Below are 54968 nucleotides of genomic sequence, written 5' to 3' on the forward strand. Positions count from 1 at the left end.
TCAAATCGTCTGTTTCAGATCGTGCGAATTTAGGTAAGTTCTGCTAATCCCTGTGAAATCTTAAGAGCCTGGACGCTGACCTGAACCCATTAAAATCGGTTCTGATACCCTTAAGACACAGGAGAGACCATGGCCTTAATCAACCTGCCCAATAAGTTTTGGCGTCCACTCGCTGAGGTAAAAAACTTTGTAGAAAGAATGCCTCACGGCGTTCGCCTTCCTCAAATGAGCCAGAAAGTGAAGAGCTTTGCCGAACTCAGCCGAAAAGATAAAGACATCCTGATCCGCTACCTCAACGAAAGAGATTGCATCAACGTGATCCAGGCCAGGCCCACCGCTGGCGGCAACCTGACCACGTTCTTTTTTCATCAGAAGCATGGCTTGCCTGACAGAATAGACGGCTTCGACTGGGACGGTATCAAGCCAAAAATCACCATGCCCGTTGAGGAAGCCACGAAAGCAGACATCCCCTCTCCCGCCGAACCCGAGGTGACTGAAGAGGATGACGCGGAAGATGTCGAGGAAACATCCCAGGTAGACGACCTCAAAAATGAGCTTTTTGAAAAATTACCCAATTCTGAAATCAGGGAGGTCAAATCCGAAATGCAAATGGCTTCCAGCCCTGACGGGAATCAGGCCGAAGACCTCCGTAAACGCGCCCTTGAAATGCTCATGCAAGCGGACAAAGCCGATCAGTCTCGCCTTTCTCAGGTGCTGACGGATATCAAGCCGAAGATTACTGAGTTTATCGATAGGCTGAATAAAGCAAACGATAACGTACAAAGTACGCTCGACACCCTTTATGACCAGCTGGGGGAGGTCGATAAGATATCGATGGAATTTAAGAACTACTGTGAAAACCTCTGAAAACCCAAAGCCCCGATTCGGGGCTTTATCATTTATGGAGAAACGTTCATGCGCTTGTCTCGTTCGCGCTTACGCGCCGTGTCTAAATTCGTTCATCGCTGTGCGCACAACCTGATCGCCTTTTTGAAAGAGAAAGGTGATCCGAGTGTGTACTAAAAAAGCTGGTGGCCCCGCCAGTCAAACACAAACAGAGAGCCTTGCCGATTTCGAGTTCATTTCAGACATGCTCGACTGGCTTCAATCACAAGGCATTACATGCGACTTTCCATCTCCGACAATCGACGCATCACCGATCTCATTACCGACTTTACCAATGAAGACTGGGAGGAAATCCGAAACGAAGTTGAACGACTGCACAACCTGAAATCCCAAATCCCGATTTATAACGCCATTGCCGCTTACCACCCTACCGAGTTCACCGCGTTAGTTGATGAATATCTTTCGCTCTCTGATGTTGATTATCAGGTTTACGTCTCTGAATGTTTCTGGGATTTGCTGATGTTTCGCGTGACCCGCGAGTTTGCGATCGCCCGATACGTCAATTCCTGGCCTCAGGAGGCGTGATGCAACCTGGCGTGTATTTTTCCCTGAGTAATGCGGATTACCATCAGGGAGAGGGAATCAGTAAATCTCAGCTCGATGACATCGCCCTCAGTCCGGCGGTGTATCAATGGCGAAAAGATGCACCTGAGGATGAAGAGAAAAAGGATGCGCTCAATATGGGCACCGCCCTTCATTGTGCGTTACTCGAACCGGATCAGTTTGACGAACGGTTTATCTGTCTGCCGGATTTCAATCGCCGCACCAACGCCGGAAAGGCAGATGAAAAAGCGTTTCGGGAAGAGACACAAGCGAGCGGGAAAACGATATTGACGGCTGAGAGCTGGCGAAAGCTTTCACTCATGCGCGATTCCACGTTTGCGCACCCCTCCGCGAGGTGGCTGCTTGAACAGGATGGCCACTGTGAGGCCTCGATGTACTGGAACGATGACGCGACTCAGCTCCTGTGCCGCATTCGTCCCGATAAATTCCTGATCCGAATGCCACTGATTATTGACGTGAAAAAGGTCGCTGACATGAGTCGCTTTCCGAGACACGTCGCGGAGTTCCGTTATCACGTACAGGATGCATTTTATCGGGAAGGGTTTCGTCAGTCTTACGGTGAGAACCCGATGTTTGTGTTCATTGCCGTGAGCGAGACGATTGACTGTGGTCGGTATCCAGTGCGTGTCTATTCCCTGACCGCTTACGATGTCGAGGTTGGCACCCATCTTTTCCGTCAAGACCTTCAGACCTATGCCAGGGCGCGCGCGTTAAACGAGTTCGGCGGCGTCGAGGAAATCACGCGCCCCGAATGGGATAAAAGGAACGACTATCTATGAATGATATTGTGCAACATGATCCGTCTCAAACCCGCTCAGCGATTTTCAATCCCACCAGCCTTGAAAAGCTTCAGATTTTCGCGGAACAGATGGCGCTGAGTCGGGTCACGATCCCGAATCATCTGGTGGGCAAACCTGCTGACTGTCTCGCGGTGGCCTTACAGGCGGTGCAATGGAACATGAATCCTTATGCGGTGGCGCAAAAGACCAGCGTCGTGAACGGAGGATTGTGTTACGAGGCGCAGCTGGTGAACGCGGTTGTGACAAGCTCTCACGCTGTCCAGTCCCGGTTTAAATATGAATACGGCGGTGAATGGGATAAATATCGCCCAGGGGATAAGAGCGACAACGCCGAAAAAGGTCTGTGTGTGCGGGTCGGTGCCGTCCTCACAGGCGATAAGGAGGTGACCTGGGGTGAATGGCTTTACCTTGAATTCATCAAGGTCAGAAACTCCCCACTCTGGACGACGGCACCCAAACAACAGTTCGGTTATCTGGCGGTAAAATACTGGGCGCGTCTTTATACGCCTGATGTGATCCTGGGCGTTTACACCCCTGATGAAATGACTCAACCCATTGAGCGCGACGTCACTCCCGTTCCTGCACCTCAGACCGTCACCGAACTCAATCAGGTGATCGGTAAGACGGTGACGGTTCAGGCTGAGACGCATGAGAAAGAAACCCGATCACCTGAGGAGATTCTCGAACGCTTTCGGATCGCCGCGAGCAATACGAAAACCGTCGATGAACTCGATCAGTGTTATGCCTACTGCATTCTTTTTGTGAAGGAGGATCCTGAGCTGATGAAAGACGCATCCGAGGTGTATGAAAATCGTCGAAAAACGTTCACCTGATCGCCATTTTCCATTCTGTGACCGCAAATGCGGTCATTTTTTTTGAGAACCGCCCAGATAGAGAATTTTTCTTGTTCGTTTTGTGGAACATGATGTTCGATTTATCAGGTGGAGCTATTTTTAGAGGCCAAAACATGAACAAGTTACTCAACCGATTTTCGTGGGATGACATGAAAATCATTCTGGCTGTCAGTGAGTATGGGAACCTGTCGAGGGCATCAGCGTTTCTGGATATCAACCATTCGACCCTCTTTCGCCGCTTAGGAGCGCTGGAGGATTTGCTGGGACTCACGCTGTTTCTGAGAACGCGAACACAATATTTCCCTACCGCAGCGGGACAGGAGCTGATCACGCTCGCGGCAAAGATGAAAGAGGAAATGAAATGCACCCTCAGCAACATCACAGAGGAGGTGCGCGGGTTTATCGGGGAAATCCGTATCACGACGAATGACGCGCTCTTGCAAGACTATCTCAATCCGCTGATTGCCTCTTTCTCTTTACAGAACCCGAAGATCAGCTTCTTTGTGTCTGTGGGAAATGAGGAAGTGAGCCTTGAAACGGGTGGAACCGATATCGCGTTCCGGGCAACTAACAACGTTCCGCATCATTTATCAGGACGTCAGGTCGGGATCGCAAAATGGGCAATATTCGGTCATCGCGATGAATGGGAAGGGTCAACCTTTACCGTTGACCAGCTCAAGAACAATCGCTGGTTAGGCTTCACCCCTTCCCTTTCGCGTCTCCGGGCGCATAAATGGGTCGAATCAAACGTCGCCTCTGACAAGATTGTGTTTCGCGGGGATTCGGTGCTGAGCATTGCTAACGCTATTCATAATCGGATGGGGATCGGCCTGTTACCGCTGATGCACTCCCGACACTATGACGACCTCGTTCGCCTAAGTCCGGTGTTCAGTGACATTCAGGAGGAGCTGTGGTTCCTGGCTCACCCTGAGGTCAGGAAATCGGCCAAAGTGCGCGAGTTCATCAACCACTGTGCGCAATACATCGCAGAACACCAGAATGAAATTTTTAAAGAATAGGCCTGGATTGATCCGTTTTTCCTTTTTAATCCGTTAATGTGAAGTCTCAGGGCGGAACCTGATGACAATAACAACGTTTGAAATATGCCACTTATACGCCTGAACCGTCAGGCGTCTTTTTAAACGCTCTTATTGAACCCCTGTGCGCAACACAGGTTCTGTCCTGTTGATGTTCTCTTATGGTCGTTCGTTATAATAATAACAGGTTGTGTCGTGTTAGCTTTCATGCCGTGATTCTATCCATTCACGGCTTTTTTTTGCCTGTCGTTCAGCTCCCCCTCCTAATTATTACACTTTTATTTCATTTCTATTTCACACATCTATCGCGTTGTTTCCGTTCAGCTTTTGAATAGGCCATTCGCTTTTGATTTTGTTCAGGCGTATTAATCTGAGCGGATCGCTTTCATTGATTTATATTCCAGCTTTGCAAAATCGAAAGTACACCTTTGAATGAATTTGTTTATAGTCTTTCTCGTCGACAAGATGACCTCCGTTAAAGACTCTTAGACGACACTCTTAATAAATACATATTCATTGAAAGGATGTTACATGACTGATATTAAAGCTGTTGCGGTTGAACCAAAAAACCTGCTCAATCCACATAACCACGCATTAGTTCTGCTGGATCATCAGTCCCAGATGGCCTTCAATGTGAAGTCAATCGATATCGGTTCTCTTCGTTCTAACACAGCAATCCTTGCTGAAACCGGAAAGGCGTTCAAGATCCCGACCATTGTTTCGACCATCAGCCGCAGCGACTTTGCCGGTCCGGTGTTCCCTGAGGTGTCTAAAGTCTTCCCAGACACCAAAGCGTACATCAACCGCACAACCTCTGACGCGATTGAAGATCAGAACTTTGTGAACGCGATTAACGCGACTGGCAAAAACCGCATCGTCATCGCGGGTCTGTGGACATCCGTTTGCCTGAACGGCCCGGTTCAGGGTCTGCTTGAGCAAGGCTTCGAGGTGTATGTCGTGGCTGATGCCTCAGGCGACATGAGCCATGAAGCGCATGTAATGGCGATGCACCGCATGATCCAATCTGGCGCGCGTCCGATTACGGCCACCGCTTACCTGCTTGAGCTTCAGCGTGACTGGGAGCGTAAAGAGACCTATCCGGCAACGATGGAAATCTCTCAGGCGCATTCCGGCGCGTTCGGCATCGGTATTCAGTACGCGTATGACATGGTTCACGGTAATCGCGGCATCGAATAAGCGCGATACCTCTTTAAGTGCCACCTCTTTCTGACAACGATTCCTCACCAGGGGAAAAATAAAACCGATAATACAACACGGGTTTATCTGGTTTTCCCCCGGCTCCCAATGGCCGGGGTTTTTTCCTTTCCGTGATTCCTCGCTCTCTCTCTTTCCAGCGCCCGTCTCTGACGTTCGGCGCGTTTTGTCATGGAGTTTACATCATGCGTTTTATTACTTTGCGCGAGTGGAACCAGCGACAGATTCGCCCTCGCTCGATTGAAACCGTTTTACGCTGGGTCAGGTCGGGCAAGCTCTACCCCCCGCCCTTTCTCGATGGTCGCGAATACCTGATTCAGGAAACCGCGATTAAAATTAATCCTGCCAATCCGAAACAATTTGCCTCAGACAACAACAAGTTGATCCTCCGCGAAAGGATCAGGCAACACAGACGCGCATAACTTTTTCTCACGGAAAGCATGAATTGCTGAGAACTTTCTTTTAATCGCTCACTTAGTGACATCTTTTTGCTTCCTGATGGCATGATTTGTTCAATGTCAAAACAAAAGAGGACGCTAAAAATGGATGAAGGTCACTATCTTGTTACGATCGTCAGCTCGAATGGATTCGGCACTTCAGCCCAGATTTACGTAAAAGAAAACCAATTGTTAGGACAAGGTTTGAGCTTATCATTTTACGGCTCTTTTCATCATCGTTACCTCTTACTGAACGTCGCAAAAAACACCATCTCTGAAATGTCTCCCATCCTGAACGAATACCAGGCCTACACCTTTTCCGGCAAGCTCATTGATATTACCGGCGGGTATTACCTTGAACAGGATCTGGATCAGGATCTGGAGGCGAACATTTCCTTTACCAAATTATCATCGAAAACAGGTGAACCATGCTCGACGGAATTTATCGACTAATCATTACAAACAAGATGGGTTTAATGGACAGACTCCCTGGGTCGTTAACACAAGGAGAATTAACCGCATGGAATGCAAACTTTTCTTTGTCTGGGTCAGTAAATTATTACAATTCTGAGATCTACATCATGAAATCCACAAAGGCAAATGTGAAGCGCTCAGTTCTTGATGACCTGGACAGTTATCAATTTAAAGGAACCACCACAATTCATAGCGATGGTTTTACCATCATTGAAACCGGAGGCGGTCTTGAACTGATTGTGGCGGCGATTAAGGAAGATGTTTTCCTGCACCTTTAAACTGGAGAAATCGTTATGCACTCACTAACCGCATTACAATGCGATCCGACCACCTTGTTTCCTGAACGCGAGCGATGCAGCGTTTCCACTCTGTTCACCCGCCCCGACGTCAGTCGACTGAGGCAGTCACTGAACGTCAATTCGGAACAGCTCGCCAGTATTATCGGCGTTTCGCCGTCGCTGGCGAACGGCTGGATCAATAACACCCGTAAACCTCTTGGGCCATCACGTAAGTTATTATGCTTACTTGAACGACATCCCTCTCTCGCAGATGAATTAAAAGATCTGTAATGCGTACAACAACGCAGACGAAAAATCCTTTTTTGTCTGCTTTTTATTTTCCTTCCTTTGAAGTTCCCTCCATATTGATAATTTTATTCTAAAGTGTGGAACAAAATTCCGCTTATCCTCACTCACCTTAGGAAATCTCTGATTACCAGGGTATAAGAATGAATATTTCAAATCTGAAGAATAAGTTTCTTTCCCGACCTGTTCAGAAACAAAATAATAATAACAACACGAACAAGGCGGAGGCTCCAAAGCTTTCAGTCATTACCGAAAAATTACCGACCTCTCCTTTCATGAAATGTCAGCTGTCGCTGAATAAGAAAGGGAAACTCGCGGTTCAGGTGCCCGAAGGTGCGCCGGTCCTTGAGCCGTTGCTGTCAAAAACCATCGGCCATCCGGCACTCAGTTATCAGTCGCTGGCTTACAGCGATGACCGAAACCGTCATGTTCTGCTCGACACCAAAGGTCGCCTGATGTCGCTGGCCATGACGGATGAAGGGTTCATTGGTATCACCCACAGCCAGCAAAAAAAAGACTGGCTCCCACCGCCCAAACCCTCCATGCTTAACCGCAATCGTCCGACACAATCGCATCAGCTGGAACTGATTAACGATTTCGCGATGGTCGACGGTAAAAAAATTGCCTTGCCAGGAAAGGCGCTGAATGAATTCCTCACGGAATCGACCTCTGATGAAACCGGAAGATTTCGGGTGCATATGAAGCAGTTGTTCCGGTTTAATGAGGCGTCGAAAGCCTGGGAGCCTTACCGTTCTCAGACCGATCGGCGTTCGCTGTTAAGCACTCAGGCTGATGGCAACGTTTATAGCGTGAATAACGATCGCCAGCTGGTGGCCGTCAATCATGAAACCTTGAAAAAAGAATCCCTCACTGAGGCGATGTCACCGCATCTTTTCCCTGACCGCGCGCAGACAAAGAAGACACCTGGGATTACCGTCGATAAAAAGATTGAACATTTTTCCGTAAGTCGTGAAGGTCACGCACTCCTCCAGCTCAGGAACGATGATGATAAGGTGCAAAAACTGGTCTGGTATGAGGATGTGAACGATCCGAACTCTCGCCTTTCGTTGAATTTGCCACACGGTGCCAGCTGTCAGAAAACCGCTATCTTTGACAAGACGATTTTCGCCATCGATTATCGCGGTGCGCTTCAATGCGCCCCTTTGCCCAGCATTCATGATTCAACGCTGCATTTTGATTCAGGCGCGATGAACGTTCGGGCAAAAAAAATCAACGAGGCGATTTCATCGACCATCGGTGAGGGGTTTAAGCTTGAGGATATCCGCAACGTCACGCGTGACCGGATATATTTTTTAGTCAAAGACAAGTTAGAGCAAAAACATTTCATCGGCGTCAACATCGACAGCCACAACGTCAGCATTGAAAGCGCCTGGAACATCACCGACGCGATGACGCTTGACCATCAGCAAGGCCTCGATCCGTTTGTGCCGAATCCGAAAAACGTTATCGACCTCGATCGCTTTGGAAAGGTCACGGAATATGACCACCGTCCTTATTTCCTTAACGAGAAAACGGGTCAGTGGGAAATGACCAGCGAGGAAAAATCCGATCGCATGAAGATGACCCGTCTTCGCGCAGGTCTCGACGGCGCGCCGTGGATACTCAAAGATGACGCCATCAAAAAACTCAAAGTGCGTGAGTTCAGTCAGCGCCAGCCAGAATCAGGGGCGGTGTTCGCGCTGCCTCAGGTAAAAAAAACGCTTTCTCTCGATCAGCAAATTCCCTCACTCGACCACGACCATTTTATTACTGATTTTGCCGTCCTCGATGCGGCGAATGTGGTGACAGTCAATCGTTATGGTGATCTGACGTTTCGCACCTCAGGCAGTTCGAAAACGGTCAATGCTTCACAGCTTGCCAAAACGAGCGGCAAGCCAGACCTCAAAATACAGAGTCTAGGAATGACCGCTGAACGTCAGCTCCTGATGTTATCCAGTAAAGGCGAGGTCTTATCCCTGAATGAATCGCAGTGGCGCGCTGGCCAGACGCAACCGCTTCAGGTGATCACACCGCCGCGCAATGAATTTATTGCAAATATCAAATTCATCGACCTGCACACCGTAAAACCGGGCGTGATTGCGTTTGAGGATGGGAACCGGGATTTATGGATCCGCAGCGGTCGCAACTGGACCCCTTATCTTCAGGATGAAAAGGAACCCTCGACGCCGAATTCGCCAGACGTCTTAACCAACAGCTTTGAAACACTCAAGGCTGATGACAAAGTTCGCCGAATGGGTGTCGTCAACGTCAAATCAAATTATACGATCGGCGGTCTTCACCGTCAGCGGAAAGTGAAAACAAACTTTCGGGATCGGATGGACGCCTTTATTTTTCGCCCGACAATGGAATGGCCACGACCGCTTAAGAATGCCGCCTATGGCGTACAGCACTCCTTTCATGGTCGCGAGGGCTTAAAACCGCTATATGATATGCAGGGCGATTTAGCGATGCAGATTCGGATCCTGCAAGACCGCTATCCCGATTCACCCTCCCAGACAATGCACTCACGCATTCATGCCCTTTATCAACACGCGCAAACCCCAGAACAACGCAACCTGATTCGTGAGTTGCAGGATTTCAAAGACATTCTCGCCCAGAGTGCCACGCATTACAGTAAGCTCATTGGGAAACATTACGGGCTGCTTGATAACAATCTTCGTTCCACCATCAGACCGAAAATGAAACGCACCAAATCGGGTCTGTTTAATATCGCCAGCTCTCGCAGCTCGAATCTCACTGAGCATTTAAAAAACATGATGAACGCCTATCCGCTGGATCTGGATAATGAGTCCGTGCAAATCATGACGCAGCTCTTTGACCGAAACGTGATTTTAAATCAGCAAAAAGAGGCGGTGCCTGCCGGATTAAACCGGGATGCGTATGATGAAATCGGGCTGGTCAAATCAAGGCTTATTCATGATGTCTTAGTGATGCGCCATTTTCATGAGTTGATGGATGATATCGAGAAATCCTTTACACTTGAAAAAGAAAAGCCAGAATGGTTAGCGGAAACCGGGGAAAAGCTTTCCGCGCTTCGCTATGGCTTATGGGATCAGAATCCGATTAAAGCCGCCACTGATCAGGGCTTCGAGAATCACGGCACGCTTGAGGGAAGCTATGACGCGATTCGCCAGATGGTCAAAGCCTTCAGCAAAGAAAACCACGGTGTCAATATCACCACGCGTTCTGTATTGCAGGCATCTGATCAAGCAGCCCTTCAGCAAAACTTACTCGATACGCTTCGCGGCATGGAGACAGGTGAAAGCGTGTCGTTCTCGCGCGGGTATGGTGTGAACGCCTCAGTGACCTCTTACTTTTCCCGGGCGTTATTTGTGGGTGCGGGTGCCGCCGCGCGAGCCGATCGGGGTTATAGCATGAACCTGACGCGCACCGAGAAAGGGTTTAACGTCTCCTTCGGTCGTTCAATGGCGCACACCGCAAACCTGAACATGGCCGCTGTGAACAATCTCTTTTCGCAGTTCGACCCCGCGCATCCGGTTTACCTTGATGAATCCCATCATTTGCCGATGTCGAAAACGTTGCTATTAGGAGGAGGCGCATCGTTAACCGCCAGGAATGCGAACGCCTCAACCTTGTCGCTGGATATCGCTGAACATGAGCTGAATAATTTTATCGAACAGCTCATTGCCGGAGACCTCAACCCGATTGAGATCATGAACCGTGGCACCAGTCCGCAGGTGACGAACACAAACAGGCAGGATGTGAATCTTTCGCTTAACGTGAACGCGAGTCTCTATGTCTCTCTTCCTTTTGTGTCAGATGACGTCCCGACCACAACCGGAATCGGTCGCTTTCGCGTAGCGGGTTCCGCGAATGTCTCAGCGGTCAACTATCGCCGTGAACGTTCACGCAGCGTGACCAGTGTCGGAGAGAGTTCGGCACAAAGCGACAATTCCTTTTCCTTCGCCGATCGCGCGGCGATTAATGCGGGTCTTTCCGCGCCCTTCGGGCCTCGCTGGTTTTCTAATGGCAGCAAGGAAAACTTAACCGCGTATGTTTCGCCCAGTGCGGATATGAGTGTTTCCATTGATAATCGCACCGAACACAAACTTAAAATCGATCTGAATGACGCACCTGAAATCACCTCGCGTCAGATTGATACCATCGTGAACCGTCTCGATCGGTTTTTCACAGATAATGCCTCGTCGCAATTGCTCGCCCAGGTCAATCGCAAAAAGGAGAATGCCTTATCCCCTGATGAACGACTAACCATCCTCGACAGGCATTTTTCCAGCTGGTATGAAAGCAGCATACCGAGCCGCCATCATGAGTTGACAGGACACGGTCAGAAAACCGCGCTCCTCGCCCTTCAGTCTCTGGTGAGAAATCAGAAAGCCTATGAGGAAAAATCTCAACTCATTACGAGAGCGGAATATCAGTCAAGCTTTAAGAATGCCAATCAGCTCGAACATAAAACGTTATGCCAGTATCTGGCCTCCCTCACCAACTTTACGCATCAGGGCGTTCATTCCGACCGATTAAAGGAGATGATGGAAAACGACCACCAGCTGAAATCGTTTATTGATGCCATTCGCGAAAACCCGCGGGCCATCGCCACGCTGACGTTTGAGTTTAACCAGGACGTGCGCGAGCAACTTGAACACCAGTGGGCGGCAAAGACGCTGACTCAGGATCAGATATCTGACATGCTCAAAGACCGTCAGAATCTTCGGATCAAATCACTCAACTTTTCTCATACCGTCAAGAAAACCGACGGGTACGCGTCACCGAATTTCATGCTGGGCGGGTCGAATTCCGCGACGGTATCGATTACTGAACAACTGGGGTCGATTCAATTTGCCTATTCCGATAATAATGACCAGTATCCCGCCTCCTATACCATCAAAGGGCGCATGTTAACGCGCGACAACGGCTTTAATGCCGCGCTTGATGCCGCCAAAGAGGCCGGATTTGTGCTGAGAACGCCTGTTTAATCACTGAAGGGATGTGGCTCAGTGCCGCTTTCCTTTGTGAGCCTCAGATAAATCTCACGTACCGAGGCGGCATAGCTCGCGCGAAGGGATTTGAGTTTGGGATTCGGACCAGTGTTATACATACCGAGCGAATCCCATGAGCGCCCATAATGCTCAAAAAAATTATTGAGGATATAGGCACCCGTCGCGATGCAGACTTTTGGCTCCGAGAGTAAGCGTGTGCGGGTAATGCCAAATCGTCTGAGCTGAGCGTAATGGCTCGAATTGATGCCCATCATGCACACATCTTCGGTCTGATTGGTGTTGGTGTTGACAGCGCTGTTTTCATTTTTGGATTCTTTCGCGGCGATGGCTTTCAGCAATAATGGGTCAAGATGAAATCGACTGGCCACCTCATTGAACGGATCGGCATGAGCCGCACCGGAAACCAAAAAAAGACAAGCGATTGTCTTTCTTAAAAAATTCACTTGCACTTTTGTTTCTCTGTATTTGCGTTATTTCCTGAGTAAAAAAAACGGGAATTCAGTTCCCCTCGACCTGAATCAGGGAACCAGACTCAGGAAAATCTCACCTAAAAAAAGCCAGAACTTTTTTCAGGCTTGAGTCGAAACCTTATAAGGAATCATGATGAACGTAACTGATACCAATGGCGCTTACCCGAATACGCCACAACCTGAACCGGAATATGGCGGCGCAAACCAGCCTTTTAACACCCCTGAACCGCCTCGTCAGCCCGGATCCGGTCCGGTCTATGACGGCGGCATGACGCCACAGAATCCGGTAAGCATGAACCCACAGCTTCAGCCTCCTGGCTCGAAAGGTGGCCTTCAGCCCCAACAACCGCTTCAGAACCAGAATCTGTCGGGAGGTCTGATTGGAACGATTGAACAAATGCTTCAGGAATTCCTTCAGAAACTGCAAAACCTGTTGAAAATGGTCGCCGGGAATACCGATCAGGGCGCGCCACCGCCTCCCTCGTCTGCCATTGCGTCACAGCCTCAGCTGATGGCAGGCAACACCGGATTAAGCGCGCCAGGCCCACAGGATATTTCGAATGTTCGTCTGGCCACACCGTCTGCCAGCGGCACCGATGCCAGCTCAACCGCTTCACCGAAAATGACCACAGGTGATACCTCGCTCAATACTGACGATCCCGATTTGAAAAAGCTGGTCGACAAATACGGCTCTGATTATCAGGCCGCGTCGAAAGAAACTGGCGTTCCGGCGAAACTGCTTGTCGCTGTCACCATGCAGGAATCTGGCGGCGATGTGAACGCGACATCGACGAACCCCGGAAACGGGAAAACCGATTCCGGCATGAACCAGATTAACCCGGATACGTATGCAGCGGTCAGGGCTGAACATCCTGATAAGCTGGGAAGCAATATGAATGATCCGAGCAATCAGATCATGTGTACCGCGCTTCTGTTGCAGCATGGCAAACAGAAATTCGGCACCTATGACGCCGCCCTTCGCTCATACAATTCCGGCGATGACCAGGTCGATAAAAACAATCTGTCGAATGTGACTATCGGCGATCCGAATTATGTGAATGAGGTGAACAAATACGCCGCCAAATTCAAGTAAGATTCAGGCGATCTTCGGATCGCCTTTTTTACGCCTGAATATTTCGCTTCTCAATCTGAGCGATATATCATTGAGTCTTGCGCTTATTCTTGCGAAGATGCACGCGCAATATTCTTGCGTTTATGAATGAATAACCTTAATAATAGAAGGGTGATTCGTTTCATTAAACCGTAATATTAAACAAGACGTAAAAGGTGTAAATCTATCCGTGAGTATTCAAACTTATCAAAATGCAAATTGATGTTAAGTGATTGTTAACCCTGAACTTTAAAACATTGATTTAAAATGCATTGATAAGATGATTAAAATAATCAAATGCTTGTCTGACCTGTTACTGAATATTCTTTACATTATTCCCTTTTCTAAAATCACGCCGCTTTCCTATCTTCAAATGTTATTTGCCGTGATAGCGTGACCTTATTCATCGGTAAAACTTCTGAAAGAAATCGTTGTATTCTTTTTGATAACGTGATCTCCTGGAGATTATCTTTCAGTTTTTCGTTTTGTGGAGTGAGCGCGTGGATACCCATTCAGAGATAACCATAAACACAGCTCAGGGACGACAAACAGAAATGTTCACAGAAGAGAATCAGGGCTGGCTTCAACGTCTGTCAACTCTGGATATCGATTTTGTGATCGAGGGCGAAACCGGGACGGGGAAGGATACGTTCGCGAGAACGCTTTATGAAATGAGCGACGTGACCGGTCCATTCATCGGCATCAATTGCGCCGCGATACCTGACGCACTGGCGGAGGCTGAACTCTTTGGCACGGTGCCTGGTGCCTATACCGGGGCGATGATGAAACCGCGCATCGGTCATATCGAATCGAGCCATGACGGGATGTTGTTTCTCGATGAAATCGACTCGATGTCCTTACAGCTTCAGGCAAAGTTTTTACGCGTCCTCGAAACCCGATCCGTGATGCGCCTGGGCAACACCGAAACCCATCCTGTCAATCTCAGGGTGATTGCGGCTGCACAACGCCCGTTAAATGAGCTGGTGGAGAAAGGCGAGTTTCGTTCCGATCTCTATTTCCGCTTGTCGACCGTCAAAATCACCCTCCCGAGCTTACGGGAAAAGGTGGAAACCATCATCCCCCATTTCCGGCATTTCGCAGCAGAGGCCGCGATTCGCTACAACACACCCTTACCCGCGCTCAATCAGTGCCTCACCGAATCGTTATTGATGCATCGATGGCCTGGCAACATGCGGGAACTCAAAGCCGCCGCGATGCGCTTTGTCCTGGGGATGCAGGTGCTGGAGAACACACGACCCGCGTCAATCAGCTGGACGCTGAAGGACAGAATGGCCCGAATCGAGTCCTGTTTAATTGAGGATTGTCTGACGCGCCATGATAATCAGGTGATGGATGCGGCGAACGAGCTGGGGATCCCGGCAAGAACGCTCTATAACAAGCTCAAATCCCTGAATTCACTGGCGAAATAAAATATTTTCAACCCCCGCTGGAACTGAAAATCGGTTCTGGCAACTTAATAAATGAATATTTCGATATTCATTTCATAAATTTAAGGAGATTGATTATGCCTGTATCATCAACTGGCGTTTCAACTGGCGCAGCGAACCAAAATGCTGACCAGTTCCAGGCGCAGATGGACACCATCGAAGCGAAGTCTATGCAAAACACCTTAGACAAGTCAGAACGTGACGTGAAAGATGCCTATGTTTCCGGCTATCAGAACTCGATCACCACCATGATCAGTTCTCAGGCATCCGACAAAATCCAGTTCTAGCGCGTAAGGAAGCCCTTCGGGGCTTCCTTTATCGAGGTCATATGAAAATCACACAAGATCCCTCTTCGTTGTTTGCCGATCAAAATGACATTTCCCTGACGCCTTCTCAACCGACGATGTCGGATGCGAGCCTGTTCGCTAATTCGCTGGATAACGAACCTGCCGATGTTGCGTCCAATGGTGGCATTCTGCATAAGGCCAGCGAGATGTTTGACCAGGTGAACAACGAGAAAAATCAACTCGACACCACCCTTCGCCGTGCCACACAGAGTACCGATCCGCTGGCCATGAACAAGGCTGAGGGTCAGCTCTCAAACTATTATCTTGAAAGCATGATGAACACAAAGATTGTTTCGAAGGCTGTGCAAAGCCTCGACAAGATCACCAATTTACAGTGACTGCATGAAACGTATTTTGCTCGCCGTCTCCATCCTGCTCTTGCTTGGATGTGATGCGAAGGTGCCGCTGAATAGCGACCTTTCCGAATCCGATGCGAACGATATTATTTCCGAGCTGGGACATTACGACATCACCGCCGATAAGCAAATCGATAAAACGGGTGTCACCTTACTCGTGAATCAGTCTGACATCGATCGATCTGTTCGTATCCTGAACGCCGCAGGCCTGCCGCATAAAGCCCGAACCAACCTGGGCGAAATGTTTCAAAAGAATGGGATTATATCCAGTCCGCTTGAGGAACGCGCTCGCTATATCTATGCCCTTTCGCAGGAGCTGGAATCGACGCTTTCCCAGATTGACGGCGTGGTGCTCGCGCGTGTCTCTGTCGTCTTGCCTGAACGCGTGGCACCGGGTGAACCTGTTCAGCCTGCCAGCGCTTCGGTTTTTATTAAGTACACCTCAGAACTCGATCCCGATGCGATACGACCCCGCATCCACCAGCTGATCGCGGCGAGCATTCCCGGCCTGTCCGGTAAATCCGATGATGCGATTTCAATCGTGTTTTTCCCGGCTGTCGCTTATCACGACCATATCAACATGGTGTCTGTCGGACCGATTCATATGCGTGAAACCACCTTTAACAGCGTTAAGGTTCTCTTGCTGGTGGTGCTGATCATGGCGTTGTTAGGCGGCATCGGGGCGGCGGTCTGGAAGCAGATTAAGAAACGAAAGCAAAGCGGAACGGATCTGGCGGTGACAAATGATTGATGAAATCGACTGGCTGAACTGGTGGCGCTCAGGGTTCGTCACCGACATTCATGAAAGCTGGGAGAGTCTGCCCTGGTTCGATCTGAGTGAGCGCGAACAGATGCGCCTTTATCAGGATTCCCCTTCAGCGGTAAGAGCGCTGTGTCAGATTCCGGTCGCGAAAGTGATCGCGCCAGATACGCGAACCCTGAAATATATCGATCTCTCTCCTGTAAGGGAAAAGGCGATGTTAAAACTGGTTTCCTCGCTCTGTAATCATCAGTACACCCATCTGTCGATTCAGGATCAGCGCTGGTGCGAACGGATTATCAAAGGCATTCGACCGGAAACCTTCTTACCGACAGGCATTGATTATCGTCGTCCGGCTTATCTCTATTCCCTCACACAAAAAATGTTTGTCGATCCGGTCTGGCAACGATTACGCCTTCGGTTCAATCGTGAGGAGGTGCTCGAATGTGAGGAACGGGGTTTAATCATTTCAGCCGGATCGCTCAACCGTGCGCGCGCCCTCTTTGATGCAGCATTGTGGAGAATGGAAAGAAAATGATCCGTCTGCCCGTCGTGACGCTCGAATTTGAACCCGACCCGATTGAGGGTGTGCTGATCACCCGTCAGATGATGGAAGAGGACAGCGCCGCCGCGTCTCTGATGGAAATCACTGAGGCGCATTGTCAGCAGCTGATTGAACAAACCGAAAAAGACATCATAGAAATGAAAAAAAAAGCCACCGAGGAACATCAGAAACGTCTCGCGCAAATCCTTGAGGAAATGGAACAGAACTTCCTCGATAAATCCGAGGGTTTGTTTGCCGAATGGTATCAGGAACGTGAACGAGATAGCGATGAAATCACCGAAAGGGCAAAAGGCCTGGTCGAAAAAGTCTTTATGGCCATGCTCGATCAGCTCCCGGATGAAGACAAACTTCACGCGGTGTTTCGTCAGATTCAGCGCAGCGCGAATACCCGCACCGAGGCGACGCTTTATCATCATCCCGATCATGCTGAAGAGCTGGCTGAATGGATGTCGAAATATCATCTAGCCATGTGGGCACTCAATCCAGATGACAAGCTTTCGCATGATGAACTTATTCTTGCCACCGACAAAGGTGAACTGTCACTGACCTGGGCAGGTTTTCAGAAACATTTGGTCTCGCGATTAATGTAAGGAGTGAAGATGTCGAACATGCTTGATATTCAAAAACGCCTCGATCACCAGCTGTCGAAATCGAACCATTCGGTTTCGGATATGGCGAAAAACATGGAGGGTCAATCCCCCACCATGCAGGATTTATTCATGTTTAAAAACGCGTTGAGGAAAGAGGCCACCGCGAACCTCGCAGATAACCAGCTTCAAACGCTCAAGCATAACCTGAGCAAATCCATCATCGATTCTATCAGCTGAACAATATGCGGTAAGGGAAACTTTACCGCGTTAAGGGATAACAGTGTTAAATCGTTCAACGCGCTTAATTCGTTCGGCTTTATTTGCCCTGACTACCACAGCAATCACTTTCCAGGCTTTTGCCCAAACTCCGCATAGCTGGTCGGAGGGTGCCTATGCGTATGCCGCGCAAAATACACCGCTGAAAACTGTCTTACAGGATTTCGCCACCAGTCACAGTGTCAGTCTTAACATCCCTGTGGATTTTGATGTCAATGTCGACGGGAGGCTTCGCGCGGATTCCCCTTCTGATTTCCTGAATCGGCTAGGTCTGCAATATCGCTTTCAATGGTTCGTCTATAACGACACGCTGTATATCAGTCGCCAGTCCGATCAAATCTCGCGACGGATCAAAGTGTCAGCCGATGCCGCGCCTGATTTAAAACAGGCCTTAACGGATGTCGGTTTGCTGGAATCGAAATTCGGCTTCGGTGAACTGCCTGATGACGGCGTTGTGATCGTGACCGGCCCTCCAGAGTATGTCCGACTGATTCAGGATTTCAGCGCGAAGGACAAGGACAAGAAAACGAGCAAACAGATGATGGTGTTTCCCCTGAAATATGCCTCTGTGGCTGACCGCAATATTCAGTATCGCGATAAAACAATTTTGGTTCCGGGTGTCGCGACCATTCTCGCTGAATTGTTAGGACAGAAAACCGGGAAGAGTGCATCAGGGGTTCAGCAAAATTCCGATGCAACAGGCGGTATGAAGGGACGGATGGAACAACAGATTCGGGATCAGTCTGATTCGATTCTAAACGACCTCGTCAACTCACAAACCTCCGGCCCCAAATCTGATGACGATGATAACCCGGATGAACTTCATCCTTACGTCTCCGCAGACGTGCGAAACAATGCGTTGTTAATTCGCGATGACCCGAGCAAACGCGATGAATATCAGTCTCTGGTTTCCCAGATTGACATCCCTCAGAAGCTGGTTGAAATCGATGCGATGATTGTGGATGTCGACCGGAAATCGATGAATGAACTTGGCGCAAACCTTCGCGGCACATTCGGGAACATCACCGCCGGGTCAACCCTCTTTCGGGGTGCAAGCTCGTTATTCGTGACCGATTATTCGCGGTTCTTCAGCCAGATTCAGGCGCTTGAGGGTTCGGGCAATGCCTCCATCGTGGCGAATCCCTCGATTCTCACCCTTGAGAACCAGCCCGCTGTGATTGATTTAAGTGACACGGCGTTTATTTCTGAGGTCGGTGAGCGCGTGGCTGAGATTGAGCCAGTCACCGCCGGAACCAGCTTACAGGTGATGCCGCGTGCGATTGGAACAGGACAACATCAAACCGTTCAGCTTGATGTCAATATCGAGGATGGGAAAGTTGACCGCGACGATGACAACAAAGCGACTGGCGATCAGAAAGTCACGATATCGACGCAGGCGCTTGTACAGGAAAACGGGTCGCTGGTAATGGGTGGCATTCATTCGCGGGAAACGGGCGACATGAGTCATCGGATCCCTGTCTTAGGTGACATCCCTTATATCGGCCACCTCTTCTCTTATACCCGTCATGAAACCAATCAACGCGAACGGCTCTTTATCATCACGCCTCACCTGATAGGCGATCAGGTTGACCCGACACGTTATATTTCAGCGCGTGACCGTCAGCAGCTGGCGAGCGACTTAAGAGGCATTCAGAACCGCCAGGAATATTCCGCGATGCGCGGCAACATCGAGAACGCGCTTCGTGATTTGGCTGAAAATAAAGTGCCGGAAGGCTTTGAATCCGGTGGTGAGGGTGTCGCGATCAATCAGCTCTGTACTCTCCCCTCTGGACTCATGGTCGACAATTCTCGCACCCAATGGTTTAACAACAAAACCGTTCAGCTGAGTGTCGGCGTGATGAAGAACATTACTACTCAACCGATTCGTTTTGATGAGTCAAGCTGTGCAGATGACGATGTGTTGGCCGCAGCGGTCTGGCCGGGTTCGACGATTGCGCCGGGTCAGCAATCTGAAATTTACGTCGCCTTCCGTTCCCGAGGTGAAAGCCGTCGTTCGCGTCAGTCTCTACTGACCTCAAATTCAAATGTGATCCGCTATCAGGAGTGAGAATGTCAAAGCTTATAACCCTCATGATAACGGTCATGGTGTTATCAGGATGCGCCTCTAAAACCAAATCGACCTGTGACGATGTTTCCTGTCGTCCGCAGTCAGATAATCACCATCTTGTTATCTGGTGGCCACAGTCAATGCGCGAATCCGATCAGAGTTATTCGAAAATGCCCGTTCGATAATATAAAGGGGAACCAATTCAGAGAGAAATTAACTTAATAGGTTGAAGGATGTCACATTCATTAGTTCATTCACATTACAGGAAACACGCTATGCGATTAAATTTAGGCGGTATGACTGACGTTGCGCCTTCTCAGGCGCGCTCGATGGCCGATAACCAGCGCTGGAGCATGAACAATCAAATGCTTTCTCGCGAACAGGATGAAACAGGAGTGTATGGTGGTCTGACAAATCCCGGCGAGATGGTCGGGAAAATGTTCAGCGGTTCGCTGTTACGCAACAATCTGTTTGATGACAACAACTCCAACGCCTTTGGTACGGGTCAGGATGCCGCGAACCTGGGCTTGAGCATGTGGAACAATTCCAGCTCGAACCCGGTGTTCACAGGTGCGGAACCTGGCGGTGCCAGTATGGGTGCGACCGTACCTGAATCCCATCTTTATTCGGTGCTGGAAGAAGTGCTTCGTAAGATGGGGATTAACATGCACGGTTCGGTTTTCAACCCGAACACAAACCCCGCGATTACGGGCGCGCTGACCGATGGCCTGACCTCTGGTCTTCAGAACCGCGAGGTGGTCAGCCAGCCCACCCCAACCATGAGCAATGATGCAAAAAGCGCAAATCAGGTCGGTAATGCGATTGGCCAGAACCTGAATGTGAACCTCGCATCAGGTGCGATCAACAATTGTCGTTTAGCCTCACCGAATCCCGCTCCGTCTGACGATAATTCCACGTCAAACCTTGCCACCTCAAACCCCGTACAGGCATCAAACGGCGCTGGCAACATCGGCGGCGATAAAGAAACGCGTGAACTGATCGGTCAGTATATGGATCAGCACACCAACGTTTACAGCAAGCCTGAAACCACTGACGGGAAAGACACCTCCTGGAAGGATGCGCTGGCCAATCAGGATAAGCTTTCCGGTAACTCAATCGCGCTGGTGAACATTGCCCGTCAGGATCTGATTACCCATCTTGAGGGCGGTAACGTCGGTGACAATCATCCTCATGGCAATGTTTCGTGTGCGATGATGAATGCCGATGCAGGTCAGACCAATGCGGCCATCGCTCAGAATCAACGTCAGCAGCTGATGACGGTTTAACGTTTCATATTGTGGATAACAAAAGCGAGGGAAGGCATTTGCCTTCCCTTTTTTTATTCGCTTCGATAATGATATCGACAGGCCATCACTTTGATCTGATTATCCTCACAGGTATAAATCAGACGATGATCCCCCTCGATACGCCGTGACCAATACTCAGGGTAATTGAGTGTTAAGCGTTCTGGTCTACCTATCCCCTCAAATGGAGAGGTGTCAATCTGTTTTATCATCATGTTAATTTTGGATAACATGGTCTTGTCCAGCTCCTGCCAGTAAAGATAATCCTCCCAGGCATTCGCAGAAAACTGAATAATTTTATTCATTAAATATCACCTAAACGTCAATAAGTTCGTGAACACAAAGATTATCTTTCTTGTCCTCTTCTATTGATTTAAGTAATCGCGAATGCATCACCGGACTTTTCATGATGTGAAAGGTTTCGTTAAGGGAATTGAATTCGGCAAGGCTCATGATAACAACCACCTTACCGTTCTTTCGATTGATAAAAACCGGCTCTGAATCATCATAAACCTTATCCATAATTGCAGTGAAATTTTGCCGTGCTGTTGAATAATTAATAAATTGCATTTGTAATTCTCCTCTAGTCTAGTGATTCGTCTCAAACTATAGAGGGCGCGTCTGGGAGGTACAATCAGCGAAAGTGGAAGAGTAGGATCAAACTGAGCGGAATAAAAAAAGGAAGGCTTTCGCCTTCCTTAATGATGTTTAACCTTTTGTGTCAGTCAAGGACTTCTCTTCCTCTGGGTTTCATACGATCCCATTCAAGATCTTCATCGGTTAATTGATACATTTCAGGAGTATCCTTTCGAGTGAAGAAAGCAAAAGTAAAAGGAATTCCCTTTGCCTCTTTCATTTTTTGTTCCTCAGCTTTCCTGTTGTCGAAACGCTCCTGAAGCATCATCCAGAACTGTGCATTACTTCCCAGCGCTTCAGAAATCTTTTCTGCAAATTCAGGAGTGACATTTACATTACCTGCAAAAAAATTGCTGATTTTTCCTGGATCAACTTTTATCCATTCAGAAAACTGAGTTAACGTTATCCGTCGCTCATAAAGAAGCGTCGAAACAATTTTCCCTGGATGTATTCTTTCATATGAACGCATGAAAAACCTCTGAAATCTAAAAATATGAAAATTAAATTTGTGGATCAATAATATTGATAATCTTAGAAATGACTTCATTCACAAGCGCTTCATCAGCTTGAGTATAATAAGTTGCTCCTCTTGAAATCAAATCAATAGCTTTGAGTTGATGACATAACACAACACCGCGAAGGTTTCCATTATCAGTATCGTGAGGAAGAACGTTAACTGTAACACCGAATGAACGAGCGGATTGAGCGCCCGTTGATATCGGACAACACATCGCGACCTTTAGCGCTCGATTTAAATCACCATCAGTGATGACAATAAAATAATGAGGGTCTTTCAATTCATGCCCGAAGACTGGGTTTGGATCAACATGCCAGATTTGACCGCGAGCGGGTGACTTCCTTGTTACCATGCCTCGTTGCCCACCTTATCTTCGCCAAATCCTTTAACGGATGCATTTAAGTGTTCAATCTCGTCCTGATCAATGGTTTTTAAAAGCTCAGAGACAGTGAATGATCCGCGCGGAATGTGTTTCGATTTCAAAGAACGCACCTCAAAACTCAAATCATGCTCCTCAAGAGCGATCGAATCGCCCACACTTAAACCATATCGTTTCACAGTGTGGCTGGGTATCGTAAAGATGATCGCGCCGCCTTGCTGTCTCAGTTTGATTGTCTGCATTGTGTTTACTCCCCTAGTGAAAGTAGAACAATTGTAGCACAACCAATGATAACATCAAGCCCTGCCATTAGATTTTTAAAATAAAGGAAATGACGAACTTGAAAATTAAAGTCAAAGGCACATTAACTCCTGAAAGATTAGCTCAGGCATTTAAAGCCACATTAAATAGCATTAGTTATTATCGAGAAAATCCTGATGAATTTATTATTAAAGGATGCACTATTTATTTTAATTTTTGGAGCAAAGAGAGGAGAGCTAATGTTAATTTTGTTTATAAAGATACGGGAGAAGAAGTTGATTATCATGAAATCTGTTTTGCCGATCCAAAACCTCCAAAGAAACCTAAAAAACCCAAGCTAAAATTAATTAAAGGCGGTAAAAAATGAGTTGATATTTTAATCTTCCTGAAACTCAATCGACATTCCTGGCTGAAGCTCTTCGATAGAACGGATCAAACGGTAAATCGCCGCGACCGATTTGATGGTTTCGCGCGGGATGAACTCTCCCTCCTCTGTCGTTCGGTATAGGTTTCGGGTGAGCCAGATGTAACGCACCACAGGTTTATTCGCGGCATGAGCCATCGCAATCACCTCTTTCGCCTCGTCATCCTGAGCCTTGAATAACACTTTCGGTAAGGCGGTTTCATCCGGGTTATAAAACAGACCCACCGCGAAATGTGTCGGGTTGACCATGACCACATCAGCCTCCTCAACGCGTTTCGCGGCGATTCGCCGCACCGGTCCGTTCAGAATTTCATGTGAAACCTGTTTGCGATGACTCTTCGCGTGAGGGTCTCCCTCAAGCTGTTTGTACTCCTGCTTGATGTCCTCATGACTCATGCGATTCTGTTTGAGATAGAAATATTTCTGAATGGCAAAGTCAGCAACACTGAACACCAGCAAAACGCCGATTGAGGTATGAGTCATGATTTTTAATAGCTCGACACCCGCTTTCATGAACCCTTCCAGATTGCCGCTTGAGAGTTCAGTTATTTCCTGAAGATGGGATCGCAGCAAAAGCATAAACACGCCGCTTAACACTACGGCTTTAAAAATGCTGATGAAGATTTGCAACCATTGTTTGACCGCGAACATTTGTTTGATTTTCGGCAGCGGATTAAGCGCATCGAATTTCGGTGCCGCCGCCTCTGGCGCAAACAATGGCCCGATCTGAATCCATCCAGCCAGCGGACGAACAATAATCACGGTGCCAGCGGTCAAAAGCGTTAACACCGAACCGATTAAGAACGCCTGACCCGCTACATCATTCACCGCCTGTTCGAACGGCACGTTAAGGCGCAGCGTCGGCAATACCATCAGCGCTTTGAGCTTTTCAATGGTGTCATCGAGCATGGCAAACACCACTTCCATCACACCCAGCATCACCAGTAACTTTGAAACGTCCTGGCTCTGGCTGACCTGACCTTTCTTGCGGTTTTCAGAAAGCTTATGATCCGTTGCCTGTTCTGTTTTTTCACCACTCATGAGGGTTCCTTTGTGAGTAGATCATGTAAGTGAGGTATCAGGTCACGCAGGGCTGAGAAGCGGACTCCGGCCATGTGTTCCAGAATCGGCAGATACACAATAAAAAACAACATACCGACAAGACATTTCAGCGGAACCGATAGCACGTTTGCCTGAAGCTGAGGCGAATAAATGCTGATGATTCCGACCGCGAATTCGATCAGCAACAACATTAAAACGAGTGGGCCGGCATAAAGCACGGTATCGGTAAAAAAGCCTGAGACCTGATCGAGTAATTGTTTAAAGCCCTCTTCTGTGAATCCTGGTAAGAGCTGGTTTACAGGCCAGAGGCGATAAGAATCCCAGATAACCTGAGTGACAAGCGACAGACCAAAGGTCATCACCAGAAACACCATCGACCATCGAAGCAGGATATCCCCGAGCGGCGTGGCGTCTGGCCCCAGCGCCGGGTTCAGCTCTCCGGCATTCAGTGCGCCGCGCTGGGAATCAAAAAGTGACCCGACCGAGTTGAACAACCAGAACGGCAGCGCAAGCAGATACCCGAGCAACAACCCGAGAATGATTTCCTTGAGTGCAAGTCCGACAATTGCCCACGGAGTGAGCAAAAGCCCGGAAATCGAAGGCTGAATGACAGGCTCAACGAACAAGGCGAGAGAAACGACTATGCCATTTCTCACCATGCCTCTGAGTGTGGAAAAGGAAAAGATAGGACAGAGAAGCAAACAAGGCATGATCCGCGCGATGCCTAAGGCAACGGCGATCATGCCCTGAAATAACGTGCCGATGATATCAGTGAACATCAGACTTTCCCGGCAGTGGCCATCATGTTAAAAGCGGTTTCGGTCAGGTTAAGCAGCTCGACCCCGACCCAGCGTCCTGACATGGCAAGCGTCCCTCCCACCGCGAGCAACTTAATCGCAAAGGGCAAGGTCTGATCCTGCAACTGCATCACCGACTGAAGCAATGACACAATCACCCCGACCACCACCGCGACCACCAGCGGGGGCGCGGATAACATCACGACAAGAATCATGGATTGTTTGAACAGATACATGACATCCATTTCACTCTCCTTACTGGTAACTGTAAAATAAGCCGTCGAGTAAACGCGTCCAGCCGGAAACCATCACAAACAACAGAATTTTCAGGGGTAAGGAAATCGTCATCGGTGAAACCATTTGCATTCCTAGCGCCAGCAAGACGTTTGAGACCACCAGATCCACCACCAGGAAGGGAATGAATATCAGGAATGCTATCTTAAACGCGCTTTGCAGCTCTGAGAGCACAAAGGCCGGAATGAGTAACAGGAGATTGTCCTGATGCGTCACCACGTCAGCGGCTAAATCCTTTGGCCACATCTTCTGGGCGTTTTCGGTGAGGTGTGTTAAGACATCAGGATCGGTATTGCGCGTCATGAAATGCGTCAGCGGTTCGATGCCATAATTCAGCGAGGCTTCGAGTTTTTCGGTGCTGGTGGTATCGAGCGGTTTCTCTTTAAAACGCGTCTGCATTCCATCGAGAACCGGAGCCATTACAAAGAGCGTGGCCGCAAGGGCAATCCCATAGAGTGCCATGTTCGGCGGCACCTGTTGAACGCCGATGGCATTACGGGTGAGCATCATCACCGTTGAGACTTTCAGAAAGCAGGTGGTAATCATGAGTAACAACGGGATCAGCGATATTGCCCCGAGCAATATCGCCAGTGCCAGCGGATTAAACGAGCTGATATTTTCCGGCATCAGGGATTACGCCTCACCCGTACCGCGAAAGACATTCTGAAGTTTCAGACCCAGCGCGCCGTTTACATTAACGAGCAAGCCTTTCCCGAGAATATGCGTTCCATGACATAAAAGCGCCTCACCTGGCGTGACATGATCCACCAGCAACATCGACCCGGCATCGAGATTTTGCAGCTCACCGAGCGTCATCGAAAGATTGCCGCAATGAATGGTCAGGTCGAGTTTCAACCCGCCGAAGGAGTGCGGTGAAACCTCTGGCACCTGATCTAATGCCTCTTCTACCACCACTTCGTTTTCATCATGTTCTTCGTTCATAATCCTGACCTGTTTTCGGGTGATCCTTATAAGGTATTGGTGAGAATTATTCGTTTCTGGTTCCAACTCGAAATAAAATTCTGTTCCACTGAGCGGAATTACTCCCTCCCCCTCAACCGTCATAAACGGCATGGTCGGTAAAAGAAGATCGCCCTCCGTTAACGATTGTAAGCGCTCAACGGAAAGGGAAAATTGACCGAGAACAAACGGCATTTTGATCGGCAATGCCACAGGAAACGGAATCGCCATCGGATCGAGGATTTTTTCTGACATCCATAGATCGAGCAATTCAAAAGAAAGTCGGGCGAGAAAATGGGTTTCGACATCGCCTTTCATGATGGTGATGTCAGCGGTCAGAAAATCGGTTTCCTCTTCTTTGCTGGTGGTAAAGAAACGAAACAACGTTTTGAAATCCTCATTCATTCGCCCGTTCACCAGCTCGATAAACCAGGGCTGAGGATCGTTCGCCGCCTCACTGAAGGTCGGAATATCCGCGACCAGCGCCAGAAAAGACGCCGGGTCATTAATCTCAATGGGGCCATGCGCACAATGGAGATGATAAAAGGAAGAGGTGGACACTCCCTCGACCATCTTTATCTGAAAAAAACCGTCATTCAAATCACGGCGAAAGGAGAGCTTGCGCCCTGCCCCAATCCAGCGGCGAAGGGTGGCCTCTTTAATCGTCACGAAAGGAAACATCATAGGGCATCAATCCGTTTAAACTTAAGGCGAATTGCTTTACCCATTCGCTTTGACAATAACCGTTCGGCTTCTTTTTCAATGCCGATCATCTTCGGCAAAACCGCTTCCTGAAAACCCAGCGTCACCATCGTTTCACCGCTGTCGCCTGGCGTTAATCGCGCGGTCACATCCCCGCTTTGTCGAAACCACATCGAGAATTCAGCCGGGAGGGTTTCATGTTCCTGGATGCCCCACATCAGATCCGGCGTCAGTTCGGTAAATGGATGATTCGGCGAGTGCTGTTCGGCTTCAGGTTCGCTGGCTTTCTCCTCAGCCAGATCGGCAAAATGAAAATTCAACGCCTCAAATTCAGCCATGCGATCGTTTGGGTCAGTCATCAGACGTTTGAAATCGTGGGCATCCTTTTTGCTGGGAGTATTTTTTGAAGATTTAGTCTGAGCAGATGATGAACGTCGGATCGGCTCAGGGGATTTTGTGGGTGTCGTGGTGACAGGTTTATGCGTGGCGGGATGTTTGATTACCGGCTTCACATCAGATCCTTTTGTTCCAGAATATATTCAAGCTTTTCGATTTCGCGCTGACAGTTTTCGATATCCGTTTGCGCCGAACCGATGACCTCAAGCTGTTGACTGATGGCGTCCATCTTTCCGGCGTTATCCTCTTCCTGTTTAAGAAGTTTGGTGCGCGCCATCTTTTCGTTTTCCAGCGTCTGAAATAATTTCTCATGCATCATCACAACACCTGTGTGATGTTTGGTGAAATCATCGAGCGCTTCTTTGTACTGGTCACGGAATTTATTCAGGCGACGCTGACCGATTTTCAAATCGTGCTTGAGGTTTTTGAGTTTCTTATTCTCAGCGGTTAAAGCATTTTTGAGTTTCGCAAGTTTGCGCTCGCGGAGCGGTAACAACATCGTTGCCGTTTTTAACAGCTCATAATCGGCGCGCTCTTTCTCTTCGTCATAGTCCGGCAGCACGGATCGTTTCCTCTAATTTATTGAGCATATGAATAAAGGGTTCGGGATGATGATTTTCCTGTTGCAGGAAGGCCGCGATTGACGGCTGAGCCTGAACCGCAACATCGGTCATCAGATCGTTGCCCTCCTGGTATTCCCCAAGACGAATGAGCATTTCGACCTGTTGATAAGATGCCATCAGTTGACGGAATTGACGGGCGAGCATCATATGATCGGATTCGACGACATTCGGCATGGTACGTGATAGGCTCTGAAGGATATCAATCGCCGGGAAATGCCCTTTTTCAGCGAGCTTTCTGTTTAAGATAATGTGTCCGTCAATCAGCGATCGCACCTCATCGGCCACGGGATCATTAGGGGAATCCGCTTCCATCAGGACAGAGTAAAGCGCTGTGATTGCGCCCTTAGTGGTCTTTCCGGCACGTTCAAGCAGTCCGGGAAGCAAGGTATAGACTGACGGCGGTAAGCCGCCGCGCCCTGGTGGTTCCCCCAACGCCAGACCGATTTCACGTTGCGCGCGCGCAAAGCGCGTGAGCGAGTCGATAATCAGTAAAACGCTCATGCCTTTATCGCGAAATGATTCGGCGATCCCCGTGGCCGTAAAGGCCGCGCGCGCGCGTTCCATGCTGGTTCGGTCAGAGGTGGCACAGACCATCACCGTTTTTGCGCGTAACTGGTCATCGAGTTCATGCTGTAAAAACTCACCCAGCTCGCGGCCACGCTCACCAATCAAGCCAAACACAATCACATCACAGGGCGTATTCCGCGCAATTTCCGCGAGTAACGTGGTCTTGCCGCATCCGGCTCCCGCGAAAAGTCCCATGCGTTGACCGATGCCTAAAGTGATCATCCCGTCAATTGCGCGAACCCCTGTCGCGAGCGGTTCGCTGATGCGAGGTCTGTCTGTCGCGGAAGGCGCGTTACCAAGAACAGAGGTCGCATCAGGGTGTTCATCATCCATCGCGAACGCGGAGACCGATTCTTCATCCATTGGCCAGCCGAATCCGTCGAGAACAGACCCGAGCAATTTTTCGGAAGCCGAAATCTTGTGCGGCTGGTAAAGCGGCGTCACGGGTGAGCCTTGCGCGATCCCGTTGAGTTGTCCGAGGGCTGAAAGCAAGGTACTTTCCGGGTTAAATCCCACAACCTCCGCCATCACCTCTTGATTGTCTTTGCCCATAACCCGACACAGATCACCAATCCTTGCATCCGGCAAACTCGCCTCTAACAAAATGCCGGAAACACCTGTGATGCGACCATGTATCTGAACGGGTTTCGCCTCCATTAACAGGCATTCTTTTTGCCTGAACCATTCATCCAGCTTGCTCATTACCATTTCACCGAAATGTTTTCAGACCCGGTAAATTCAACGGTGTCTTTTGTGATTTTGGACAGGGTGAAGCCTTGCTCTTTATCCCCGATAAACAGTCGACGACCGTCTTCAATGACGACGTTCGCCCCCTTACCCGCTGTTATCTGTACAATGCGGAATGGTAATCTCAGCACTTTTAAGGCGGTGGCATTGATCAAAGGAAGCGAAACTTTGTATTCGTCATGCAAAGAGGACATCAGGCGGGACATGATTTCGAGCTGGTTCTCTGTCAGTTCACCGTTGAGGGTGAGTCCGTGTTCATCACCTGTGATAGTCACCAGTTTATTGAGGTCGCGATCTTCCAGCTTTTTCTCCAGCACAGCGCGCAAGGATTCCGCATCGGTTATCGCGATGCGATTATCAGGGGTTTCATTCGTGGTTTTTGACGCGGATAAAATCCAGGAAACCACAATGACCACACCGAGCACAATCAGCATCACCACAGAGGGTTTAAACCAGGCGGGGAAACGACTCGATTCGCGTTCAGGTTTGGGCTGAGCGGTTTCAATGAGACCATCGGCATTGATGGGGATAAGGCTTGAAGACGTCCAGGGCGTATCGGATTCACTCACCACAAGCCAGACACCTGACAACATGAAGGGTTGATTGGGTTCAAGCGTTAAGGTGTCGTTCACCCTCCCGCCCTCAGCAAGGTAAATATTCCCCTCATTCGGTGCAAGATGCCAGGTTTCATCACGTTTTGACAGGGTGGCATGTTTTGCGAGAATGTCCGCGTCACACAGCTGGAGATCGCTTTCCTCATGATTGCCTAACTGCCAGTTTTCCCCGCTTAACGGCAACGTTGCCCCCTCATGCAATCCGTTTAACACGCGCAATTCAAACATCTTCCATTTCCTCAACCATCGGGTTATGTTCCTCAATCAGGTTTTCGTTAATGTCTATGCGCCCTTCCACGTTAACCGGAAGATTGAATTCGAGTTCGGCAAAAGACAGGACAGCAACATGATTGAATTCGTTTTGAATGAGCGTTCGTAAGGGAGAGCGTAAGTCTTGCGCCACCAGCATCACCCCCTGATTAATGGAGCGGTAAGGCGGGAACACTGAGCGGATCTGATCCATGAACAGCTTCATCCGTTCCTGGTCGAGAGTAAAGAAGGTATCGGTGTTGGTGTGCCTCAAGGCCTCGCGAAGGATTTCCTCTGTCTCAGGCGTCAGGAGCCAGGCAAGTAACCCCTCACCGTCGGTGCTGTGCTGATAACAGAGGTGTTCTTTAATATCGATGCGAACCTGGTCGATTAACATCCCCGTGTCGCGCTCGCTCCCATGCATCAGCAAGCTTTCGGTGATGGTTCGGATGGCTCTTAAGGAAATGCGTTCGGCCACCAGCCTCTGAAGGACGCTCGATAAGCGCGCGACGGGAAACACACGCTCGAATTCCTGTGCCACCTCTGGCAAATCACTTTGTAACCATGAGACGATCGCGCGGGTTTCCTGCATCCCGATAAAGCGCGGCGCAGACTGAAACAACGCTTCTTCCATTTTCGCCAGCAACAAATCATTCCCTGACCAGGAGAGTTCACCGCTGGTAAGATATGGATCATCCTCCTCAAGCCAGATGAAATCCTCCTCAGGGGCAATGTCGGATTCCTCAGCGTGGGTTTTGTCTTCAAGCTGGCGCGTATAGCCGATGCGTTCCACCGCGCGTTTATTTTGGGTGATGGTGGCGATGACTTTGGGGATTTCATACACCAGAAACCGAAACTCATCCTCGCGTTGTAAGGTGGTGAACTGGATATCAAACACAGGTAACGTGAACCCGAACTGATTTACGATGCGATTTCGAATGCGTCGGATTTCCTCGATGATCTGAATAACATGCGGATCGCGTTCCCGCCCAGCTGGAAAACTCAAGAGAAACAACCTTGCCGGGTTAAAGGTGCGTAAATCGTTCTCGCCGTTTTCCTCTGGGATGATTTGATTTTCATTCGTGCTGGTGGCGGCCTGACGTCGGTCTCGCCAGAGTTGAAACGTACCCGATCCGATTGCGCCGGTCCCGAGAATCATGAAGACAATCGTTGGCATTCCTGGCAATAAGCTGAAGGCGAACATCCCCACTCCGGCCATAATCCAGGCTTTCGGTTGCTGGGTTAACTGTTGGGTGATTTCCTTACCGATATTGTGATCGAAACTTTCCTCGTTAGCGGAGACGCGGGTAATCATCATCCCGCTGGTGAGCGAAATTAAGAGCGCTGGGATCTGGTCAATCAGGCCATCGCCGATGGTGAGAATGGAAAACGTGTGCATCGCATCCCCCGCCGTCATTCCCAGCTGAAGGATCCCAATACAAAACCCGCCAATAAGGTTAATGGACAGGATCACAATCCCGGCCATCGAATCCCCTTTCACGAATTTCATCGCGCCATCCATCGCGCCGAAGAGCTGGCTTTCTTTGGTGAGGTCTTCCCGTCGGCGTTTCGCCTGAGCGACGTTAATCAGTCCGGCGCGCAAATCAGAGTCAATCGACATCTGTTTCCCAGGCATCGCATCCAGAGTGAAACGTGCGGCGACTTCGGCGACGCGTTCTGAGCCTTTCGTGATGACCAGAAAGTTCACCACGGTCAATATCAAGAACACGACAAGCCCCACCGCCAGATTGCCGCCTACGACGAAGTTTCCGAAAGCGGTGACGATGTGTCCGGCATTTTGCTGAAGCAGGATTTGACGTGTTGTCGAAATCGACAAGCCCAGACGAAACATCGTCGTCAGCAACAACACGGAGGGGAACGTAGAAAACGCGAGGGGTTTGGGTAAGAACATCGCGTTCATGATCAGCAAACACGACATGCTGATGTTCGTGGCAATCAGGACATCGATAAGCGGTAAAGGCAGCGGGATGATCAACATAAAGACCACTGCCAGGGCAATAAAACCCCCTACGATTTCCGATCGTTCCATCGCGTGATAAGCGATTTTATTGAGCAAATTAAACAGTTGGTTCATAAGGCGTGACCGAGACGATTCTTCTCCATCTGTGCCAGCTCACCGTTTAAGGTACGAACCAGTTTAATCGCGCCGTCGCGATGATTGCCTTTGTCACCCCAGACGTTTTCCGGCAAGCGCTCAATTAACCGAAGCAGATGGTTAAAGTAAAACGGATGACGTTGAGAGTCGTCACCGATGGTTTCGAGTCCCAGCGATAAGAGCTGATTCGAATAGAACCCGTTCTTACACATCCCGAGTAAGGTTCGGGTCATCGTATCCACTGACATTTTGACCCCGCCAAAACTCTGACCGATGCGGGTGAGAAAATCCGTCACCTCTTTTATGGTGTTACTCAAAAGCTGAGTATCATTGAGACCGTTCATAAGGCGACGTAAGGCCATCGGAGGGATAGAGGGGGCAAGTGAGGCGATATCATCAGCCAGCGCGCGCTGAAGCGTTTTAAGCGCAGGAAGAAAGCCATCCACACCAAACTTTGCCAGCAACATATCGAGTATGGAATCTGACGATTGCTGACCGACCACGCCTTCATAATACATTTTGCGCAAGGTTTTCTTTTGCGTCTTATCCGTTGAGAATGTCGCGAAAGCGTGTGCGGTGTTGATTCCTGCTGAGACCTCAGCGCCGTGTTGTTCCACCAGCTGATTAAGCATCGCCTGAATGCGCGCCAGTAATTGCGGCTGATGTCCCTCTTCGAGGTTCATCGCCATCAGGCTCAGTGAGGCATACGCTGAGGCCGGATCGTTATCGGTTTCCTGTAAAAGTGCATCGAGCTGTTCACGTTCAGGCGTTTTTTCGAGTATCGATCGAATGCGCGTTTCGCGTTCAGCTTGTTCTTCGTCACGACCGCCTTCGAGTAATTCGCTGAGCTGTTCGATATGCGTAAAGCGCAGTAAGAAACCGCCTTTCTTCGCGCGGTTAAGCTGTTGCTGACGCTCGATGCGCGCGCGGTTCTGATCGATTTGCTGAGCAAGTGAACCCTCAGCGGCGTGTTCGGCCTGTTCAGTCTGAAGTTTTGCCTGATGAATAGGGTGAACGGGTTGTTGATGGTCTTGTTTCTTTTTCGATTCGACGACCGATTCGATCAGTGCTTCATTCTCTTCAAGCTGAGGATGATGGGGTCGGCGTGGGTGGTGAACGTGCATATTCATAGTTGAGACCTGAGAGGGGATTTTAAAATTGAGTGAAAAAATCGCCTTCTCAGTTCCCTACTTTATCACCTGCCAGAATTGGCAGTGAATTCGGTTGAAAATTGCCATTAATGGCAATAATCATCGCCTAAGACTATTCCTAATCATTTATTTTCAATAACTTACGACAATCAAAGTTGGCATGAGTTCTGCAACACACTCTTATCATCAACACAGGAGGTCTTATGGTTGCCTTATATGCTGACATGATTGAACACGTTTTGATTGACTGGGAAACGGTCATGAAAGAAACCGAAAAACGGCTTCACAATTTCATCCGTAAACGCGTATCGAATTTTGCCGATGTTGACGACCTGGTTCAGACCACCTGGCTTGAGGTGTTGATCCACAAAGGACGCTTTAAAGGTCATGCCCGACCGGAAACCTGGATATTTGGGATCGCGATGAACCTGGTGAAAATCTATTACAAGGATTCGCGCCTTCGCGCTTATAACACCGCGCCTGTCGAGTCGATGGAAAATGAACACAATCCGAAAGATGAACCAGAAATCATTCTTGAGGGGCGAAAGAACCTGTCGCTCGCCATAGAGAACTTTAAAAAGATGCCGGAGGAATATCAGAAATTACTGACGGTACTCATTGAAAATGACGTCGGTTATCAGGAGCTGGCCGATACCCTATCCATTCCTATCGGCACCGTCCGTTCCAGACTTTCCCGTTTACGTGCCTTTCTGAAAAAAGAAATGCGATGGGAGGCCTAGAAAGAGAAAAGGGGAAACAGCCGATTCCCCTTTGTGTTATTAGCGCAAATCTGCCAGTTTTTCTGACGATTAATTATTACCGGAAGTCGAGGCGTGTTCAACCCCGGCTTCCGCGCCTTTTTCCCCGCCGCGCTGTGCGGTTTGTCCGGCAGCGTAACCGATTCCTTTTTCACCATTGGCGGCGGCTTGCTCGCTTGCCGCTGCACCCGCATCCATTCCGGCTTCTTTCGCGGCACTCACCCCGGCTTTGAGTCCTCCTTCAGCGGCGGCTTTGGCACCTGCCTGAATCCCTGCCTGAACGGCAGCGCGACCGACTCCCGCACCGAGCGCCGCCTCACCCAGGCCCGGAATCAGAATCGAAAGACCTGTTGTGATCCATCCGAGGATGTCGATCATCTTAAAGAACCCGCCGCCCATTTCTTTCTTTTCATCGGGCTGGGTTTTCTGGCCATCGTACATATCGCGACGGGCTTTCATTTCGTCTGGGGTATCGATATAAGAAGGCGTTGGCGCAGGTGCGATTTGATTGGTGCCATGTGCAATGAACGCATCAATATCGCCTTTGGCAATTTTCTTATCATTCGACTTGTGAAAGAAATCACCGCCAGCGTGATGCATTCCGTTATCTAGCATTGAAAACAACATAGAATTTGGCTTAAGCAAAAGCTTTGCCGCATCACGAACATCCTGAGGCTGATTTTTATCATCGGCAATCTTCTGAAGGCTTTTCGGCGTGATATCGCCATCCTTAAAGAAAATGTCCTCGTTGTTTTTGACTGTGTTCAATGCATCCGCTTCGTTGACATTCAGCTTCACGTTATAAGACGCCTGGTCACACAACGCCTCACGCGATTCCTCTTTGTCAGGATCGGTCATGCCTGTATATTTCGCCCACTGGTCAGGGTGATCGGTCATGTACTTCGCCGCCGCCTGAACCTGTGGAGGACACTTATCAAGGGGTTGTTTCCCGTCTGCGATATCCTTCATGGTTTGTAGGCTCAGATTCTTCGGCAAACTTTGCGAATAGAGATAGAGTTCCCGAATCGCATCGTTGCCCGTCATTTCCTGTGGAGGTGTGCCGGGTGGTGCATCTGAGGGAACATAGGTGTGCGTGTAGGTTTCAGCCTGTTGATCGGAATAGGCCATAAAATCAGGCGTTTTCTTGATGGCCTGAATGTCATTAGCGGCAATCTTTCCGTCGACTTTACCGGGCGTGGCGTTGTCGATTTTGTCGTACATATCAGGATCGGAAAGCAAGGTGTTCAATGCGCGTTGCATATCAGGGGGTGTTTTCGGATCATCGGCGAGTTTCTTGAGGTCATCTTTGTTCATCGCCTTCGTGATCAATCCCTCGTTTCGACCCAGCGTGTTCACGACGTCTTCATATGACATGGGTTGATCGGTGCCATCCTCAGGAATGACGTTCAGCCCTTTTGGTGGGTTCGTGATAGTGGTGGCAATTTGAGGAGGCTGAGTCGATGTCTTCGTTGAGGTGTCTTGATATTGAATACCCCCATCTAAGGTATTCTGTTGATTCAATTGCTGAGGTGAGGTCTGACTCACATCGGGTAAACCTGAAACCGATAAGTTTGAAATTCTCATGATGGATCCTCACAAAATCCGAATGCTTAATAACAAAAGAATTCTAAAAATCATCCATTTTTAATGTAATGGAGCGATATGTTCCGCGAGAAGGTAACTTGCACGTAACGGAATACCATGATCAGCACGAACGCCGTTTTCAGAAAACGGATTTCCAGCAAATTCTTCAGAACCGACGGCGCGGTTTTCTTCGAGCCTTTGTCCCGATCCGTCAATCCAGATATGATCCCGAAGAGTGGCTAATGATGTTCCATTAAGCAGATGAAAAGCATGAACGAGTTCATGGGCAAGCGTGATGAAGGAGATTCGAGGGTCTAATACAGAATGCCCGATATTCATCGCATCAGTCCAAACCGCTTCATCGGGATGAAAACGAACGATAGGATTAACCCCTTCGCCTGGTGTGTTATCAGGTTTTGGCGCTCTTAAATGAAGCATGGCTTGTTCATGTTTTGGGTCATCTGGGTTATCGCTGACTCTGAAGCGTCTGACTTGTGAATCGGTTAATCTTCCCTGAACAAAACTCCCTTGTTCATGGTTGGCACAATCGATATAAAGTCGTTTATCAGGGTTATGATTAAGGATTTGACAAATCGCACTCAATAAATTTCGACCATTTTGACCGGATTTGATTCTTGCCAGAGCGGCTTCAGTCACCTCATGATGTTTCTTTGAGGCCGATAAAATGGTGAATTGTGGCACGACTAAACTATGTTGAATAGATTGAGGCATGTTGACACTCCTTACAGTTCATTTTGTGTGAAATATTCAGCTCTAATCGGCAAACCATGATCTTCGCGAACGCCATTTTCTGAAAACTTATTACCCCAATATCCACCCGTTCCAACAGCGCGATCTTCTTCTTCAAGTTGCGAAGTCGAATTGTTATAGACATCATTAAAAGCACTCGCTTTTGATGTTCCTTTCATGAGGTGATAAGCATGAATCAATTCATGAGCAAGAGAGGTAAAAGCATCGCGAGAATCTTTAATCACCCAGGATCGTTCATCTTTATCAACGATGATAGAAACATTCGGATTGTAATAAATGATAGGTTTAACACCTGTTCCGTTAGAACCGAGTTCTATCACCTTATTTCGATAAGATGTGACATCTTCAAAGTAATCAAGATTATATTTTTTAGCTTGAGAATAGGTTAGCTCTCCACCCGTTTCATTGTCATCGTTATCGGAAATCATGATGTCGATTTTGTTTTCCCGGTCAGAAAGCCGAGAAATTTCATTGAGGATATTGGATCCGTTTTTACCGGATTTGATTTTTTCAAGTGCGGATTCCCCGGCTATCAATTGTTTTTCTGTGTCAAAATAGAGAGTGACTTTCGGCTCAATTTTGCTGGGACGTGACCAGTTATAAGACATCAGTTCACCCATTGATTATTCGTTATTCAAAGTAAGCATTACGTAAAGGTAGGCCATGATCTCTCCGAATTCCATTTTCAGAAAGACTGGTGTTTTCAAACTCGCCCATTCCAACAGCACGAATTTCCTCGCGGTAATGTTCTGGGTCGTTAATGGCTGAGGTTGAAGGTTCTGTGCCAAATCCGCGACCAATCATCATGTAATAGGCATGAACCAGCTCATGAGCTAAGCCGATGAAGGCGAGATTAGATATATTCGCACTTCTGGGCATCCCATTAATATCAACTAATATAGAATGATTAGGATTATAAAAAACAAGGGGTTTAGCACCAATCCCATTTGAAGAATACTCATAGACTTTATGTCTATGTTCATAACTATTAGGATCCTTGTTTCCATGATAATCAGTTTTCATTTCTTCAGTCATGGCACCACTCAACCCTGAAGAATCTTCTTCAGATTCATTCACAATAATTGTTATTCTTTTATCATTAGTCGTTGCGTCTTCAATAGACTGAATCAAACGACGACCATTAGGACCGGCACAAATTTTTCTCAAAGCGGATTCGGTTGTTTTAAATTGCACTTCATTTTCGAACTGAATATCTAATACAGGAACTATCTTGCTCGCTTGAGTGATCGAGTTAGGCATTTGTTTATCTCATGATTTCGGAGGCATAGACTTATTAAAATAACTCTTACGAACAGGCATCTTGAGTTCTCGACGAACCGTATTTTCACTGAAGGCTTCTCTCTCGAACTCCCCAATACCTACAGCCCGCTCCTCTTCGCGTCGTTGACCTGTTCCATTGAACCAAACTTTATCGGGGTGAGTCGTCAGGGATGTTCCGTTCATCTGATGAAAAGCATGAATCAGTTCATGTGTAAGAGAGGCTGGATTATAAGCTGTGCTATAAACCTTTACTGGGAAACCTTCGTTGTCAATATAACTCGATTCATTGGGATTAAAAGTGATAATTGAAGGCGTTCCCTCACTATGTTTCCCGTCTCGATCGACTGTCGATAAAAGTCGCATCGCGGTTTGATGTTCCTTTGAATTGACATCAGGATTAACATAATATTTTCGAATCTGAGATTTTGATAAATATCCTGCTGTCCCAGTAGGATATTGATTATTTGCCACAATAATGAGATTCTTTTCTTCTGTAGCAACATATTTAAGGCTGAGCAACAAATTCTTACCTGAATGAGTTGATGCAATTTTCTTTAGTGCTTTTTCGGTTTCATCCAAATCTCTATTATTTTCATAGTTAATGGTAATAAAAGGAGCATTAATACTATTTGATTTATATGGTAAGAAATTAAGAGGCACGTCGAATATGTCCTTGCTTGAGTTGTTCACTTATAAAAATTTGTTCTCGGGTCAGATAACTGGCGCGAAGAGGAAGATGATGATCATAGCGAACACCATTCTCAGAGATTCCGCTTCCTTTATAAATCCCGACTCCGACAGCGCGATCTTCTTCAAGACGCATATCTGAATTTTCATCAAACAATTGGTCAAATGAATACCCACCTCGATAGGTTCCGTTCATTAAGTTGTATGCATGAACGAGTTCATGAGCAAGTGAAACAAAACACATTTCTTTCCCACTGTTCAAATAGGTAGGAAATCCGTCTTGATCAAGCATAATGCCTTTATTAATGTTAATCTTGACAATGGCGACAACACCTTCATTGTTATCGCCATTGGGTTTAATTCTCGCAAGCTCTAACATTTTATTAAAATGTTCATCACTATCAGAATTTCTGTTAACTTTGTGAATTTGAATCTGAGAATGAGTCAGCATTCCTCCAACGCCATTTTCGCGATCATGCGTCATGATTTGTACATGACGACCATGAGTTGAAAGCATTTTGATTCTTTTTAATAACTCATGACCGCAAGGACCAGAGTTAATTTTTGTTAATGAAGATTCAATATGAATCAACTCTTCGATAGATCCAGTATGAATCTTGATTTCAGGAATCAGTTTACTATGAAAATTGCCTGGAAATTGCATTAAAATATTCCTTTAATAATAATTAATTCATGCGAGGTTCACGATAGTCTTCTAATCCTTCTTGTAGTCGCATTTTATTTTCACTGATTTCTTTTCTGTAAAACTCACCTATTCCTAAGGCTCGCTCTTCTTCGCGACGTTGATGAGAGCGGAAACCGGAATAATTTTCCATATTACCACCTTGATAATTCCCTTTCATCATTCGCATCGCGTGAATAAGAACATGACCTAAAGTAAAATGATTACCATAATGGTTTGGATCACGTTTCGCCCCTCCCCACGGATCAGGAGAACGTGACATCATGGGATTAAAATAGACGACAGCACTTGTTCCCTCTCCGCGATTGACTTTGCCTCGTCGCATATTACTGCATAAATTATAGGCTAAGGCTTGCATTTGATGATTATTCGTCGCGTCAACAACATAACGATTTAATTGTGAATGCGTTAATATTGGACGTGCAATATTTTTATATCGTGTGCTTGCATAAATTTTTAGTGATCGGCCTTCATTTGAAAGATTTCTCAACTTTCCTAAAAGCGCTCTACCAGCAGGCAATCTCTCAAGTTTATATAATGCTGTATCTACCTCTTGCATCACATCCAAATTGTTATGGTGAATGCTAATAAATGGCGCGATAGCGGATTGAATAGAATATTGAGACATATGAAGTCCTCAAGTCATTGGGAAATATTGATTGATAATCGGCTGAACTTCGTTTCGGTCAAATCGTGTTGAGCGTTCAGGTAAGCCATGATCTCGACGAATACCATTTTCACTTAAATAATATCCGTGGTAAGGATGAATACCGATCGCACGGTCCTCCTCAATATCTGTAAACGGGTCTTCAGGATCAGGTTTAATATGAGAACCATGAATATGATGATAAGCATGAACAAGTTCATGAGCAAGGCTTGTAAAAGCGAAAGTTGAGTCTGTGTTAACTCGCCAGCCTATGCCATCTTTATCAACATATCGGCTTTCTGAAGGATTAAATTTAATTTGGCAACTAATCCCCTCTCCACGCTTACGACCTCCATGAGGACTGTTCAACATATCGACAAGAACTTTATATTTTGTTCTTTCTGGATCATTTGTAATACTGTAAATCCTTCGGATTTCATGATTCAATGTTCCTTTTGATGATGTCGGTTCATCACGAACAACAATAATATCAATGTCTCGTGTTTTATCGGTATATCTGTTAATTTCCTCAATCAATTGCCTCCCATTTGAACGAGATTTTATTTTTTCCAAAGCCGTTTCTGTTGCCTGGAATTCTTGGTTATTATTAAAATGAATTTTTGTATGAGGAATAACACTACTAGGCACACAAAAAGAAGGGTACATAACTTCTCCTTTTATTCATTCGGTAAATATTGAGCACATAATGATTGTGACTCATTCCTGTCATATCGTGTTGAGCGTTGAGGTAAATTGAAATCTCTTCTAATACCATTTTCACTGAGATTATTGTTTCTGAAATCAAGAATGCCAATTGCCCGATCTTCTTCTAATTCAGTAAAGGGATCGTTGGGATTCGAACGAAGATGCGTTCCATGCACATAATGATAAGCATGGATTAATTCATGGGCAAGACTGATAAAGGCTAAACCGGAAGCGGCTATTCGTGTTCCAATTCCATCAGGATCGACGGTTCGACTCTCTGAAGGATTCCATCTTATTTCACAACTGACGCCGTCTCCGCGTTTATGTCGATCATTTGGTCGACTTCGTAAATCTAACAACAATTTATATTTTCTGTTATTTTCATCATCAGGAATCAGAAACTGTCTTCTCAGTTCGTCATTAAGGAAAGGTTTCGAACTAGTCGGTTCATTAAAAACGACTTTTATATGAATGTCTTTGGAATCACTTGTATAACGGCATATCTCATAGATGAGGTTGTAACCATTTGTGCCACCTTCTTTAATTCGGGTGAGCATTTTTTCAACTTCTTCATATTCTTTTCGATTATTGCAATAAATATGAGTATTGTACAAAACATCTGATGGACTTCGATAATTATGACCAATCATTCTTAATATTCCTGACGCTTAGGCAAACCGTGTTCTTCGCGAATTCCATTTTCTGAAATCTTATCGCCTTCAAATGGACCAATACCGATCGCTCTTTGCTCCTCTTTGAAAGTTCTGGTTCCTTCTTCTGGTTCCGAACCATCAAAATAATGTGTTCCTTTCATAAACCCCAAAGCATGAACGAGTTCATGCGCTAGAGAGGTAAATGCTTTTGAAGGATCGTTTACACTCCGACCGTGACCCATATAATCAATCGATCTCGCTTCATTAGGATTCCAAACAACTAAGGCTTTTACACCTTCACCTTTTCTAAAAAAAGATTTTCTTTGTGAAATGTCGATGGCAATCTGATTACTTGCAGATGATTCATCAGCGATATGATATTTATTCAGCTGTGGTTCAGTCAAAAAAGCCGTTGCTTCCGATTGATATTGATCACTCACCTGAATTTTTAATTCTCTACCATCCTTTGAAGCATTCTGAATTTTAGTAATTAACTTTTTCCCATTAGGTTTACTCGCGATCTTTTCAAGCGCACTTTCCCCTTTTTCTATATCATCTAAATACATCCCTTCAACTTGAATTGGTGGAGCTATTCTACTCGTCCGGTTAAACGGCTCAAATGTCATCATAAAATTTACTGAGATCTGGTGAAAAAATGTTTTCGAGATGCCATCTCATGTTCTAAGCGAATCGCATTTTCAGAAAGTTTTTCTTTGTCATGACCTCCAATCCCAATGGCTCGTTCTTCTTCTTTGTATGCCATTGTTCCTTGGGTGAGTGGAGAGAAATCATAATAATGTTGGCCTGTCATGAATCCATGAGCATGAACAAGCTCATGGGCAAGACTGATAAATGATTCATTGGGATTATTATTTAATACAGGATAACCTTCTTTATCAATTAAACATGCTGTTTCAGGGTTCCAGCGAATCAATGCGGCAACAGGCTCTCCCGCTTTACCCGTATAGGTATAATGTGATATTTGGGCGGCTTTCCGATTGCTTTCCTCTGTCCCTCCCATCAACTCAAATCGCTGACATTGAGAGCGTGTCAAAAAAGGACCTGCTTCGCATTGTTGTTTGTTACTGGTCTGAATTCGGATCATTCGTCCATCAGTTGCAGCGGACTGAATTTCATTAATCAGACGGCGTCCAATCGGTTTGCTCATGATTTTAGCTAGAGCACGTTCAGTTTGAACGGCTTCAGATTCTTGAGAACTTTCTATTTGTATTGGTGGTGCGACATGACTGATCACAGTGACCGAACGAGCATTCATTTTAGTCTACTCCAGAAGCATGAAAGATGTTAACGAAGACTGGGGCCTGGCCGGGTATTCGATCCTGTGTTTCCTGAAACATTTGTTACAACAGGGTAATAGGCTCGCAAATAAAACCCAGATTGTTCACGAATTTTATTTTCTGAAATAGGTTCATTCTCATACTGAAAGACCCCGAGACCACGCATTTCTTCATTAGTTGATCCTTCAATTGTTTTATCATCAGTATAAGTACCTTTGAGTATTCGCATCGCATGAACTAATTCATTGGCTAACTGAAAGCGATTAACCCCGCCTTCATTGACACTATATTGCGTGTAGCCTTGAGAAAAACTGATATGCGCCTCCGCTGGGTTCCAGTAAACAAGAGCGCTCGCACCTTCTCCTTTTGTTAGTTTCTTTTTGAGGGCAAATTTTCTTGCTGCATCTAAGCTTTCTTCATTATGATAGCTTTTTGATAAATTTGTTTTTTCAGCTTGCTTGTTCGATAAAACAGGTATTGTGTGAGAGTCTTCAGTGTGTTGAATGTAAATCTTTACCTTTTTTGTATCTTTCGTGTATTTAACAATCTCAGATAAAAGTGTGGCTCCAGATTGTGTGTTACCAATTTGCGCCAAAGCATGATCTGTATTCATAAATCCGGCTGCATTTTCTGTACTTATCGTGATTTCTGGAACAATGGTTGATGGTGCTTGAACTCTAGGCATAACTAATTTCCTATTAATTTATTAATCTTTTAACTTGAAAACCCAACAGGATAGGAGGCTCTCACTGGCAAACCTAATTCCATTCTAATCATGTTTTCGCTAATGGCCTCTCCTTCAAATTCTCTTACTCCCATAGCTCGTTCCATTTCTCGTTCTCGACCTTCAATAGAATTATCATCAAGAGATGATCCGCGAACGATATGCATTGCGCGAACTAATTGATGCGAAAGTGAAGAATCATAGTTTTCATTGCCTGGTGCATTAAAATGAGGATTACCGTGAGGATTATCGAGATTTTGACTAAATGGATTAAGCATGATAACTGCACTTGCCCCGTCGCCTTTCGATAACCGTCCTTGTCTGGCAAATTGTGCTGCTCTAGAAACGCTCATTTGATGAAAAGGTGTTGGATGAAGTTGTAATTTTTCGGCTTGCTTAGGTGTAAGAGTCGGAACAGTATGAGTCAAATCAGTAATTGTTCGATACATGATCTCGACTTCTTTACCGTTCTTACTGTATTTTTCAATCTTATTTAATAAGCTTCTTCCTGCGTTAGTATGCTTAATTCGATACAAAGCAAGATTAACATCATTATAAGCATCAACATTAGGAGCGTTAATTTTAATACAATATGCTGATGTGGCTTGTTCTATAATCCTCATATTATTTCCTTTATATCATGACATTTTGTCGAGATTGAGAACCCGAAGGCCTAATTAATGATTCAGGAATAAAAGCACGCATTGGCATTCCAAGTTGAAGCCGTATGTTATTCTCAGTGATCGTTTCTTCAGGATATTTTGCCGTTCCAAGCGAACGTAATTCCTCATTTTCTCTTCCCCAAGCCGTACCATCATCAAGGGATGAACCTCTGACAATGTGCATCGCTTTGATCAACTGATTCGATAATGCTCCATCAAGATTTTGTTCAGTAACCTGACCTACATTATTCAATTGATTTGATCCAAGATTATCAATAAATGGATTAATTGAAATGCTTGCACTCGTTCCCTCGCCTTTCATTATCCTTCCATTTATTGCGATACTTTTTGCACAATCTAAAGCATCTTGAGATGTTCGCTCTTTTTCATAGCCATGTTTTATAGCTTGAGCGGGAGTGAGAAAGGCATAGGTATTTGTTATATTCCAGGCAGAAGAATTAACAACAACATGCTTGCCGGATTTATATCGAACAAAGCTTTCTATTTGGTCAAGTAATGTTTTACCTGTTTGTGTATTTTTGATGCGCGCAATTGAATTGTTCACCTCATTAAAATCATGTTGATTCTCAGCTTTGATGGTAATGCCAGGAGAAACACTAGCAGGTTGGATCATTGTCATATCATAATACTCTTTTATTAAATTGAATCTCGTCGAGGAAGTCCGTGCTCAAGTCTTATAGCGTTTTCAGAAAGCTTTTTGAAGTGGTGACGACCAATTCCAATCGCTCTTCGCTCCTCATCTTTTCCATGATGATTTGGGTAAAGGTTGAATTCATTTGCCTTACTCGTTCCTTTTAACTTCCTGAGACTGTGAACAAGTTCATGAGCTAATCCTACAAACGTTTTCTTTTCTAACTCTTCGTTAGATATTTCATTTTTTTTATCATCAAGTTGATCATTAGGATTCCAACGAATCGTTGAACCTACGCCCTTTCCTTTTCTGAATAATCCTGGCTTATGAGAAATTTGCTCAGCACTGATCACATCCATATAAAAAGGTGAAAACATATCTATGTCATTCTCCCTCCGCTGCTTATCATTCAAATGTCCATAAGTTAACGTTGGCTGTTCATAATCGATAAAAACCCTGATTTTTTTATCATTTCCAGCTCGTTGAGTGATTTCATCAATCAGTCTTTTACCATTTGGACGACTATATATTTTCATCAATGAACTTTCCATTTTGTAATGCGTTAGTTCATTATTATGGTAAAGATCAATGACGCTTGAAACCCTGCTAGATGTAATCTCATACATAAAAGTTACTCCAAGAAGAAATCTTATTTTTACTGGATTATCGCTTCCACTTTTTGACTTTTAGACTTAACTAAGATCATGTTTTTCTGATTAATTTTTAAATTATATCGTTCTCTGCCTCGATGAATTTTCATAAGCATCTTGAATTTGCCTTTCCTGTTCATAACTAAGTTCAGTTTGATGTTTTGTTCTTTCTGTTAACCCGTGTTCTCTACGAATGGCATTCTCTGAAATTTTAGCATTCGCAAATTCTCCAGTTCCTATTACACGCCGTTCTTCCCTTTTGGTTTCTAGACTTTCAACACCGCCAGAAGTATTGAAAGAAGTTCCTTTTAAGAATCGGTAAGAATGAATAAGTTCATGTGCGAGAGTTGTGAAGGCTAACTCTTCATTAATTTCAGATTGATGATGACCGCTCAACGTAACTTTAACAAAGTAACTAGGATCAAAATCGACGATCGAACTGACACCTTCCCCCTTCCTCATAAATCCTTTTTTTGCTGATATTTGTTGTGCTTTGATATTACTTTCAGTCGAATATGATTCTTCAATGCCATATTTTTTTAGTTGCGATTTAGTCAATATTGGAATGCTTTGAGAACGAAATGTTTCACTCACGTTAACTGAAATACTTCTACCATTTTTTGAAAGGTCTGATATCTCCTTCAAAAGTTGTCGCCCGACGGGTTTACTCTTGATTTTTGTGAGTGCTGCTTCAGTTTTATTCGTATCTTCTTCATACTCAGAAACGATCTCAATAGAAGGTACAACAGAACTTTGTCTTCTTATTAAATCCATAACAATCCCACCCAAAAAATCATCCGATATAAGACAAGTTTTCGTCTATGACATATTTCGCTCGTAAGTTCATCTTACTCTCATTTCGAATCGAATTTTCTGAAAAGGATCGGTTCGAATGGATACCCAAACCAACAGCACGTTGTTCTTCTTTGTAGCTCCTTGTTCCTGGTTCATATCTATCTGAATGATCTGCGGTATAGGTCCCTTTCATCATCCTGTATCCGTGGATCAGTTCATGAGCAAGAGAGATAAAAGCTTCTTTTTCATCATTAACCGCTGAATGAATACCCTCGTCAGATACATGAACGGATAAAGAAGGATTCCATCTAACGATAGCGCTCGTTCCTTTACCTTTAAAACCAAAGCGTCGTTTTTGGGCAAGTTTATTCGCTCTATCGTTATGCTCAATGTTGTATTCATCTTCAGATACGCCAAATCGCTGAACCTGAGATTTTGTAAGCGTTGGCATCGCACCAGATGTCGTTTTGCGATCTGCGACTATGGTTAAAGACTTTCCATTTTTAGAAAGTTTACTCAGCTCATAAATCAGCCTGTTACCTGTCGGTCCCTGGTCAAGTTTTGATAAAGCTGATTCTGCTTTTATTAAATCGGATTTAGTTTGATATTTTATATTTATAAAAGGGGCTGTGTGACTTCTGACGACTGGCATAATGGAATGTTATCTCCTGCGCTTGTTAAGCATCGCTTCAGCCTGACGGCTTTTCTCTATGTTTCGTTGATTGGCTTGCTGACCGTTTTCCTTTTCTTTTTCCGTTTCCTCAAACCAGCGGCTAATGATACGCATGGTGACGTTCAGTTGTTCCAGCATTTGATAAAGCTCTTCGTGATAGATTTTATCTGTGCTGATATCGATCCAGAGACAAAGACGCTTATCCTCTTTGTCAGCTGCAAGTATGACGCGCGACGGTTGATCGGGGGTCAGATTTGCCTGAAGCAGTTCTAAGAGTAAATCGGTTGTCAGCTTTTCAGGTAAAGGCAAGAAAGCGAGCATCACCATCGTATCGACCTCAGTCAGTTCAAGAAAGACCTGACCTGTCTCAAGCATAAACGTGTAATAACCTTGTTCATTTAGCGGGATATCGGGGATGTGAAGCTGGTTGAACAAAGGCTGAAGCTTTTTATAAAATTCTTCCGGTTTCATTGATTACCTATGTATTTAGAGGATGTGATAGTTAAGTAACAAAATCGTAAAATTAGTTCCTTAAAATTTTTTGTTCCATTAAATTCAAATACCTATAGTGATGTCATTTTCATCAAGCTGATACTTCATCCTTTGCTGAAACCCATGCTCTACCCTGATTTTATTTTCAGTTATTTCGTGATTGGCATGTTTCCCGAGGCCTACAGCCCTAGCTTCTTCTTCCGCGCTATTCGTACCTTCATTATATCTGTCTGAACCATCAACGAGATAAGTTCCTTTCATCATCCGATAAGAATGAATCATTTCATGAGCAAGAGAAATGAATGATTCTCTCTCATCATTCGTTCCTATAATTTTTCCATTACTTTTAACATGTAAAGCAACAGAAGGATTCCATTTAATAATTGATGATGTACCTTCTCCTTTTCTTCCGAATCTTTTTTTATTAGCTAGGGCATTAGCGACTTCATTATGTTCTTCATTAAAATCAGAGGCTGAAACACCAAATTTTTTAATTTGTGATTCTGTTAACATCGGGTAAGCGGCTGTCATTAATTGATTATTCACTTCTATCGATAAAGCTTTGCCTTCTGTTGAAAAGTTCTTTATTTCTTCAATTAACTTTCTTCCGACCACCCCGTGATTAATCATTCTTAATGCTGATTCGGCTTGCATATATCGATGTGGATTTTCGTAATGAATATTGATATGAGGAGCAATCTGACTACGGCTAATATTCATTTATTTTCTTCTAAATAGTGGATGATACTAATTATGTGAAAATTTTAAGATATTAGTTCCATAAAAATTAAGAAGAAAAAACCCCGCGAGTTGCGGGGCTGAGGGTTTAGGCAAATCCGCCGTTTACGCGGACTATCTGTCCGTTAATCCAGGCCCCTTCTTCACCTGCCAGCATCGAGACGGCGCTCGAAATGTCCTCAGGTGTGCCAATGCGACCCAGTGGTGAGGCACGTTTAAAGAAATCGATCTGCTCCTGTGTCTTATCCTTATAGAAGAGCGCGGTGCCCGTCGGGCCAGGTGCGACGGCATTCACGTTAATATTACGAATGCCCAGCTCGTTAGCCATCACGCGAACCAATCCTTCGACACCGAGTTTCGATGCGATATAACCGCCATAGTTCGGGAAGTTCTTCGCGACTACGCTTGAGGAAAGCGCAATGATACGACCACCGCCTTCAATGGCGTCAGCGGCATGAGATAGCACAATCACGGAACCGATCAGATTGGTATTGATGACGCGCTGAGTTTCTTCGATGCCTTCAGGATTGATTTTCGCCATCGGCATGATCCCAGCGCTATGCACCAGAACATCAAGCTTGCCGTTAATGGTTTTGGTTTTGGCGAACATTTCGCGAACCTGAATCACGTTTGTCACGTCAGCATGAACAACAAAAGCTTTGCCGCCTTTATCCTGAATACCGTGAACGACCTCTTCAGCTTTGCTTTTATTGCCTGAATAGTGAACAAAGACAATAAAGCCATCGTCTGACAAACGTTCAGCGATAGATTGTCCGATCCCACCTGTGGCACCTGTCACTAATGCGACTTTTGAAAAATCATTCATATGCGATCCTTAGTCTGTTATGTAAAGAGCGGTTTCCCGCTCTCGCACAATCTAAAGAATCATTAAGGAAAAGCGTTTTAAGGTGTGCGGTTCATGAGGCAAAAAGAGAAAGAAGAGGTTAAATGAGTTCTTTCCCTTTTGGTCTCATGTTCAGCCATTCAATATCCTCTTGAGAAAGCTCACAGTTCTCAGGCGTCAGTTCAGCAAGATATTCATCTAAGGTTTTTTTCGGATTGTGTTCAGGTTTTGCGCGTAACATCAGCGTTTTGCCTGCCATCTCAGCCTCCACCTCCATTTGATCATTGAGTTCCATCTGTTGAATGATCGAGGACGGTATACGAAGCGCGTAGGAATTACCCCACAGTTTCAAAGTAAAGTTCAGCATTTGACCTCCGGTTTTGATGTTGATACATTATATATCCGAGGGGTATTCATGTTCAACTGATCGTGGATCGTCCTTCTGGTATGAGTACGAAATTTCAATCTGGCCTCCTTCCTTGCTGATTGACATGGCTTAAGACTGCCCCTTTCGAGGGGCTTTTTTTTGTCTTGAATTTAGTACCGCACAAATCATTCAAAATTAGTTCGAAACCAACTGTCATTTGTATCTACTTCGTGTATACTACTTTCATAGTCACACAGAGAGAGACACAGAAGAATGAACAAAACAGAATTTTTTGATTCCATGAAAGAATGCCGTGTAAATCTGACCGCTTTCATCACCATTTCGCCACGCGACAACGGCAAGACAGCCTTAGTCATGAATCAGTCAGGCGCGCCAAATGCTTTCCTGTCGATGCATAAAGATGGTTCTCAGTCTTTGCGTCAGGCATGGGACAAATATGAACGTTGGTTGAAAGAATTCTTCATGAACTTTGATGACATCATTAATGAGGACCATGTTGCAGCCATCGAAGAGGATAGAGAGATTCAGGCCTTACTCGCCGAATCCGATGAAGTGAGCATGATGGAAGAAGAACAGAAAAAAGAGGTTATCGAGCTGACACACGAAGCGGCATTGGTCATGAATGAGGAAATCGATCGTCTTTCCCAGGATCTCGCCGATCGTCGTTGTTACTTTTATGACGACATCCAGATTCACAATGGCCAGCAAGCCGTGATAGCCAGGTATAAGAAAGAGGCGTTTGATAATGGACCGCGCTTGATTCAACACATCTTAAAAGTAATTGTCATTTCAAGGCGTAGAGCCGAAAAGCTCACAGGTTATGCGGAGACACCCCCTCCACCACGCACTTCTGATGATATTTTTGAATATGACATTCCGTTTTAATAACAAAAAGAGATTAATGTAATGGCTCGTCGTCGTTCTACGGTAAATCGCGATTTACCTCCAAACCTCTACGTAAGAAATCAGGGGTATTACAGTTATAAAGATCCTCGTTCAGGGAAGGAGTACGGTCTGGGGCGCGATAAGCGCTCCGCCATCACTCAGGCTATCGAGGCAAACTTAGAGCTTTATCAGGATCTCGCTCAGCCTGTTAAGCTACTTGACCGCATGAACGAGGTGAAGAAGTACACCTTAAACAACTGGCTTGAGTCCTATGAGAAAGAACTCGATCGTCGCAAGTTAGCATCAAAGACAATGGAGAGTTACACCCGATTTCTCAAAACCATCAAGGAACGCATGGGGGCATTTGCCATCGAGGATATCGATACAAAAGTCTTAGCGGATTTCCTGGCACCCTGGCGCGATGACGGGAAGGCAACGATGCACAACCGCATCAGGAACTTTCTTAAGGACGTCTTCTCGACGGCAATCGCTCACGGTGTTCTGAAAGTCAACCCGATTGAGTACATCAAAACAGAACGCGTCACTGTTGTTCGTGAGCGCTTGTCTCTGGATGAATTCAAACTGATTTGTGATAACACACCTGACCTCTATCCCTGGGCGAAACCTTGCTTTGAGCTGGCGCTTCTCACAGGTCAGCGCATCGGTGATATTCAGGCGATGAAATGGGAAGACATTCGCAACAACAAAATTTATGTCATCCAGCAAAAGACAGGTTCTAAGGTGGCCATCGATACCGCTCACGGATTGAAGGCGATTGATAAAACCATCAAGCAGGTTCTGAAAGAACTCGAACAATTTAAGGATGAAGGCGGTTTTGTGATCCCAGTTTCAGGTGGTCGCGACAAACTGTCTCGCGCGTTCCTCAAGTCGCGTGAGTCGTCAAAACTCAAATGGGAAGGAACCGCGCCTTCGTTTCATGAGATCCGTTCGTTGTCCGCTCGACTCTATAAAGAAGAGAATGACGGCGAGTTCTCACAACGTCTGTTAGGTCACAAGAACTCCGCGATGACAGATAAGTATACTGACACGCGCGACAATGCGTTCGTCGAAGTTTAATCCTACCATTGACGCCAAATAGTTACACCCTTAGAATGATACCTTTCTTACCAAAGAGGGTGTAACAATGAAAGGTAAAGTGAGCGTTAACGTAGAAATTTCTAATCATAAGTTTCTTCTTAATCATGGTGTCAACGTGTCAGCATTGACTGACACCTTTTTCGCTGAGGAGGTAAAGAAAATCAAAAGAGAACAATTTATTGAAGAGAACCGTGCTGGAATGGCTGAGATTGCCGCTCATACTGAAAAATATGGTTCATTTTCTGATAAGCATCGGAGCTGGTAACGATGCAATATGATGTTTTTATTTATAATAACGCTGAGGTTAAATTTGTTGTCGATGTTCAGAGTGATATCATCGATATCCCTGGTTTTAAGATGGTTGCTCCGCTCTATCCTGCTGAACAATTCTCTGGAAACGTCAATCAGATTTTGATGCCTAAACTTTTTGTTAACGATGAATACTATCGGATGAAGATTAGCGAAATGGCTTCAGTTCGCGAGAATCTTTTAGGGGAAAAGGTTGTTTCGCTTTCATCCTCAAGTGATGTGATTAACAATGCAATAAACATGCTCTTCTGGGGCATTTGATTCTAAAACTAAGAACCCGCCTTTCGGCGGGTTTTTTGTATTTGGAGTTAGTATTGTTTAAATTGAAGCAAGACTGCAAAGCCGAAGAAGATGGAACCACAGATTCGATTGAAGACCTTACCCGGTTTCAAAATTTTCTTAGCAAAATAGACCGTCGCTAAAGCAAAAAGGAATTCGAAGCAAAATTCACAAATTCCCAGAGTCAGGGAACACTCTACGGCCTGTAAAAAGATATTATGATCGTTATTGATTATGTTTGGTATTATTGAGATAAAGAAAAACAAAGCGTTCACGTTCGTTATTGCTGAAATCAATCCTTCTAAAAAAAGCTTATACACACTGAATCCCTGAAAGTGATCAACCTGATATTCCATATCATTTTCAATTGACCACCACAGGCGAAGTCCAATCAACGCGAGATAAAGCGAACCGATGTTCTTCAGGATATCCAGAACCCACGGATAACTTGTCATGACGGCTCCCAGACCAAGCACAGTAATCGTCATTAAGAACATGAACCCAAGCATACCTCCTGCCATCGTCCAAATCGTTTTAGGCACACCAAAGCGCGCGCTATGACTCAACACAATGAGGGAGTTCGGACCTGGGATGACACAAGCACCACAGCAAGCCAGAAGCAAAATCAACCATGAATCAAACGTCATTAAACTCTCTCTCTTTTTACGATTGAAAAGGAAAGCTAAGGGTATGATGTGAACAATTTGTGTGCTTCATAAATCTGAGCTATTCGTGCTGAGCACATACGGCAACAATTTGATTGATTGTTACTTTTGAATGAATTTCGAATGATTTTGAACTGTGGTTTTTAATGATATGATTTTATTGAATTTTTTATATGCCGAAGTACTGGATCGATACTGGATTGACAGCGGGAGCGTCTGCAAACGATGAGAACTGCCAAGAGAGCCACCTCTGTTACGCCCGCCAAACGTCTGAGCCTGATGCAGGAGACGCTGGACGGCGCACTGAACTGGATTGAAACCCATCAGGCGCAGGCACCGCGTCTGGCACTGGAAGCGGATACGCTGCGGCTGCAACTGCGCCGCGCGCGCGTGGAGAGTCATGCGCTGGCGCGTCAACTGGCACGTCCGGTGACGCTGGCGATGTTTGGCCAGTCACAGGCGGGCAAAGCCTGGCTGTTGAGTGAAATGGTGGGTGATGCGCAGGGCCAACTGATGGCGCGCCTGGGCGATAGAATTGTGAACCATTTCCAGAACATCAATCCCGGCAATCTCGATTTTGCCATTGCCACCCGCTTCAGCCACCAGCGTGAAACCCAGTCCAGCGCCTGGCCACTGGAGATGACGCTGCTCAATGACGTGGAGCTGATTCGTCTGGTGCTGGCCTGTGCCAAAACTGAAGCACAGCCAGACTGTGCGCTGATCGATGCAGCGCTGCAGCGTTTACAGCGCCATCGTCAGGACGAGCCGCAGCCGGGCCTCGACAGCGATGCGTTGATTACATTGTGGGCGTGGAGCCGCCGCCAGCATCGTCACGCCGAGGTACTCGATCGTCACTTCTGGCCACAGGCGGTGGAACTTGCTCCGTGGTTAAACGTCGATGACCGCATTCAGCTGTTTGCGCTGCTGTGGCCTAATCAGGTGGCACTCAACGAACAGCTGCGTAATCTGATGCACCTGCGTCATCAACTGCGCCAGGCACCGCGCCTGCTGGCACCTCTGAGCCTGTTAACCGATGACGCCTCGCTGCCTGCGGAAAAACTGATCAGCAACGATGCCGACTGGCAGGAAATGATTGAAGTTTGCCCGATTGTCGCCAATCGTGTCGCTAAACCGCAGCAGGTGCCGCTGGGCCTGCTGGCGTTGCTGACGCTGGAAATCACCGTTCCGCTGAATTCAACGCCACGTCAGGCGCTGTATGATGAAGCCGATATGCTGGAGCTGCCAGCGCCCGGCCAGCCCGCCGACGTGGGTCAGCAAGAAGATTTAGCCCAGCTGCGCAAACGCGATCCTCTGCGCGCGGCACTGCTGGAGCAGAAACGCGCACTGCTGCCGGGACTGTATGCCGCGCGTCAGGGCATCGACCTTATGCTGATCTGTACCGCCGCCAGCCAGCGTCAGGATACCGACATTGCGGTTAACGCACTGCGCGAATGGCATATCCATCAAACCGTAGCGGCCAGCGGTGAAAAGCCACGCCTGATTTGGGCGATTACCCCGCACGATGCGCGCTATCAGCAGCAGCAGATTAATGTTGATGAAGCCGTACAACGTCAGATCGGGCAACCAGGACAGAGCTGGGGTTCCATGCTGGCACTCGATCGTGCCGGTGTCGATCGCATGGGCAGCTGGCTGCAGGACGAAATGCAGCCAGAAGCACGTCGTGATCGTCTGGCCCAGCAATTAAGCACCTTGCAGCAGAAGCTGGTAGAGCGTTTGCAACCGTGGACCGAATCCACTGCCACGCCAGAACAGGCGGCACGCAAGCAGGCGATTTCCGATACCTTGCTGAAATGCTTGCAACATCGCACTGGCCTGCACGGCGAACTGCTGGAGCGCTTGCAGCCTTCGCGCGAAGCGGTGCGTCAGCTGTGGCTGAGCCAGAGCAGCGGCACTGTCGTACAGCACAGCGCGAAAACCGCTGCGGCTGAGCAGAGCTATTTTGGTATTGGCTTTGAGTTTGACCTGTTTAAAGATGAACCGGTGGCCCCTGCGGAACCGCGTAACAGCAGCGGCCAGCGCGATCAGCAATTCCCGCAGCAGGTGTTTGCGCTGTGGCTTGAACATCTGCGACAGTTGCCGGAAAGCCGGAGTTTGCTGACGCTGCTGAACGTGGATAAGCCGACCATGGAATTGCTGGTAGAAGAGCTGATTACCGCCAGCTTCCGCCTGAAGGTATTAAGTAAGCTGCAAAGCGCGCTTAACGAACCGGATGCGCAGGCCAGCGCGCATGAAGCGCGGACCGATCGTCAGGTCTCGCGCGCGATGACGGTGTTGGGTGATTTTGTCGCCTGGCTCGGCTTCCTGCAGCGTCCGGAGAGCGAGCGGCCTGAGAGTCGTGTTAATCGC

General features: G+C 46.7%; 68 protein-coding genes (1 of these 68 only partly in view). 29 read left to right on the forward strand and 39 right to left on the reverse strand.

The features are described from left to right. Positions 1-129: 129 nt before the first annotated feature. The 11 genes from F3J37_RS01385 to F3J37_RS01435 all read left to right on the forward strand — a co-directional run bounded on the left by F3J37_RS01385 (position 130) and on the right by F3J37_RS01435 (position 11847). Positions 130-867: a hypothetical protein gene (locus F3J37_RS01385; RefSeq protein WP_166718833.1), complete on the forward strand. Its 738-nt coding sequence runs from the start codon at positions 130-132 to the stop codon at positions 865-867. A gap of 255 nt (positions 868-1122) precedes the next feature. Next, positions 1123-1431 carry a hypothetical protein gene (locus tag F3J37_RS01390; protein ID WP_166718832.1) on the forward strand — a complete coding sequence of 103 codons (309 nt, stop codon included), beginning with the start codon at positions 1123-1125 and terminating at the stop codon, positions 1429-1431. Then, the gene (locus F3J37_RS01395) at positions 1431-2249 is read left to right on the forward strand and encodes a PD-(D/E)XK nuclease-like domain-containing protein (RefSeq protein WP_166718831.1); all 819 of its coding nucleotides are present in this window, start codon (positions 1431-1433) and stop codon (positions 2247-2249) included. Before F3J37_RS01390 ends, F3J37_RS01395 begins: the two co-directional genes overlap by 1 nt. Next, positions 2246-3103, forward strand: coding sequence for a RecT family recombinase (locus F3J37_RS01400; RefSeq protein WP_166718830.1), 858 nt, complete (start codon positions 2246-2248; stop codon positions 3101-3103). Before F3J37_RS01395 ends, F3J37_RS01400 begins: the two co-directional genes overlap by 4 nt. Before the next feature lie 134 nt (positions 3104-3237). Next, a complete protein-coding gene (locus tag F3J37_RS01405; protein ID WP_166718829.1) occupies positions 3238-4143 on the forward strand; it encodes a LysR family transcriptional regulator in 906 nt (301 codons plus the stop codon). A 549-nt stretch (positions 4144-4692) separates the two neighbouring features. Continuing rightward, entirely contained in the window at positions 4693-5358 is a 666-nt protein-coding gene (locus F3J37_RS01410) for an isochorismatase family protein (protein WP_166718828.1), read from the forward strand. A 203-nt stretch (positions 5359-5561) separates the two neighbouring features. Beyond that, positions 5562-5798 (forward strand): excisionase, encoded by a 237-nt coding sequence (locus F3J37_RS01415; RefSeq protein ID WP_166718827.1) that lies wholly within the window; start codon positions 5562-5564, stop codon positions 5796-5798. 120 nt (positions 5799-5918) lie between these two features. Continuing rightward, positions 5919-6266 carry a hypothetical protein gene (locus F3J37_RS01420; protein ID WP_166718826.1) on the forward strand — a complete coding sequence of 116 codons (348 nt, stop codon included), beginning with the start codon at positions 5919-5921 and terminating at the stop codon, positions 6264-6266. A 23-nt stretch (positions 6267-6289) separates the two neighbouring features. Then, on the forward strand, positions 6290-6565 hold the full coding sequence (locus F3J37_RS01425) for a hypothetical protein (RefSeq protein WP_166931335.1): 276 nt from the start codon (positions 6290-6292) through the stop codon (positions 6563-6565). A gap of 15 nt (positions 6566-6580) precedes the next feature. Continuing rightward, positions 6581-6856: a helix-turn-helix domain-containing protein gene (locus F3J37_RS01430; protein ID WP_166718824.1), complete on the forward strand. Its 276-nt coding sequence runs from the start codon at positions 6581-6583 to the stop codon at positions 6854-6856. A gap of 158 nt (positions 6857-7014) precedes the next feature. Beyond that, positions 7015-11847, forward strand: coding sequence for an AvrE-family type 3 secretion system effector (locus F3J37_RS01435; RefSeq protein WP_166718823.1), 4833 nt, complete (start codon positions 7015-7017; stop codon positions 11845-11847). Here the strand turns inward: F3J37_RS01435 and F3J37_RS01440 are convergent. Beyond that, positions 11844-12320 (reverse strand): lytic transglycosylase domain-containing protein, encoded by a 477-nt coding sequence (locus F3J37_RS01440; RefSeq protein ID WP_166718822.1) that lies wholly within the window; start codon positions 12318-12320, stop codon positions 11844-11846. The two genes, F3J37_RS01435 and F3J37_RS01440, sit on opposite strands and share 4 nt — an antisense overlap. A gap of 154 nt (positions 12321-12474) precedes the next feature. Between F3J37_RS01440 and F3J37_RS01445 the strand changes: the two genes are divergently transcribed. The 11 genes from F3J37_RS01445 to F3J37_RS01490 all read left to right on the forward strand — a co-directional run bounded on the left by F3J37_RS01445 (position 12475) and on the right by F3J37_RS01490 (position 21148). After that, positions 12475-13434 (forward strand): lytic transglycosylase domain-containing protein, encoded by a 960-nt coding sequence (locus F3J37_RS01445; RefSeq protein ID WP_166931337.1) that lies wholly within the window; start codon positions 12475-12477, stop codon positions 13432-13434. 572 nt (positions 13435-14006) lie between these two features. After that, positions 14007-14882 carry a sigma 54-interacting transcriptional regulator gene (locus F3J37_RS01450; protein ID WP_166719118.1) on the forward strand — a complete coding sequence of 292 codons (876 nt, stop codon included), beginning with the start codon at positions 14007-14009 and terminating at the stop codon, positions 14880-14882. 95 nt (positions 14883-14977) lie between these two features. Continuing rightward, positions 14978-15187: a hypothetical protein gene (locus tag F3J37_RS01455; protein ID WP_166718820.1), complete on the forward strand. Its 210-nt coding sequence runs from the start codon at positions 14978-14980 to the stop codon at positions 15185-15187. Between the two features lie 41 nt (positions 15188-15228). After that, positions 15229-15585, forward strand: a complete 357-nt coding sequence (locus F3J37_RS01460; protein WP_166718819.1) for an EscF/YscF/HrpA family type III secretion system needle major subunit — start codon at positions 15229-15231, stop codon at positions 15583-15585. Between the two features lie 4 nt (positions 15586-15589). After that, positions 15590-16354: a type III secretion system inner membrane ring lipoprotein SctJ gene (gene sctJ, locus F3J37_RS01465; protein WP_166718818.1), complete on the forward strand. Its 765-nt coding sequence runs from the start codon at positions 15590-15592 to the stop codon at positions 16352-16354. Then, the gene (locus F3J37_RS01470) at positions 16347-16901 is read left to right on the forward strand and encodes a hypothetical protein (protein WP_166718817.1); all 555 of its coding nucleotides are present in this window, start codon (positions 16347-16349) and stop codon (positions 16899-16901) included. The genes sctJ and F3J37_RS01470 overlap by 8 nt, the downstream gene beginning before the upstream one ends. Further along, entirely contained in the window at positions 16898-17518 is a 621-nt protein-coding gene (locus F3J37_RS01475; RefSeq protein ID WP_166718816.1) for an HrpE/YscL family type III secretion apparatus protein, read from the forward strand. Before F3J37_RS01470 ends, F3J37_RS01475 begins: the two co-directional genes overlap by 4 nt. 18 nt (positions 17519-17536) lie before the next feature. Next, on the forward strand, positions 17537-17755 hold the full coding sequence (locus tag F3J37_RS01480) for a type III secretion protein HrpF (RefSeq protein ID WP_240154044.1): 219 nt from the start codon (positions 17537-17539) through the stop codon (positions 17753-17755). A 43-nt stretch (positions 17756-17798) separates the two neighbouring features. Further along, positions 17799-19862: a type III secretion system outer membrane ring subunit SctC gene (gene sctC / locus F3J37_RS01485; RefSeq protein ID WP_166718814.1), complete on the forward strand. Its 2064-nt coding sequence runs from the start codon at positions 17799-17801 to the stop codon at positions 19860-19862. Between the two features lie 35 nt (positions 19863-19897). Then, complete coding sequence (gene hrpT / locus F3J37_RS28445; protein ID WP_304623222.1) at positions 19898-20047, forward strand: HrpT family type III secretion system protein; 150 nt, start codon at positions 19898-19900, stop codon at positions 20045-20047. 90 nt (positions 20048-20137) lie between these two features. Then, positions 20138-21148, forward strand: coding sequence for a hypothetical protein (locus F3J37_RS01490; RefSeq protein WP_166931340.1), 1011 nt, complete (start codon positions 20138-20140; stop codon positions 21146-21148). 53 nt (positions 21149-21201) lie between these two features. Here the strand turns inward: F3J37_RS01490 and F3J37_RS01495 are convergent, their stop codons facing one another. From F3J37_RS01495 to F3J37_RS01515, 5 genes are all read right to left on the reverse strand, one after another. Next, positions 21202-21471: a Txe/YoeB family addiction module toxin gene (locus F3J37_RS01495; protein ID WP_166718812.1), complete on the reverse strand. Its 270-nt coding sequence runs from the start codon at positions 21469-21471 to the stop codon at positions 21202-21204. 10 nt (positions 21472-21481) lie between these two features. Then, complete coding sequence (locus F3J37_RS01500; protein WP_166718811.1) at positions 21482-21736, reverse strand: type II toxin-antitoxin system Phd/YefM family antitoxin; 255 nt, start codon at positions 21734-21736, stop codon at positions 21482-21484. Between the two features lie 151 nt (positions 21737-21887). Beyond that, positions 21888-22271 carry a HigA family addiction module antitoxin gene (locus tag F3J37_RS01505; protein WP_166718810.1) on the reverse strand — a complete coding sequence of 128 codons (384 nt, stop codon included), beginning with the start codon at positions 22269-22271 and terminating at the stop codon, positions 21888-21890. Positions 22272-22302: 31 nt separating this feature from the next. Further along, entirely contained in the window at positions 22303-22671 is a 369-nt protein-coding gene (locus tag F3J37_RS01510; RefSeq protein WP_166718809.1) for a type II toxin-antitoxin system PemK/MazF family toxin, read from the reverse strand. Further along, entirely contained in the window at positions 22665-22940 is a 276-nt protein-coding gene (locus F3J37_RS01515; protein ID WP_166718808.1) for an AbrB/MazE/SpoVT family DNA-binding domain-containing protein, read from the reverse strand. Before F3J37_RS01515 ends, F3J37_RS01510 begins: the two co-directional genes overlap by 7 nt. A gap of 98 nt (positions 22941-23038) precedes the next feature. Between F3J37_RS01515 and F3J37_RS01520 the strand changes: the two genes are divergently transcribed. Then, the gene (locus F3J37_RS01520) at positions 23039-23326 is read left to right on the forward strand and encodes a hypothetical protein (RefSeq protein ID WP_166718807.1); all 288 of its coding nucleotides are present in this window, start codon (positions 23039-23041) and stop codon (positions 23324-23326) included. A gap of 9 nt (positions 23327-23335) precedes the next feature. Here F3J37_RS01520 and sctU read toward each other — a convergent pair whose 3' ends face one another. The 11 genes from sctU to sctW are packed head-to-tail and all read right to left on the reverse strand — an operon-like array spanning position 23336 to position 33640. Continuing rightward, positions 23336-24424, reverse strand: a complete 1089-nt coding sequence (gene sctU / locus F3J37_RS01525; RefSeq protein WP_166718806.1) for a type III secretion system export apparatus subunit SctU — start codon at positions 24422-24424, stop codon at positions 23336-23338. After that, positions 24421-25224, reverse strand: coding sequence for a type III secretion system export apparatus subunit SctT (gene sctT, locus F3J37_RS01530; RefSeq protein ID WP_166718805.1), 804 nt, complete (start codon positions 25222-25224; stop codon positions 24421-24423). The genes sctU and sctT overlap by 4 nt, the downstream gene beginning before the upstream one ends. Beyond that, positions 25224-25487 carry a type III secretion system export apparatus subunit SctS gene (gene sctS / locus F3J37_RS01535; protein ID WP_166718804.1) on the reverse strand — a complete coding sequence of 88 codons (264 nt, stop codon included), beginning with the start codon at positions 25485-25487 and terminating at the stop codon, positions 25224-25226. Before sctS ends, sctT begins: the two co-directional genes overlap by 1 nt. Before the next feature lie 10 nt (positions 25488-25497). Beyond that, a complete protein-coding gene (sctR, locus tag F3J37_RS01540) occupies positions 25498-26163 on the reverse strand; it encodes a type III secretion system export apparatus subunit SctR (RefSeq protein WP_166718803.1) in 666 nt (221 codons plus the stop codon). Positions 26164-26169: 6 nt separating this feature from the next. Beyond that, complete coding sequence (locus F3J37_RS01545; protein WP_166718802.1) at positions 26170-27180, reverse strand: FliM/FliN family flagellar motor switch protein; 1011 nt, start codon at positions 27178-27180, stop codon at positions 26170-26172. After that, the gene (locus F3J37_RS01550; protein ID WP_166718801.1) at positions 27177-27710 is read right to left on the reverse strand and encodes a hypothetical protein; all 534 of its coding nucleotides are present in this window, start codon (positions 27708-27710) and stop codon (positions 27177-27179) included. The genes F3J37_RS01545 and F3J37_RS01550 overlap by 4 nt, the downstream gene beginning before the upstream one ends. After that, on the reverse strand, positions 27707-28156 hold the full coding sequence (locus F3J37_RS01555) for a hypothetical protein (RefSeq protein ID WP_166718800.1): 450 nt from the start codon (positions 28154-28156) through the stop codon (positions 27707-27709). The genes F3J37_RS01550 and F3J37_RS01555 overlap by 4 nt, the downstream gene beginning before the upstream one ends. Continuing rightward, positions 28140-29486 carry a FliI/YscN family ATPase gene (locus F3J37_RS01560; RefSeq protein WP_240154045.1) on the reverse strand — a complete coding sequence of 449 codons (1347 nt, stop codon included), beginning with the start codon at positions 29484-29486 and terminating at the stop codon, positions 28140-28142. The genes F3J37_RS01555 and F3J37_RS01560 overlap by 17 nt, the downstream gene beginning before the upstream one ends. After that, complete coding sequence (locus tag F3J37_RS01565) at positions 29486-30373, reverse strand: FHA domain-containing protein (RefSeq protein WP_166718798.1); 888 nt, start codon at positions 30371-30373, stop codon at positions 29486-29488. The genes F3J37_RS01560 and F3J37_RS01565 overlap by 1 nt, the downstream gene beginning before the upstream one ends. Next, complete coding sequence (gene sctV / locus F3J37_RS01570) at positions 30366-32489, reverse strand: type III secretion system export apparatus subunit SctV (protein ID WP_166718797.1); 2124 nt, start codon at positions 32487-32489, stop codon at positions 30366-30368. The genes F3J37_RS01565 and sctV overlap by 8 nt, the downstream gene beginning before the upstream one ends. Beyond that, positions 32486-33640, reverse strand: coding sequence for a type III secretion system gatekeeper subunit SctW (gene sctW / locus F3J37_RS01575; RefSeq protein ID WP_166718796.1), 1155 nt, complete (start codon positions 33638-33640; stop codon positions 32486-32488). Before sctW ends, sctV begins: the two co-directional genes overlap by 4 nt. A gap of 224 nt (positions 33641-33864) precedes the next feature. On the opposite strand from sctW, the gene F3J37_RS01580 reads away from it, so the two are divergent. Beyond that, positions 33865-34401, forward strand: coding sequence for an RNA polymerase sigma factor (locus tag F3J37_RS01580; protein ID WP_166718795.1), 537 nt, complete (start codon positions 33865-33867; stop codon positions 34399-34401). A gap of 69 nt (positions 34402-34470) precedes the next feature. Here the strand turns inward: F3J37_RS01580 and F3J37_RS01585 are convergent, their stop codons facing one another. From F3J37_RS01585 to F3J37_RS01685, 21 genes are all read right to left on the reverse strand, one after another. Then, positions 34471-36003 carry an HrpF/NolX family T3SS translocon protein gene (locus F3J37_RS01585; RefSeq protein WP_166718794.1) on the reverse strand — a complete coding sequence of 511 codons (1533 nt, stop codon included), beginning with the start codon at positions 36001-36003 and terminating at the stop codon, positions 34471-34473. Positions 36004-36063: 60 nt separating this feature from the next. After that, positions 36064-36735 (reverse strand): M91 family zinc metallopeptidase, encoded by a 672-nt coding sequence (locus F3J37_RS01590; RefSeq protein WP_166718793.1) that lies wholly within the window; start codon positions 36733-36735, stop codon positions 36064-36066. 11 nt (positions 36736-36746) lie between these two features. Next, positions 36747-37394, reverse strand: coding sequence for a M91 family zinc metallopeptidase (locus tag F3J37_RS01595; protein WP_166718792.1), 648 nt, complete (start codon positions 37392-37394; stop codon positions 36747-36749). 10 nt (positions 37395-37404) lie between these two features. Next, on the reverse strand, positions 37405-38034 hold the full coding sequence (locus F3J37_RS01600; RefSeq protein ID WP_166718791.1) for a M91 family zinc metallopeptidase: 630 nt from the start codon (positions 38032-38034) through the stop codon (positions 37405-37407). 9 nt (positions 38035-38043) lie between these two features. Next, positions 38044-38715, reverse strand: coding sequence for a M91 family zinc metallopeptidase (locus F3J37_RS01605; RefSeq protein ID WP_166718790.1), 672 nt, complete (start codon positions 38713-38715; stop codon positions 38044-38046). After that, complete coding sequence (locus F3J37_RS01610) at positions 38705-39406, reverse strand: M91 family zinc metallopeptidase (protein ID WP_166718789.1); 702 nt, start codon at positions 39404-39406, stop codon at positions 38705-38707. Before F3J37_RS01610 ends, F3J37_RS01605 begins: the two co-directional genes overlap by 11 nt. Before the next feature lie 22 nt (positions 39407-39428). Beyond that, positions 39429-40073 carry a M91 family zinc metallopeptidase gene (locus tag F3J37_RS01615; RefSeq protein WP_166718788.1) on the reverse strand — a complete coding sequence of 215 codons (645 nt, stop codon included), beginning with the start codon at positions 40071-40073 and terminating at the stop codon, positions 39429-39431. A gap of 9 nt (positions 40074-40082) precedes the next feature. Continuing rightward, on the reverse strand, positions 40083-40757 hold the full coding sequence (locus F3J37_RS01620) for a M91 family zinc metallopeptidase (RefSeq protein ID WP_166718787.1): 675 nt from the start codon (positions 40755-40757) through the stop codon (positions 40083-40085). An 11-nt stretch (positions 40758-40768) separates the two neighbouring features. After that, entirely contained in the window at positions 40769-41446 is a 678-nt protein-coding gene (locus tag F3J37_RS01625) for a M91 family zinc metallopeptidase (protein WP_166718786.1), read from the reverse strand. A 2-nt stretch (positions 41447-41448) separates the two neighbouring features. Next, entirely contained in the window at positions 41449-42078 is a 630-nt protein-coding gene (gene xopG / locus F3J37_RS01630) for a XopG/HopH/AvrPtoH family type III secretion system effector (RefSeq protein WP_166718785.1), read from the reverse strand. Between the two features lie 5 nt (positions 42079-42083). Continuing rightward, entirely contained in the window at positions 42084-42725 is a 642-nt protein-coding gene (locus F3J37_RS01635; protein WP_166718784.1) for a M91 family zinc metallopeptidase, read from the reverse strand. 29 nt (positions 42726-42754) lie between these two features. Beyond that, the gene (locus F3J37_RS01640; RefSeq protein WP_166718783.1) at positions 42755-43432 is read right to left on the reverse strand and encodes a M91 family zinc metallopeptidase; all 678 of its coding nucleotides are present in this window, start codon (positions 43430-43432) and stop codon (positions 42755-42757) included. 29 nt (positions 43433-43461) lie between these two features. Further along, positions 43462-44094: a M91 family zinc metallopeptidase gene (locus F3J37_RS01645; RefSeq protein WP_166718782.1), complete on the reverse strand. Its 633-nt coding sequence runs from the start codon at positions 44092-44094 to the stop codon at positions 43462-43464. 10 nt (positions 44095-44104) lie between these two features. Continuing rightward, a complete protein-coding gene (locus tag F3J37_RS01650; protein ID WP_166718781.1) occupies positions 44105-44773 on the reverse strand; it encodes a hypothetical protein in 669 nt (222 codons plus the stop codon). A 17-nt stretch (positions 44774-44790) separates the two neighbouring features. Continuing rightward, positions 44791-45411: a M91 family zinc metallopeptidase gene (locus F3J37_RS01655; protein ID WP_166718780.1), complete on the reverse strand. Its 621-nt coding sequence runs from the start codon at positions 45409-45411 to the stop codon at positions 44791-44793. A gap of 102 nt (positions 45412-45513) precedes the next feature. Further along, positions 45514-46209, reverse strand: coding sequence for a M91 family zinc metallopeptidase (locus F3J37_RS01660; protein ID WP_166718779.1), 696 nt, complete (start codon positions 46207-46209; stop codon positions 45514-45516). A gap of 19 nt (positions 46210-46228) precedes the next feature. Further along, positions 46229-46882: a XopG/HopH/AvrPtoH family type III secretion system effector gene (gene xopG, locus F3J37_RS01665; RefSeq protein WP_166718778.1), complete on the reverse strand. Its 654-nt coding sequence runs from the start codon at positions 46880-46882 to the stop codon at positions 46229-46231. Positions 46883-46891: 9 nt separating this feature from the next. Then, positions 46892-47374 carry a type III secretion system chaperone gene (locus F3J37_RS01670; RefSeq protein WP_166718777.1) on the reverse strand — a complete coding sequence of 161 codons (483 nt, stop codon included), beginning with the start codon at positions 47372-47374 and terminating at the stop codon, positions 46892-46894. An 84-nt stretch (positions 47375-47458) separates the two neighbouring features. Next, the gene (gene xopG / locus F3J37_RS01675; RefSeq protein WP_166718776.1) at positions 47459-48115 is read right to left on the reverse strand and encodes a XopG/HopH/AvrPtoH family type III secretion system effector; all 657 of its coding nucleotides are present in this window, start codon (positions 48113-48115) and stop codon (positions 47459-47461) included. 106 nt (positions 48116-48221) lie between these two features. Further along, entirely contained in the window at positions 48222-48959 is a 738-nt protein-coding gene (locus F3J37_RS01680) for an SDR family oxidoreductase (protein ID WP_166718775.1), read from the reverse strand. Between the two features lie 118 nt (positions 48960-49077). Continuing rightward, on the reverse strand, positions 49078-49344 hold the full coding sequence (locus tag F3J37_RS01685) for an AbrB/MazE/SpoVT family DNA-binding domain-containing protein (protein ID WP_166718774.1): 267 nt from the start codon (positions 49342-49344) through the stop codon (positions 49078-49080). 273 nt (positions 49345-49617) lie between these two features. Between F3J37_RS01685 and F3J37_RS01690 the strand changes: the two genes are divergently transcribed. From F3J37_RS01690 to F3J37_RS01705, 4 genes are all read left to right on the forward strand, one after another. Continuing rightward, entirely contained in the window at positions 49618-50250 is a 633-nt protein-coding gene (locus F3J37_RS01690) for a hypothetical protein (protein WP_166718773.1), read from the forward strand. A 21-nt stretch (positions 50251-50271) separates the two neighbouring features. Next, a complete protein-coding gene (locus F3J37_RS01695; protein ID WP_166718772.1) occupies positions 50272-51327 on the forward strand; it encodes a phage integrase Arm DNA-binding domain-containing protein in 1056 nt (351 codons plus the stop codon). A 67-nt stretch (positions 51328-51394) separates the two neighbouring features. Then, on the forward strand, positions 51395-51613 hold the full coding sequence (locus F3J37_RS01700; RefSeq protein ID WP_166718771.1) for a type II toxin-antitoxin system CcdA family antitoxin: 219 nt from the start codon (positions 51395-51397) through the stop codon (positions 51611-51613). A 2-nt stretch (positions 51614-51615) separates the two neighbouring features. Further along, on the forward strand, positions 51616-51918 hold the full coding sequence (locus F3J37_RS01705) for a CcdB family protein (protein WP_166718770.1): 303 nt from the start codon (positions 51616-51618) through the stop codon (positions 51916-51918). A gap of 47 nt (positions 51919-51965) precedes the next feature. Here F3J37_RS01705 and F3J37_RS01710 read toward each other — a convergent pair whose 3' ends face one another. Further along, positions 51966-52583, reverse strand: coding sequence for a LysE family translocator (locus tag F3J37_RS01710; protein ID WP_166718769.1), 618 nt, complete (start codon positions 52581-52583; stop codon positions 51966-51968). Between the two features lie 243 nt (positions 52584-52826). On the opposite strand from F3J37_RS01710, the gene F3J37_RS01715 reads away from it, so the two are divergent. Continuing rightward, positions 52827-54968, forward strand: partial view of a virulence factor SrfC family protein gene (locus tag F3J37_RS01715; RefSeq protein ID WP_166931342.1) — the 5' portion only. Its footprint extends 231 nt past the window's final position; the window shows 2142 of its 2373 coding nt (coding positions 1-2142); it begins with the start codon at positions 52827-52829; the stop codon falls past the right edge of the window.

This window comes from Candidatus Pantoea communis (assembly GCF_011752685.1).
Taxonomy (GTDB): domain Bacteria; phylum Pseudomonadota; class Gammaproteobacteria; order Enterobacterales; family Enterobacteriaceae; genus Pantoea; species Pantoea communis.

Excerpts from the sequence above, each read along its gene's own strand:
- F3J37_RS01385 (WP_166718833.1), top strand. The coding sequence starts at position 130 with ATGGCCTTAATCAACCTGCCCAATAAGTTTTGGCGTCCACTCGCTGAG.
- F3J37_RS01390 (WP_166718832.1), top strand. The coding sequence starts at position 1,123 with ATGCGACTTTCCATCTCCGACAATCGACGCATCACCGATCTCATTACC.
- F3J37_RS01395 (WP_166718831.1), top strand. The coding sequence starts at position 1,431 with ATGCAACCTGGCGTGTATTTTTCCCTGAGTAATGCGGATTACCATCAG.
- F3J37_RS01400 (WP_166718830.1), top strand. The coding sequence starts at position 2,246 with ATGAATGATATTGTGCAACATGATCCGTCTCAAACCCGCTCAGCGATT.
- F3J37_RS01405 (WP_166718829.1), top strand. The coding sequence starts at position 3,238 with ATGAACAAGTTACTCAACCGATTTTCGTGGGATGACATGAAAATCATT.
- F3J37_RS01410 (WP_166718828.1), top strand. The coding sequence starts at position 4,693 with ATGACTGATATTAAAGCTGTTGCGGTTGAACCAAAAAACCTGCTCAAT.
- F3J37_RS01415 (WP_166718827.1), top strand. The coding sequence starts at position 5,562 with ATGCGTTTTATTACTTTGCGCGAGTGGAACCAGCGACAGATTCGCCCT.
- F3J37_RS01420 (WP_166718826.1), top strand. The coding sequence starts at position 5,919 with ATGGATGAAGGTCACTATCTTGTTACGATCGTCAGCTCGAATGGATTC.
- F3J37_RS01425 (WP_166931335.1), top strand. The coding sequence starts at position 6,290 with ATGGACAGACTCCCTGGGTCGTTAACACAAGGAGAATTAACCGCATGG.
- F3J37_RS01430 (WP_166718824.1), top strand. The coding sequence starts at position 6,581 with ATGCACTCACTAACCGCATTACAATGCGATCCGACCACCTTGTTTCCT.
- F3J37_RS01435 (WP_166718823.1), top strand. The coding sequence starts at position 7,015 with ATGAATATTTCAAATCTGAAGAATAAGTTTCTTTCCCGACCTGTTCAG.
- F3J37_RS01445 (WP_166931337.1), top strand. The coding sequence starts at position 12,475 with ATGAACGTAACTGATACCAATGGCGCTTACCCGAATACGCCACAACCT.
- F3J37_RS01450 (WP_166719118.1), top strand. The coding sequence starts at position 14,007 with ATGTTCACAGAAGAGAATCAGGGCTGGCTTCAACGTCTGTCAACTCTG.
- F3J37_RS01455 (WP_166718820.1), top strand. The coding sequence starts at position 14,978 with ATGCCTGTATCATCAACTGGCGTTTCAACTGGCGCAGCGAACCAAAAT.
- F3J37_RS01460 (WP_166718819.1), top strand. The coding sequence starts at position 15,229 with ATGAAAATCACACAAGATCCCTCTTCGTTGTTTGCCGATCAAAATGAC.
- sctJ (WP_166718818.1), top strand. The coding sequence starts at position 15,590 with ATGAAACGTATTTTGCTCGCCGTCTCCATCCTGCTCTTGCTTGGATGT.
- F3J37_RS01470 (WP_166718817.1), top strand. The coding sequence starts at position 16,347 with ATGATTGATGAAATCGACTGGCTGAACTGGTGGCGCTCAGGGTTCGTC.
- F3J37_RS01475 (WP_166718816.1), top strand. The coding sequence starts at position 16,898 with ATGATCCGTCTGCCCGTCGTGACGCTCGAATTTGAACCCGACCCGATT.
- F3J37_RS01480 (WP_240154044.1), top strand. The coding sequence starts at position 17,537 with ATGCTTGATATTCAAAAACGCCTCGATCACCAGCTGTCGAAATCGAAC.
- hrpT (WP_304623222.1), top strand. The coding sequence starts at position 19,898 with ATGGTGTTATCAGGATGCGCCTCTAAAACCAAATCGACCTGTGACGAT.
- F3J37_RS01490 (WP_166931340.1), top strand. The coding sequence starts at position 20,138 with ATGCGATTAAATTTAGGCGGTATGACTGACGTTGCGCCTTCTCAGGCG.
- F3J37_RS01495 (WP_166718812.1), bottom strand. The coding sequence starts at position 21,471 with ATGAATAAAATTATTCAGTTTTCTGCGAATGCCTGGGAGGATTATCTT.
- F3J37_RS01500 (WP_166718811.1), bottom strand. The coding sequence starts at position 21,736 with ATGCAATTTATTAATTATTCAACAGCACGGCAAAATTTCACTGCAATT.
- F3J37_RS01505 (WP_166718810.1), bottom strand. The coding sequence starts at position 22,271 with ATGCGTTCATATGAAAGAATACATCCAGGGAAAATTGTTTCGACGCTT.
- F3J37_RS01510 (WP_166718809.1), bottom strand. The coding sequence starts at position 22,671 with ATGGTAACAAGGAAGTCACCCGCTCGCGGTCAAATCTGGCATGTTGAT.
- F3J37_RS01515 (WP_166718808.1), bottom strand. The coding sequence starts at position 22,940 with ATGCAGACAATCAAACTGAGACAGCAAGGCGGCGCGATCATCTTTACG.
- sctU (WP_166718806.1), bottom strand. The coding sequence starts at position 24,424 with ATGAGTGGTGAAAAAACAGAACAGGCAACGGATCATAAGCTTTCTGAA.
- sctT (WP_166718805.1), bottom strand. The coding sequence starts at position 25,224 with ATGTTCACTGATATCATCGGCACGTTATTTCAGGGCATGATCGCCGTT.
- sctS (WP_166718804.1), bottom strand. The coding sequence starts at position 25,487 with ATGGATGTCATGTATCTGTTCAAACAATCCATGATTCTTGTCGTGATG.
- sctR (WP_166718803.1), bottom strand. The coding sequence starts at position 26,163 with ATGCCGGAAAATATCAGCTCGTTTAATCCGCTGGCACTGGCGATATTG.
- F3J37_RS01545 (WP_166718802.1), bottom strand. The coding sequence starts at position 27,180 with ATGATGTTTCCTTTCGTGACGATTAAAGAGGCCACCCTTCGCCGCTGG.
- F3J37_RS01560 (WP_240154045.1), bottom strand. The coding sequence starts at position 29,486 with ATGAGCAAGCTGGATGAATGGTTCAGGCAAAAAGAATGCCTGTTAATG.
- F3J37_RS01565 (WP_166718798.1), bottom strand. The coding sequence starts at position 30,373 with ATGTTTGAATTGCGCGTGTTAAACGGATTGCATGAGGGGGCAACGTTG.
- sctV (WP_166718797.1), bottom strand. The coding sequence starts at position 32,489 with ATGAACCAACTGTTTAATTTGCTCAATAAAATCGCTTATCACGCGATG.
- sctW (WP_166718796.1), bottom strand. The coding sequence starts at position 33,640 with ATGAATATGCACGTTCACCACCCACGCCGACCCCATCATCCTCAGCTT.
- F3J37_RS01580 (WP_166718795.1), top strand. The coding sequence starts at position 33,865 with ATGGTTGCCTTATATGCTGACATGATTGAACACGTTTTGATTGACTGG.
- F3J37_RS01585 (WP_166718794.1), bottom strand. The coding sequence starts at position 36,003 with ATGAGAATTTCAAACTTATCGGTTTCAGGTTTACCCGATGTGAGTCAG.
- F3J37_RS01590 (WP_166718793.1), bottom strand. The coding sequence starts at position 36,735 with ATGCCTCAATCTATTCAACATAGTTTAGTCGTGCCACAATTCACCATT.
- F3J37_RS01595 (WP_166718792.1), bottom strand. The coding sequence starts at position 37,394 with ATGGGTGAACTGATGTCTTATAACTGGTCACGTCCCAGCAAAATTGAG.
- F3J37_RS01600 (WP_166718791.1), bottom strand. The coding sequence starts at position 38,034 with ATGCCTAACTCGATCACTCAAGCGAGCAAGATAGTTCCTGTATTAGAT.
- F3J37_RS01610 (WP_166718789.1), bottom strand. The coding sequence starts at position 39,406 with ATGCAATTTCCAGGCAATTTTCATAGTAAACTGATTCCTGAAATCAAG.
- F3J37_RS01615 (WP_166718788.1), bottom strand. The coding sequence starts at position 40,073 with ATGTCTCAATATTCTATTCAATCCGCTATCGCGCCATTTATTAGCATT.
- F3J37_RS01620 (WP_166718787.1), bottom strand. The coding sequence starts at position 40,757 with ATGTACCCTTCTTTTTGTGTGCCTAGTAGTGTTATTCCTCATACAAAA.
- F3J37_RS01625 (WP_166718786.1), bottom strand. The coding sequence starts at position 41,446 with ATGATTGGTCATAATTATCGAAGTCCATCAGATGTTTTGTACAATACT.
- xopG (WP_166718785.1), bottom strand. The coding sequence starts at position 42,078 with ATGATGACATTTGAGCCGTTTAACCGGACGAGTAGAATAGCTCCACCA.
- F3J37_RS01635 (WP_166718784.1), bottom strand. The coding sequence starts at position 42,725 with ATGAATGCTCGTTCGGTCACTGTGATCAGTCATGTCGCACCACCAATA.
- F3J37_RS01640 (WP_166718783.1), bottom strand. The coding sequence starts at position 43,432 with ATGCCTAGAGTTCAAGCACCATCAACCATTGTTCCAGAAATCACGATA.
- F3J37_RS01645 (WP_166718782.1), bottom strand. The coding sequence starts at position 44,094 with ATGAGGATTATAGAACAAGCCACATCAGCATATTGTATTAAAATTAAC.
- F3J37_RS01650 (WP_166718781.1), bottom strand. The coding sequence starts at position 44,773 with ATGACAATGATCCAACCTGCTAGTGTTTCTCCTGGCATTACCATCAAA.
- F3J37_RS01655 (WP_166718780.1), bottom strand. The coding sequence starts at position 45,411 with ATGTATGAGATTACATCTAGCAGGGTTTCAAGCGTCATTGATCTTTAC.
- F3J37_RS01660 (WP_166718779.1), bottom strand. The coding sequence starts at position 46,209 with ATGGATTTAATAAGAAGACAAAGTTCTGTTGTACCTTCTATTGAGATC.
- xopG (WP_166718778.1), bottom strand. The coding sequence starts at position 46,882 with ATGCCAGTCGTCAGAAGTCACACAGCCCCTTTTATAAATATAAAATAT.
- F3J37_RS01670 (WP_166718777.1), bottom strand. The coding sequence starts at position 47,374 with ATGAAACCGGAAGAATTTTATAAAAAGCTTCAGCCTTTGTTCAACCAG.
- xopG (WP_166718776.1), bottom strand. The coding sequence starts at position 48,115 with ATGAATATTAGCCGTAGTCAGATTGCTCCTCATATCAATATTCATTAC.
- F3J37_RS01680 (WP_166718775.1), bottom strand. The coding sequence starts at position 48,959 with ATGAATGATTTTTCAAAAGTCGCATTAGTGACAGGTGCCACAGGTGGG.
- F3J37_RS01685 (WP_166718774.1), bottom strand. The coding sequence starts at position 49,344 with ATGCTGAACTTTACTTTGAAACTGTGGGGTAATTCCTACGCGCTTCGT.
- F3J37_RS01690 (WP_166718773.1), top strand. The coding sequence starts at position 49,618 with ATGAACAAAACAGAATTTTTTGATTCCATGAAAGAATGCCGTGTAAAT.
- F3J37_RS01695 (WP_166718772.1), top strand. The coding sequence starts at position 50,272 with ATGGCTCGTCGTCGTTCTACGGTAAATCGCGATTTACCTCCAAACCTC.
- F3J37_RS01700 (WP_166718771.1), top strand. The coding sequence starts at position 51,395 with ATGAAAGGTAAAGTGAGCGTTAACGTAGAAATTTCTAATCATAAGTTT.
- F3J37_RS01705 (WP_166718770.1), top strand. The coding sequence starts at position 51,616 with ATGCAATATGATGTTTTTATTTATAATAACGCTGAGGTTAAATTTGTT.
- F3J37_RS01710 (WP_166718769.1), bottom strand. The coding sequence starts at position 52,583 with ATGACGTTTGATTCATGGTTGATTTTGCTTCTGGCTTGCTGTGGTGCT.